The organism is Gordonia humi (assembly GCF_014197435.1).
Lineage (GTDB): Bacteria > Actinomycetota > Actinomycetes > Mycobacteriales > Mycobacteriaceae > Gordonia > Gordonia humi.
On record NZ_JACIFP010000001.1, the window covers coordinates 173,015 to 230,685 of the forward strand.

The following is a 57,671-nucleotide window of genomic DNA, read 5'->3' on the forward strand; positions in this document are numbered from 1 at the left end:
CCCGAACGGCTCGCCCGCTGGATCGGCACGTGGACCGGAGATCCCGCCGACGACCACGTGAAGTTTCAGATGCTTTTCGAGGGCGACGACATGCCTTCGGAGCGCTTCCGCATCGACGAGTGCGATCGCCCTCGACGACTTCGGATCACCACGTCGATGCCCTACGACGGCGACGATCCCGAACACTGGCTACTGCGACTCGACCTCGAAGAGTCCGACGGCATCACAACTCTGACGTTCGCGCAGAACGTCCCGGATCCGAAGATGGCCGAGGGCGTCGGACCTGGCTGGGACTACTACCTCGACCGAATGGCGGCCGCCGAGACCGGTGCCGACGTCACCGCGGTCGACTTCGCCCGCTACTCACCCGAGATGTCGGGATACTACGTGGCGGAATTCGGCGACTGACCATAGTTCGGTGAGTAGCGGAGCGATCAGCGCTTCCGTTTCCGCGGCTGCCACACGACCAACGCATTGGTGTGCGGCACCGGAACGAGTTCGGCCCCCGGCCGTCCCGTCCGACGCACCGTGTCGAGCTCGTCCTGCAGCTCGACGACGTGGGCCCGCAGGGCGTCGACCTGGTCGGTCAACTCGATGATGCGTTTCACGCCCGCGAGGTTGACGCCCTCGTCCTGCGAGAGACGCTGCACTTCGCGGAGCAGTTCCACGTCACGCGAGGAGTAGCGTCGCCCGCCGCCGCTGGTGCGCTGCGGCGTGACGATGCCGAGTCGGTCGTACGTGCGCAGAGTCTGCGCATGCATGCCCGCCAACTCGGCGGCCACCGAGATCAGATAGGTCGCGGCCGCCTCCGCCGGGTTACCGCCGGGCTTCTCCGTAGCCATCGTGCATCACCGCGCCCATCCGTCTCGTGGGTCGAACCCGCTGGCCTTCTCTGCTTCGGCGTACGCCTTCAACGCGTCGGTGGCGGCGTCGTCGAGCTTGCCCGGCACCGACACCTTCACGGTGACCAGGAGGTCACCCGCGCCACCCGAGCGCTTCGGGACGCCGCGGCCCTTCAGCCGCAGGGTACGCCCGTCCGACGTACCCGCGGGGATCTTCACGCCGACACTGTTGTCCAAAGTGGGCACCGACACCGTCGCACCGAGCACCAGCTCGGAGAACGACACCGGGAGTTCCACCTTCAGGTCGTTGCCGCTGCGTGTGAAGACCTTGTCGGCCATCACGTGAACGGTCACGTACAGGTCGCCCGACGGGGCGCCACGTCGCCCGGCCTCGCCTTGACCGGCGAGTCGGATGCGCTGCCCGTCCTCGACGCCCTGCGGGACGCGGACGTTGATCGTGCGCGGTCGGACCTGCACACCCGAGCCGGAGCAGTCCGGGCACGGATCGTCGATCTTGGAACCGGTTCCCTGGCAGTCCGAGCACGGCTCGGAGAACCCGAAGTGGCCCTGGTTCCGACTGACGAATCCGGAGCCCGAGCAGGTCGGGCAGGTCCGCGGGCTGGTGCCCGCCTTGGCTCCGGAGCCGTGGCAGCTGGTGCACGGCGACGGGCTCGTGACCCGCAACTGCACGGTCGTGCCCTGCACGGCGTCACGGAATGCGAGCGTCGTCTCGGTCTCGAGATCGTTGCCACGGCGTTGGCGGGGGCTCGTCGACGCTCCGCGGCCGCGGCCGCCGCCTCCGAAGAGGCCGCCGAACATGTCGCCGAGGTCGGCGCCGCCTCCGCCACCGCCGAACAGGTCACCGATGTCGAAGCCACCGGCTCCGCCACCGCCGCTGAAACCGCCGGGGAATCCCCCGCCGCCTGCGCCGTCCGCACGGAATCGGCCGCTGGCCATGAGATTCCGCATCTCGTCGTACTCTTTGCGCTTCTCGTCGTCGGCGAGCACGCTGTGGGCTTCCGACACTCGTTTGAAGCGCTCCTCGGCGGCAGTGTCTCCGGGGTTCGCGTCGGGGTGCAGTTCGCGGGCCAGCTTCCGATAGGCCTTCTTGATCTGCTCCGCCGTGGCGTCGGAAGAAACGCCGAGGTCTGCGTAGAAATCGCGTTCCAGCCATTCACGCTGTGGTGCCATCAGACGTCACCTCCTGAATAAAAGTCTGTGTGGTCTCGGCTCCGCTCGACCAGCAGTAGGCAGGTCGCGGAGTGTGTCCGCTGATCGAGCGGAGTCGAGATCTCGACTCCGCTCGACCGGCGTATGTCTATGCCGGGTCAGTGACCGTCACCATGGCGGTGCGGACCACCTTGTCGCCGAGCTTGTAGCCGGCGCGGTAGACCTGGCCGAGGACCGGCGTGTCGCCGCTGCCCTCGTTCTGAATCGCTTCGTGGACTTCCGGGTCGAACACGTCGCCCGGTTCGCCGAACTTCACCAGGTTCTCGCCCGTGAGGACGTCGCCCAGTTTGTCCGACAGTGCGCGCAACGGCCCCTCTTCAAGGTCGCCGTGCTCGCGTGCGCGGTCGAGATCGTCCAGGATCGGCAGCAGCTTCTCGACGAGGACCTGCTTGCCGCGGGCCACCGACTGCAGAGCCTCCTCGGCGCTGCGCCGACGGAAGTTGGCGAACTGCGCCCGCTCCCGCTGCAGAGCCTCGGTCAGCTCGGTGACCTGCACGTCGCCGGGGGCGTCGGCCGGGGCCGCCGCATCGTCTGCGACGGCCTCGTCGCCCGTGGCCTCGTCGGCGGGCGCCTCGGTGGCGGCCTCATCGGCCGTCACCTCGTCCACCTCTTCGACGACCTCGTCCGGTTCCAGGGAGGTCTCGGGGTTGGTCACTTGTTGTCACCTTCCGCGGGGTCGTCCACGACCTCGGCGTCGACGACGTCGTCGGCACCGTCGGCGGCGGCGCCAGCGGTTTCGCCCTCGGCCTGAGCGTTGGCGTAGATCGCCTGACCCATGGCCTGCGACTCCTCCGACAGCTTCTCGATCGCACTGCGGATGGCAGCGGAATCGGTGCCCTTCAGCGCCTCGTTGGCGTCGGCGACGGCGGCCTCGACCTTGGTCTTGACGTCGGCCGGGACCTTGTCCTCGTTCTCCTTGAGGAACTTCTCGGTCTGGTTGACCAGCGACTCCGCCTGGTTGCGGGTCTCGGCCTCCTCGCGGCGAGCGCGGTCCTCTTCGGCGTGAGCCTCGGCGTCCTTGACCATGCGGTCGATCTCGTCCTTCGACAGACCCGAACCGTCCTGGATGCGGATGCTGTTCTCGGTGCCGGTGCCCTTGTCCTTCGCGGTGACGTGCACGATGCCGTTGGCGTCGATGTCGAAGGTCACCTCGATCTGCGGGACGCCCTGCGGCGCCGGAGCGATGCCGCCCAGCTCGAACGAACCCAGGAGCTTGTTGTGCGAAGCGATCTCGCGCTCACCCTGGAACACCTGGATCTGCACGGACGGCTGGTTGTCCTCAGCGGTCGTGTAGGTCTCCGAGCGCTTGGTCGGGATCGTGGTGTTGCGCTCGATCAGCTTGTGCATCACGCCGCCCTTGGTCTCGATGCCCAGCGACAGCGGGGTCACGTCGAGCAGCAGCACGTCCTTGACCTCACCGCGGAGCACACCGGCCTGCAGTGCGGCGCCGACGGCGACGACCTCGTCCGGGTTCACGCCCTTGTTGGGGTCCTGACCACCGGTCAGTTCCTTGACCAGTTCGGTCACGGCGGGCATACGGGTGGAGCCACCGACGAGCACGACGTGGTCGATGTCGCCGACCGAGATGCCTGCGTCCTTGATGACCGCCTGGAACGGAGTGCGCGTGCGCTCAAGCAGATCGCTCGTGATCTTCTCGAACTCGCTGCGCGAGAGCTGCTCGTCGAGGAACAGCGGGTTCTTGTCGGCGTCCACCGTGATGTACGGCAGGTTGATCGACGTGCTCTGCGACGAGGACAGTTCGATCTTGGCCTTCTCGGCAGCCTCACGGAGGCGCTGGTTGGCCATCTTGTCCTTGGTCAGGTCGATGCCGTTGACCGACTTGAACTTGTCGACCAGCCACTCGACGATGCGCTCGTCCCAGTCGTCGCCACCGAGGTTGTTGTCACCGGAGGTGGCGCGGACCTCGACGACACCGTCGCCGATCTCCAGCAGCGAGACGTCGAACGTACCGCCACCGAGGTCGAAGACCAGGATGGTCTGTTCCTTCTCGCCCTTGTCCAGACCGTAGGCCAGAGCGGCTGCGGTCGGCTCGTTGACGATGCGCAGGACGTTGAGGCCCGCGATCTGGCCGGCTTCCTTGGTCGCCTGGCGCTGCGCGTCGTTGAAGTAGGCGGGGACCGTGATGACGGCGTCGGCGACGTCCTCACCCAGGTACGCCTCGGCGTCGCGCTTGAGCTTCATCAGCGTGCGGGCGCTGATCTCCTGCGGGGTGTACTTCTTGTCGTCGATCTCGACGGTCCAGTCGCCTTCGCCCATGTGGCGCTTGACGGAGCGGATGGTCCGGTCGACGTTGGTGACCGCCTGGTTCTTGGCGGGCTGTCCGACGAGGACTTCGCCGTTACGGGCGAAGGCGACGACGGACGGGGTGGTGCGGGAGCCTTCGGCGTTCGCGATGACGGTGGGCTCGCCGCCTTCGAGAACGGACACCACGGAGTTGGTGGTGCCGAGGTCGATTCCGACAGCACGGGACATATGTGTTCCTCCTTGTAGGCGGCTTGCGGGGAAGCCGGTTGGTTTATGGGCCTGCTGGCCTGTTGGTGTTGTCTATCCCCGCCGGGTCGGGCGGAGACGAAACCTCAGTGCCTTCGGCTCAGGTCTACCGGTCCGACTTCGTCGAGTCAACCTTCTTGAGTCTCTGTCACTCAGGTTTCTTGCTCCGTTCAACTGCATGGAGGCGCGGTTCATTCCCACAAGTTGAGCGCTATCCACTCAATATGAGTATGAGTTGAGTCACTTCAGTCAACCCCGGTTTCGACCTCGCGGCGACCATCGCGAACTTCACCGTCGCTTGAGCGATCGACGCGCAGCCTCGGTCATATACCGTCATTTCATGGGCGATGTCAGCTATGAGGTCCGCGACCAGGTGGCGCATGTCCGCCTCAACCGGCCGGACAAGCACAACGGCCTCACGCTCGACATGCTCGACGACCTCGCCGCGGCCGCCGACCGCGCATCGAAGGACCGGAGCCTACGAGCCGTCGTACTGGCCGGCGAAGGCGAATCATTCTGCTCAGGACTGGATTTCGCGTCAGCGGGCAAGCAGCGGAGTCGCATCATGCGCAACCTGATCCCGAAGCGGGCATCGGCGGCCAACAACTTTCAGAACGCCGGATGGTCCTGGCGCAACGTGCCCGTCCCGGTGATCGCAGTGCTGCACGGGCACTGTTACGGAGGCGGCCTGCAGATCGCCCTCGGCGCCGACTTCCGGTACGCCGCGACGGGAACGGACCTGTCGATCCTCGAGGCCAAATGGGGTCTGATCCCCGACATGTCGTTATCGGCGAGCATCGCGCAACTCACCACCATCGACGTCGCCAAACGCCTCACCATGACCGGCGAGGTGTTCGACGCGCAGCAGGCCCTCGATTGGGGCCTGGTCAGCGGCGTGTCCGACGACCCGTTCGCCGACGCCGACGAGCTGATCGAACAGATCAGACAGCGTTCGCCGGACGCCGTCGCCGCGTCGAAGTCGCTGTTCGAGAACACCTGGTACAACGGCTCACGTCTCTCCTTCCCCGTGGAACAGACATTGCAGGTGCGTCTGCTGCGTGGCCGGAACTCGGCGATCGCCCGCACGGCGGGACTGGCCGGCGAGAACCCTCAGTTCACCGAACGACAGTTCTGAGCTCGCCGTGCGCACCCGACCACTGGTCGCCACCTGGCGGGAGATCCACGACCGCGATCCCGTCGGTCCGCTGTGGCGCGCAGCGCAGATCTTCCGTCTGCTCTCGTTCGTCTACGCGCTCGGCTTCCAGATCGCGATCAACGGCGATCTGACCCACGGCGGCACCACCTGGACCTTGTTCGCGATCCTCACCGTCGCGAATATCTGTTGGGCGACAGGGTATCTCGTCGGATTCGGCCGAAGACCGCGGTTCGTCGCCGTCGAGGTGATCGTGTCGATGGGAATGATGCTGTCGACGTCGCTGGTGACCGACAACCAGTGGATCTCGCACAACCAGACGTGGCCGACCACGCTGTGGATGACCAACGCGGCCCTCTCGGCGGCCATCATCGGCGGCTCCCTCTGGGGCGCCGCCGCCGCGCTGGCGATCGCGGGTGCCAACTATTACGTCAAAGGCCACATCGACGTGAACTTCGGCCGCAACGCGACCACCATCCTCCTGGTCTCGGCCGCGGCGGCCGTCGGGATGGCCGCGACACGAGCGCGAACAGTTCATGACGAACTCACCGCGGCGATCGGACTCGCCGCCCGATCGGAGGAACGCGAACGGCTCGCCCGGGAGGTGCACGACGGTGTACTCCAGGTCCTCGCCCTCATCGCCAAACGAGGGCGCGAGATCGGCGGGGAGACGGCCGAACTCGCCGAACTGTCGGCCGAACAGGAACGCCGTCTGCGTGCGCTGATCGCCGACCGCCCGGACGCGACGTCACCGCTGACGCCCGCTTCGCGCGACCTTGCCTCCGCTCTTCGCTCCTTTGTGGGCACCCGCGCTCAGGTCAGCGCCCCCGCCGATCCGGTGACCGTCGACGCACACATCGCCGACGAACTGCTCGCCGCCGTCGACAACGTCCTCGACAATGTCGCCCATCACGCGGGGCCGGGAGCCCAGGCGTTCATCCTTCTCGAAGATCTCGGCGACGAAGTGATCGTCTCCGTGCGCGACGACGGCGTCGGCATCCCCGACGGCCGCCTCGCCGAGGCCGAATCCGAAGGTCGCATGGGGATCTCGGCGTCGATCATCGGCCGGGTGGAGGCGGTCGGCGGCCGAGCTCGCCTGGAGTCGGCCCCCGGCGCCGGGACAGAATGGGAACTGTCCGCACCCCGACGGCAGGAGGGCCCATCGTGAGCGCAGTGCGAGTGATGGTGGTCGACGACCATCCGATGTGGCGCGACGGCGTCGCACGGGACCTCGCCGACAACGGGTTCGACGTCGTCGCCACAGCGGACAGCGTCGCATCGGCCACGGCTCGCGCCGGCGCCGTGCTGCCCGACGTGGTCCTGATGGACATGAACCTCCCCGACGGCACCGGAGCCCAAGCCACCGCCGGTGTCCTCACCGCGCACCCCGGCGCGCGCGTACTGATCCTGTCGGCGTCGGACGAGCGCGACGACGTCCTCGACGCCATCAAGGCGGGCGCCACCGGGTACCTGGTCAAGAGCGCACAGCAGGCCGAGTTGATCGCCGCCGTCAACGCCACCGCCGACGGCCAGACCGTGTTCACTCCCGGCCTGGCCGGTCTGGTGCTCGGCGAGTACCGTCGCATGTCGCAGACTCCCCAGGACGACTCCCCGGTCCTCACCGCCCGCGAGACCGAGGTCCTCCGCCACGTCGCGAAGGGCCTCTCGTCGCGACAGATAGCGACACGACTGGAGATCAGCCCGCGCACCGTCGAGAACCACGTCGGATCGTCCTTGCGCAAACTCCAGTTGGGCAACCGGGTGGAGCTCGCTCGCTACGCGATCGAACACGGACTCGACGAGTAGTCGCACGGCGTGTGAGCCCTCGCGCGCAAGTCCTCACGTGCACTGGGTAGTTCCACGCATGTCTTCGCTCCGCCGCAGGTCGAGAGTGGAGTTCATGAATCAGACACCGCAGAACCAGCCGCCCGCGGGCACCGGCCCGACACCCGTCGACCGCCTCACGCCTCCGCTTCCACCCACGTATCCCGTCCCCGGACAGCCGCACGTGCAGTACCAGTCCGGCAACTACACCCCGTTCGCTCCGCCAGTCCCCGGACCGCCGCCGCCCACCGTCTCGCAACGCCTGGCCAAGGCGGCCGAGAACGGCCTGATCGGCAAGATCCTCGCAGGCATCGGTGTCGCCATCACACTCTCCGGCATCGTCATGCTGCTCGTCTTGGCCGCGCAGGCCGGACTCCTGCGCCCCGAACTCCGCGTCGCAGGCGGCGCCGTCCTCGCCGCAGGCCTCGTCGGACTCGGGATCTGGGTCGGCCGCACCCCGCAGCGGCGTCCCGGCGCCGTGGCCCTCGTCGCGACCGGCATCGCCGGGCTGCTGTTCGATGTCCTGGCCGCGGGCGCCTTCTATCACTGGCTCCCCGGAGTCGCCGCCCTGGCGGTGGCCGGCCTCGTCGCCGGTGTCGGGCTCGGCGTCGCGCACCGTTGGAACAGCCAGACCCTCACGTTGATGGTGTCGATCCCGATGCTGATCCTCGCGCCGGTCGTCACCGGCGGCGTCGACGAGACTCTCGTCGGATCGATGTTGATCTACGCGGCCGTCACCCTGTGGGTTCAGGTGGGCCGCAACTGGTTGAGTGTGTTCATCGTCAACACCGCGGCGGTGATGATCCCGTCGCTGATCTTCGCCCTCACCTCCGACGACGCCTGGCTCGCCAGCGGTTTCGGGCTGGCGGGCATCGCGATCGCCGTCGGATCATCGGTCCTCCTGGTCCGCAGCACCGGTATCCCGGAGATCATCGCCGTGACCTCGGCGTTCGCCGCCATTCCACTCATGTTCGGGGCACAGCGGATCGACGTCGTCGCATCGGCCGCGCTGGTGATCGGTGCTCTCGCGTACCTCGCCGCAGCCTTCACGACCACTCGTTTCGTGAATCGCGGCGTCCGCAGCATCTGGTTGGTGGCGGCGGTCGTCCAGCTTCTCGCCGCACTCGGCTATCTGCTCGACGCCGATTACCGTCCGTCCGGATTCATCGTCGTCGGACTCCTGCTGGCGGTCGCAGCACCCGCGGCCCGCGACCTCGCTCTCCCGGTCCGTATCTCCGGCACCTCCTTCACCGGCATCGGAATCCTCGTCATGATCGGCGACGGCGCCGCACGGCTGCTGTTCGCCGATCACCTGCTGCCGACCGACGCGAGCCACACGTCATTGCTGATCGGTTCGCTGATGGGGCTGGCCGCCACCGGCCTGATCACCTGGTCGTGGGCCGACAGCTACCCGGCCGCCGCACATCGACTCACCGTCGCAGGAGGCATGGTGGGACTCTGGCTCGTGAGCACCGCGGTTCTGAGCATCGCCCATCTGATCACCGACGACGCCGCAGCCGCCTTCCGCGCCGGGCACTCGACGGCCACCATCGTCTGGGGCGTCACCGCGGCAGCCGCACTGTTGTGGGCCCGCAGGCTCGACGGCGCCGACCGCGCCACCGTCCTGAGCGCCGGGCTCGCCGTGATGGCCGCGGCCGTCGCGAAACTGTTCCTCTTCGATCTGTCGGCCCTCGACGGCGTGTTCCGCGTCCTGGCGTTCATCGTCGTCGGACTGATCCTCCTCGGTCTCGGCGTCGCCTACGCCCAGAAGCTCACCGACCACGACACCACGGCGCCCGCCGCGTGAGGACAGACGAGCATCGGGCCGACTCCACTCGGAGTCGGCCCGATTTCGCCTGTGCGGCATGGCAGCCGACGGTAGCGTCGAAGTACGAGAACCGAAGACCTGATCGGAGCATCGATGTACCGCTTGACCGTCCTGTACAACCAGCCCACCGACCCCGCAGCATTCGACGAGTACTACGCGAACACCCACATGCCGCTGGCGGCGAAGCTGCCCGGTCTGCGCAGCGCCGCGGTCTCCAAGGGAGACACCCTCGACGGCAGTACCCCGGACGTGTACCAGGTGTCCGAGCTGTACTTCGACTCCAAGACCGATCTCGTCGCCGCTCTCACCTCAGAACAGGGGCAGGCGGTCTCCGCCGACGTCGCGAACTTCGCCACCACGGGCGCATCCATGGTGTTCACCGAGGTGACCGAGGTGTCGCTGTAGGTCCGGTCTCGGTACGGCTCCCTCGCTCCGCTCCCGCCTACTCGATCAGCGAGCGCATCGCTTACCAGTCGGCCTCGTCGAACACGATCATGCCGCGGATGTTGGCGCCCTCGAGCATGTCGTCGTAGGCCTTGTTGATGTCCTCGAGACGATAGGTCTGGGTGACCAGATCGGAGAGGTTCAACAGGCCGGAGCGGTACTCGTTGAGGAGCTTCGGGACCTGGGTTCGTGGGCCCGCACCGCCGAAGATCGCGCCTTGGACGCGCTTCTGCAGGAGCGTCAGCTCGAACAGATTGAGCGAGACCTCCATCGACGCGAAGTCGCCCATTCCGACGACGACCACCTGACCGCCCTTCGCGGTCAACGCGGCGGCGGGAGCGATGTACTCGCCCTTCATCTCGCCGATCGTCAGGACGACGGTGTGCGCGAGCTTGCCCCACGTCAGCTCGCCGACGGGCTCCAACGCCTGTTCCATGCTCTCGAACACGTGGGTCGCGCCGAGCTTCTCGGCCATGTCGCGTTTGAACTTCACCGGGTCGATCGCGATCACGTGCCGCGCACCCGCCGCCTTGGCTCCCTGCACCGCGTTGATGCCGACGCCGCCGATGCCCACGATGACGACTGTGTCGCCGGGACGCGTCCCGCCGATCTCGGTGGCCGACCCCCACCCGGTCGCGACGCCGCAGCCGAGCAGCGCGGCCTCCTTCAGCGGGATGTCGTCCTCGATCTTGACCAGCGACGCCTCGTTCACCGTGATGTACGGCGAGAACGTCCCGAGCAGGCACATCTGGGTGAGACCCTCGTCGCCTTGCGTCACGCGGTGCGTCTTATCGGAGATCGACAGCCCGGTCAGCAGTCCGGCTCCCTCGTCGCACAGGTTCTGCGCGCCGCGCGAACACGGCTCGCACACACCGCATGCGGGGATGAACGCGGTCACGACGTGGTCTCCCTCGGCGAATCGGGTGACGCCCGGTCCGACCTTGGTGACGACGCCAGCACCCTCATGACCGCCGACGACGGGGAACGGCACCGGCGACTGCCCGGTCCGCAGATGATGGTCCGAATGGCAGAGACCGGACGAGACCAGTTTCACCTGGACCTCGCCGGCGACGGGGTCGCCGAGTTCGACCTCCTCTATCTGCCATTGCTCGTCGACGCCGTGCAGGACTGCGGCTTTCGTCTTCATCAAAGACCACGCTCTCTCGTCTAGGAGTTCTCGGCACACCGGGATGTGACACAAGGTGTGACCGCAGTCTCATCCTGCCCGCATCCGGGCTCAGGCGTGACGAATCTCGCCGAATCGGCGTCGACCTGCAGGTACCGACGGGCCGACCATCGCAGCCCGTGTCGCGGAAATGGAAATCGAGCGGGATGTGCACGTAGCATCCGGGCTGTGACGAAAGCCGGAGCGATCAGTGGACCACCGTCGCCCTCGACCCCGAACGAGGACGCCGCGGCCGGCACCAACTCGGGATACCGGCTCGACCTCGACGGTCTGCGCGGTATCGCGATCTTCCTGGTCGCCGTGTTCCACGTGTGGTTCGGTCGGGTGTCCGGCGGTGTCGACGTCTTCCTGACGCTGTCCGGCTACTTCTTCGTCGCGTCGCTGCTCAAACACGTCATCCGCACCAACCCGTCGTCGCAGAGCTGGTCGGTGGCGATCAACCCGTGGCCGCGTCTGTCCCGGATGCTGCGCCGACTCGTGCCCGCATTGTTCCTGGTATTGGCCGGCATCACCGCGCTCACCTGGTGGCTGATGCCCACCACCCGGTGGGGTCCGCTCGGCAAAGAACTCGTCGCCTCGGCGTTCTACTACCAGAACTATCACCTGGCGTTCGCCTCCCAGGACTACGGTGCCGCCGACTCCGCGGTGAGCCCGATGCAGCACCTGTGGTCGATGGCGATGCAGGGCCAGTTCTTCCTCATCACCATCTTGTGCGCGCTGGCCCTCGGCGGACTCCTCAAACTCGGGGCGCTGAAATGGCCGGTGTTCGGCCGCCCGAAGGTGATCACCGGGATCGTCGGCGGCAGCCTCGCCGCCGTCGCGCTCGTCTCGTTCGCATGGGCCAATTACCGGCACGGCATCAACCAGCCGTTCAACTACTACGACACCGTCGCCCGCCTGTGGGAGCCGATCACCGGCGGTCTCCTCGCGATCTGGGCTCCGCGTCTGGCGATGCCGAACTGGCTGCGGTCGCTGCTGAGCGCGGCTGCGATCGCACTGATCGCCACGTCGGGCTTCTGGATCGCAGGCGTCCAGGAGTATCCGGCCGCCATGGCGCTCGTCCCGGCCGGATCCACGCTGCTGCTGATCTGGCTCGGGTCGTCGGCGACGGCGCCCGTCGAGATCCCCGGCAACGACCTCTCCCCCGTCGGGCGCCTGCTGGCGCACCCGTGGATCGTGTGGCTCGGCTCGATCGCCTACGCCCTCTACCTGTGGCACTGGCCGCTATTGATCTTCTATATGAGTCACCGGCTCGAAGACGACGTGTCCGTCCTGGAGGGCGCGGCGATCCTGCTCGTCTCGGTCCTCATCGCCTGGATCACCACCAAGTTCGTCGAGGCGCCGCTGCGGGCAGGCCGGGGCACGGGCTTCTCGAAGCGCTACCGCACGATCCTCGCACTCGGTCTGGTGATCGTGAGCGTGTTCGCGTTGGCCAGCGCGGGCTACTGGCAGTACCGCGCCAAGCACCAGTACGTCGACACCACCAACCTGAATCCGCGCGACTATCCCGGCGCCCGAGCCTTCCTGCTCGACGCTCCGACGCCGGCCATCCCGGCGGTCCCGAATCCCGAGGCCGCGGCGGGCGACTGGCCCCTCAACCACATCGGCTACTTCTCCAACTTCGGCGACCCGTCGATCCGGGTCGGCGTCTTCGGCGACCCGAAGGCCGACCGCACGATGGCCGTCGTCGGCGGATCGCACTCCGAGCACTGGATGACCGCGCTGGACGCGATCGGCAAGAAGCGGGGATTCCGAGTCACCACCTATATGAAGGCGGGCTGCGCGCTGAGCACTGAAGCCGCGGTCGAGTTCCAGGGCGAGTTGCTCACCGAGTGCAACGACTGGTCCCATCGCGTCGCCGACCGGCTCGACGAGGACGAGCCCGACGTCGTGTTCACCACCGCGTCGCGTCCCGCCGACGATGGTCCGGGCGATGTGACGCCCAAGGGGTACCTGGACTATTTCGAGTTGTTCCGCGACCGCGGGCAGAACGTGATCGCCGTGCGCGACACCCCGTGGACGCACGGTCCGATGATTCCGCGTGACTGCATCGCGGCGGGCCGCAAGCCCGAGGTGTGCGGGGTCTCCCGTCAGCGCGCGCTCGCGGAGGTGAGCCCGATCGACGCGATCGCCGACGACTTCCCGAACATGACGTTCTTGGACTACAGCGACGCGTTCTGCCGGGACGGGTACTGCCCCGCCGTCGTCGGGAACATCCTCGTCTGGCACGACTCGCATCATCTGACGACCGCTTTCGTGCGCAGCCTCATCCCGTTCCTGGACGCCGACATCGGCCGCGCCACCGACTGGTGGCCGCCGCAGCCACCGATGTTCAGATAGGCGGCCCGGCCCTGTGGGACATCTCTCGGCCCGACGACCAGTGAACTCACAGCGACGCCTGTTAGCGTGTCCGTTTGACGCGGTGCGAACCGTTCATCGCGCGCTGTAACGTATGTGAATTTCAGAGGTCCCATGTCGCTCGACGCCGAGACAAGCGCAGCACCGGCTGCGCCGATTCGACGACGACGCCCCTATCTGTACGAATTGGATCTGATCCGGTCGACGACGTTCGCGCTCGTCATCTTCACCCACGTCTTGGCGGCCACCACCGACCAGTGGGGCAGTCACGGCGTCAACGCGACGAATCTGCTGTTCCACGCCACCCGGAACATCTTCTTCGCGCTCACCGGGTTCGTGTTGATGTACCAGAACCTCGACCGCGACGACTTCTCCGCGGTCGACTTCTGGCGTCGACGCATCAAACTCGTCATCGTTCCGTACGCGATCTGGTCGGCGATCTACTGGATGGTGATCGGGATGTGGTCGAACGGCCGAGGCGGGCAGATCCCGACGAGCCTCGGCGAGTTCTGGGGTCAGCTGTCGTGGGGAACGGCCGCATTCCACCTGTACTTCCTGTTCGTGATGCTGCAGGTGTATCTGCTGTTCCCGCTGCTTCGACTCCTCGTCGCCAAGACGCGCGGACATCACGGACTGGTGTTGGCGGGGAGTCTGCTGCTGCAGGTCGGAGTCGTCTGCGCCATCTCGTACTGGGAGGCGCCTGCCGCGTGGGGGCCGTGGAGTCGCGCGTACGCGACGTTCATCCCCTACCAGCTGTTCATCGTCGCCGGGGCGATCGCCGCGGACCACCGTGAACAACTCGCCGCGATGGTCCGCGGTCGCGGAAGGTGGCTGGCGGTCGCCCTGGTCGGGACCGGTGCGCTCGCCATCGGCTCGTACTTCCATCGCGTCCTGGACAACGGTGCGCCGACCAACGATCCGAACAGTGCGTTCGAGCCGACGGTGCTGCCGTTCGTGATGGTCGCCGTCGTCTCGATCTATGCGATGGGGCTGCATTGGTCGACGCACTATCGCGAGGGTTCGCCGCGGCTCGCCACCGCGGTGTCGTACGCGGCGAACAGGTCGTTCCCGGTGTTCCTGGTACACGTGATGGTGATGTTCTGGATCCTGCGCGCCACGACCGACTCCGGGCAACCGGTGATCCTCGCGCACGTTCCCCAGCCCTTCGGCACGATCGTCGTCTACCTGCTGGTGGTGGCGGGTTCGCTGGCCGTGACCGAGATCCTGCGCCGCCTGCCCGGCTCCCTGTATCTGACGGGCCGCCCGCGCCTGCCGCTGCGCTTCATGATCTGAGCGGGCGCCGCACCGTTCTCACCGCTTGGCGAGCAGACACCTCACCGACGCGACCGGCGTGTTCTCCCCCGCCGCGACGAGCACCACGTCGAGGTGGCCGGACGCCCGAGCGTCGAGCAGACCCCGGATCGGCGACGCCGAGCGCAGGACGTACGGCGGAGTCCGACCGGTGCGGGCCTGATCGAACTCCATCGTCGCCAGTGGTGACTCCCCTCCGGTCACCACGATCGACGCCGTCGCGCCGTCCGGCTCGGCGACGGTGATGAGCACGCTGCCCGACGCGTCGAGCAGCGATCCGCCGACCGCCAGCGCGACGATCACCCCGGTCGCGCCGCCGTCGACGTCGAAGGTCCGCCCGCAGCGCGCGCCGAGTCCGTCGCGTACGGCCGCCGACACCGGAGCCGGGGAGCCGTGTCCGACGTGAATCACGGCACCCAGGTCGGATACGGAGATCCGCGCATCGTGCAGGGCCGCGTAGGCTGCGCGCATCGGGAGCAGCGCCGGACCGGCGCCGTCGCCGGCCACCGCGATTCCCGCCACGTGCAATCCGGGCGTTCCGGTCGTACCCATACGGCAACGCTATTCCCCGCCGGATACCGCGCTATTCGACTGAATGACGACTATGCACGCACCGAGTCCCAGACCGCTCGCGGACGCGATCCGAGGGATTCTCGCAGGTGATTGCGGATCATGCTGAGAGTGCTGCAGTGTCCGCACGGGGCGATCACCCCGGTCGCATCGATCCCGTAGGCCTCGCACAGCATGACCGCACGCCCGACGTGGAAGTTCTGGGTCACGATCAGCGCGGCGTCGACGTGGTACACCCGAGCCGCCCGACGGCAGGTGGCGGCGGTGTTGAGGCCGATCGGGTCGTCGACGATCACCTCGGCGGGCACCCCTCGCGACTGCAGGTACGCGCGCATCACCTGAACCTCGTTGCCGGCACCGTCGGCGTCGTTCCCGGAGTCGAGGATGCGATCGACCCGACCTGCTCGGTACAGCTCGACGACCACGTCGAGGCGGGCGCGGAGATAGTCGCCGGGTTCGCCGTCGGCGGCCTTCGCGCCGAGCACGATCACCGTGCGGGGCGCATCGTCGGGGACGTCGGCCGCGTCGGTGACACGGCCGCGCGACGCCAGCGCCACCCACGACGAGGTGACGGCGACGAGCAGTTCAACAGCGACGACGAACAGCACGAACGCATGCCGGAGGCGACGAGGTGTGAGCACCTGTTCACGGTAGTTTCTCCCGCTCACGGCCGGATGATCGCGGTGCCCAGGGCGGCGAAAAGTCTGATTGTGCATCGTGTCACAATTGCTCGACGATGCGTGATGGCGCGCCTCGATTGTCGCAGGAGGGGGAAGCCGATGCAGTACATGCCGGTGACTGATTCGATGTTCTTGATCGGCGAGACGCGCGACCAGCCGATGCACGTCGGCGGCTTGCAGCTGTTCGTCCCGCGGGAGGGACAGTCGCCCGAGGAACTGGCCGAGGAGATGGCCGAGAAGTTCCATGTGCCCACCGGCGACGTATCGAAGCTGTTCTTGAAACGCCCGGCGACGCCGGCCCAGATCGCGGGCTATGCGGCGTGGTCGTACGACGACGACATCGACTTCGACTACCACGTGCGACGCACCGTCCTCCCCCGTCCGGGAGCCGTCCGCGACCTGCTCCGGTACGTCTCGCTCAATCACGGGAATCTGCTGGATCGTCGTCGCCCGATGTGGGAGGCGCACATCGTCGAGGGTCTCGCCGACGGGCGCGTCGCCGTCTACACCAAGGCCCACCATTCGGTGATCGACGGGGTGAGCGCTCTGCGGCTTCTACAGCGAATGCTCTCGACCGATCCCGACGATCGTTCGGGTACTGCGGCGTGGGACGCGCGCCCGGCCCGCGCACGGGCGAAGAGCAAGCCGAAGCCCGAGCGGAAGGGGTTGCTCGGAACGCTCACGAGCGCTGTGGGGCAGGTCGCCGAGATCGCCGACCAGGTGGTGGGTCTGGGCCCTGCCGCGGCGAAGATCGCGATCGCCGGTCTCACCGACAAGGACTACATCGCGCCCCTGCACCAGGCGCCGAGCACCATTCTGAACGTGCCGATCGGATCGGCGCGACGGTTCGCCGCGCAGGACTGGCCCCTCGAACGACTCCGGGCCGTCGGCAAGGCGCAGGGCATGACCTTGAACGACGTCATGGTCGCGATGTGCTCGGGCGCGCTGCGCACGTACCTGTCCGATCAGGATGCGCTGCCCGACGAGTCGCTGATCGCGGTGATGCCGGTGTCACTGCACAGCGACGGCGATGCGACCGGCAACGCGATCACCGCGATCTCGGTCCGCCTGGCCACCGATCAGGCCGACGCCGCCGACCGGGTGGCCTCGATCACGGCGTCGACCAAGGCCGCGAAGGCGGCCGTGCGAGGACTGCGCCCACTGCAGGCGCTGGCGCTCGGCGCCGCCATCGCGTGGCCGCTCGCGTTCACCACCATCCCCGGCTTCGTCGAATACACGCCGACGGGCTTCAACCTCATGATCTCGAGCGTCCCCGGCCCCGAGGAGACGCTGTACTGGAACGGTGCACGGCTGGACGGCTGCTACCCGGTGTCGATTCCGGTGGAGGGACTCGCGCTCAACATCACGATCACGACGGTCTCCGGCAAGGCCAACTTCGGCATCACCGGTGCTCGCGCCGAACTGCCCAGCCTGCAGCGGCTGTTGGACCATCTCGATACCGCCCTCGAAGACCTGGAGGCGCTGCCGCCGAAGGCGTGAGGTCGGGCAAATGGCGGCCTCCGGCCTATCGATCGAAGTCGAGACTCCTTCCCGTCCCGGCCGAATGCCAGGTGCACGTGACAATTCATCCCCTGCGGTGGAGACCACAGGGGATGAATCACGTCAGGGACAACCGATCACATCACGGTTCAGCGCGGTGTCGACCGATGTACTCGGTGCCGGTGCCGTCGTCGGTGCTCGACGGCTCAGCACTCGCTGTAGTCGAAGGCTCGACGGTGTTCGACGGCTCCGTGGCCGTCGGCTCGGGTGTCGGAGTCGAGTCTTCAACGGGGTCCTCCGATTCAGCGACCGGGGGCTCATCCTGTCCACTGGGGGCGTCGTCCTGTCCCTGCGCCCCTGCGTCCGATGCCTGAGTCTGCGCGGTGTCGTCCGCCCCGGCGGTGATCTCCAGTGGGGCCTCGATGGTCGCCGGAGCGTCCTTCGACTCGACCTCACCCTGGTCGAACACTGTGTCGGCGGCGTTCGGGAGCCGGTATGCGGCGGCGTCGGTGTTCTCGGCAGTGGTCGTAACGCTTGCCAAGGTCTTCGCCGGATTCAGTAGGGCGAACAGATCCTTGAGGTCGTCGAAGATGTCTGTCTCGAACCTCGGGCCGTCGTCCGTCATGACGATACGGATCAGGTCGGACGTGAACTCGGGTTGGAAGCCCAGGTCGAACAGGCCGACGACCTCATCGGGGAGCAGTCCCTCGGGCAGGATCCCGTCCACCGCGCCGACGACGTTCTGCAGTCCGGTCAGCGGCGAGGTGAAGCGAAGCGAGAACGGATTCTTGATCGAGTAGTTGACCGGTCCATCACCCTGCTGTGACTGCTGGAACAGGAACAGAACGCTGGTGCACGACGAGACGTTGCTGCCGTCGAGGTTCGTCAGTGAGGCGGTTCCGTACAGCGCGGTGCAGACGGTGCCCTTGTTCGCCAGACCTTCGACAGGGAATGATGTGCCGACCGCCGACGAGTAGCCGCCAAGAGCTGTCGCTGAGCCGTTGTAGCCGACGTTGAAGACCAGTGCGACGCCGCCGGGGAGCGCGTTGGCAGATCCGTGGTAGACCTTGCCACCCAGCAAGTCCAGGACGTCGATAGGGTCCTCCGGCAGCCCGGCCATGCCGACTGCCAACGCGAGACCTCCGAATGACGCCGTCGCGGTCTCGTCGGCTCGCGGCCCGGCGATCGCCACTGCACCGCTCAGGTACCAGTCCGCTGTAGCGCGTGCGTCTCCGAAGAGTGCCAGAGCTGACGTATACCCGTTGCCGGCGATCGTGGCGCTCGCCGGGACTCCGATGACCAGACCGTCCTGCAGCACGACGGGAATCGGCGGAATCGTAATTGCGCCACCTACCGCGGTCGCACCATTGAGACTGGTGAGAAGATCGACGGGCAGGCCCGGAAGGAACAGTCCGATGATGGCGTCCCCTACCTTCGCCACGACCGAGGGATCCGCCGCAGTGCAATCCGCGCTCGCGCCAAGACCGTTCGCAACCACGTCGTCTTCGCCGGCCACACAGTTCGGGGCGATACCGTCGAGTGCACCCCCGAGCACGTCGCCCAGCACGCCCGCCTGCGCCGGGGGCGGAGCGACGAGTGTGCCTGCTCCGATGGTTGCCGCCGCGGCCGCGACGGCGGCCCCGCGGCGGAAAGTCGACTTCTTCATGTGAGTTTCCTCTGGTCTGCCCGACTGACGTAGCCGTCGATCCGCCCGGAGTGGGTCGAATCGCCCGTAACCGCAGAAGTTAATTCTTCGGTCATCTATCAATATCAGGCGGAGAGCCGGTACACCCGCTGAACGGACGAGCACCGGAGGGTTCGGAGGACATCTCCGCCTCGGATCGTCCGATCGATGGACAGAGGGCGCCGGTGCATCTCCAGCATCAAGAGAAGCGGAGCCGAACCCGGTGAGGGGTTCGGCTCCGCTCTCCGTTCGCGAAGTGTCGATACGGCTCAGGCCGCGGCCGGAGCATCTTCGGTGGACGATGCGTCCGACGGGTCGGTGTCGGCGGCCGGAGCATCGGCGGCCAGAGCGTCGTCGACGGAAGCGACCTGGTCGGTGTCCTCCGCGGGGGCGTCAGCAGTCGGGGCCGGATCGATCTCCGTCTCCGGAGCCTGAGCCTGATCAGCTGCGTCGTCGCCGGTCGAGGTGTCGACGGCGGGAGACTCGGTCGTGTTCGGCTCGACGGCGGGAGTGACGGTCGACTGCTTGGCGACGACGGCCGTGTCGGCGACGCCGGAGGTCTCCGGGTCGGCCTTCTGTCCGAAGACGTCCGAACCGAACTGGATGCCGCCGTCGTTGTCGACCGAGACACGGATCAGGTCTTCGGACAACTGCGGGACGAACCTGCCACCGAGCAGGTCGGTGATCGACGACGGGACGGGCAGCTCGAGTCCGAGGAGCCCGGCCAACTCGGTCACCTTGTCCAGCTGGCCGAATGGCGCAGTCAATGCGACGGCGAACGGGTTCTTGATCGAGTAGACGACGGGCCCGTCGCCCTGCTGCGACCGCTGGAAGATGAACAGAATGCTCGTGCACGAGGAGAGGTTCCCGCCCGTCAGGCTCGTGACCGATGCCGCGCCGTAGAGCGCGGTGCACACCGTCGTCGGCACCGGGTCATCGCCGAGCGCCGCCGAGCCGTTCGCGGAGGCGAAGCCACCGAGGGCCGTCGCGGACGCGTTCATGCCGACACCGAACGCGGTGGCGATGCCAAGCGGGAGTGCGTGCGCCTGCGCCGTACCGGTCATACCGCCGAGAGCCAGAGAGATGCCGCCGAACGTGGAGTCGGCCGTGCCGGAGCCGCCTGCGACGCCGATCGAGATCGCACCGCTGAGAACGCCGCCGGCGTTCGCGGTCGCGTCGCCGCCCACGCCTATCGCGGTCGTGAATCCGTCGCCGGACACCGAAGCCGCACCCGGCATGCCCAACAGTGCGATACCGAGCGCCGTCGCACCGTTGAGATCGCTGAGCGAGACACCCGGAAGGAACAGACCCGCGATGGCGTCACCGACCTCGCCGATGATCGACGGGCTCGAGGCAGAGCAGTCCACCGTGTTGCCGAGGACGTCCGCATACGTCCCTTGTTCTCCTGCGGCGCATGCGGCGATCGGCCGAAGCTCGGGCGCGGCAGCATGGGCCGGTGCCGGCGCGAGGCTGCCTGCGCCGACCGCGGCGGCAGCGGTCGCGGCGAACAGCGCGCGACGCAATGTCGACTTCTTCACGTCAACTCGTTTCTGTGCTGGTCTCGGAGAGCGAGACATCGTGCGTCACAGCTGAATCGAACTGCGACTTACCGAACAGTAAGGCGCGACGGAAAGCTTAGTACGCACATGCCGGTTTGCCGGATTCCTTGGCACTCGTTCGACCGAAGACGATCGATTCAGAGACACCCGTGGGCTGCGTTTCCACCGTCGGCGCCTCCACCCTCGGTTCGGTCGATCGCATGGTGCGTGCGTCGGACCCGGCGTCGCGCCGGACGAGTCGCACCCCTCCCGAACTGCATAGACGCCGACGCCTCCACAACGCCCGCATTCCGGTTCCGGAGATCGACGATCCAACACGTGACAACGCCTGCGCCGAGAGTCAGAGAATCGTCACCGAATGGCATGTCCGACACGACGAGAAGTCAGCCGAGTGCGACACGAGTTCACACAGCCACGAAACAGCCCTCTGATCAGCCGAAGGAATCACAGCGCGTACGACTTGGACTCAATGGTTACTCACGAGTAACATATCGATGGCAGACCTGGAACACGCTGCAACCAGCGAAGTTAGGTAGACCTTGGCAGCGGTGGCAAGGGCCTAAGCCTTACGGTTACCAGGAGAAAACGTCGACTTGGGCGCGAGCATCGGCCGCCCGCGCCCGGTCTGGTACGACCTGAAGAAAGGCCGGTACTCGAATGACGACCGCCACGATCACGATCGGATGGATCGCCGCAGCGATCAGCCTTGTGTGTTGGGCCCTGTTCCTGCGCGGTGTGTTCACCATGGTGCGCAGCATCGCCCAAGGCCAGAAGGTTGACTCCCAACGCTTCGCCTACCCGGGCAAGCGCCTGGCCACGATGATCAAGGAGTTCGTCGCGCACACGCGTATGGCGAAGTTCCGCACCGTCGGCTGGGCGCACTGGTTGGTGATGTTCGGCTTCCTGATCGGCGCGATCTTCTGGTTCGAAGCCTATGGACAGATCTTCGATCCGGAGTTCCACTGGCCGGTGATCGGCGCGTGGAAGATCTACATCTTCGCCGACGAGGTCTTGGGGCTGGGCACGGTCATCGGCATCGTCGCGCTGATGATCATCCGCCAGCTCAACCACCCGCGACTGCCCAAGCGTCTCTCGCGCTTCTCGGGTTCGCGCTTCGGGGCGGCCTACTTCGTCGAGCTCGTCGTCCTCATCGAGGGCCTCGGCATGATCTTCGTGAAGACCTTCAAGATCGCATCGGATATCGAGGATCCGCCGATCTGGACGTCGTTCTTCACCCACTACTTCGCGCAGTTGTTCGAGGGCTGCTCGGTGTACTGGGTGACGGCCGCGGCCGTGATCAAGCTGATGTCGGGCATGGTCTGGTTGGCCGTGGTCGGCCTGAACATCGACTGGGGTGTGGCCTGGCACCGCTTCGCCGCATTCCCCAACATCTTCTTCAAGCGGGAGTCCGACGGCGGCGTCGCCCTGGGTGCGGCCAAGCCGATGATGAGTCAGGGCAAGATCCTGGACATGGAGACGGCCGACCCCGACGTCGACGCGTTCGGCGCGGGCAAGATCGAGGACTTCTCGTGGAAGGGGTGGCTGGACTTCACCACCTGCACGGAGTGTGGTCGTTGCCAGAGCCAGTGCCCGGCGTGGAACACCGGTAAGCCGCTGTCGCCGAAGCTGATGATCATGTCGCTGCGCGATCACGGTCAGGCCAAGGCTCCGTACCTGTTCGCCGGTGGCGCCAAGGACATGGGCGGCGACGAGATCGGCATCGTCGACAAGGACGGAAACGTCGACGACGACAAGCTCGCGAAGGTCCCCGAGGCGGCGCGTCTGGAGGCCGAGCGCAAGCTGGTCGGCGACTCGTTGGGCGGCGATCCGGCCGGTGCCGTCATCGACGCCGAAGCCCTGTGGTCGTGCACCACCTGTGGTGCGTGTGTCGAGCAGTGCCCGGTCGACATCGAGCACGTCGACCACTTCATCGATATGCGCCGGTACCAGGTCCTCATCGAGTCGGACTTCCCGACCGAGCTCGCCGGCATGTTCAAGAACCTCGAGAACAAGGGCAACCCGTGGGGCCAGAACTCCTCACAGCGCACCGCCTGGATCGACGAGATGGACATCGACATCCCGGTCTACGGCAAGGACGTCGAGTCGTTCGAGGGCTACGAGTACCTGTTCTGGGTCGGCTGCGCCGGCGCCTACGAGGACCGCGCGAAGAAGACGACCAAGGCCGTCGCCGAGCTCCTGGACATCGCGGCCGTGGACTTCCTCGTCCTCGGTGAGGGCGAGACCTGTACCGGCGACTCCGCGCGCCGTGCGGGCAACGAGTTCCTGTTCCAGATGCTCGCGCAGCAGAACATCGAGACGTTCAACGAGCTGTTCGCGACGGCCCCGACGCAGCGCAAGAAGATCGTCGTGACCTGCGCGCACTGTTTCAACGCGCTCGGCAACGAATACCCGCAGGTCGGCGGCGAGTACGAGGTGGTCCACCACACGCAGCTGCTGAACCGTCTGGTCCGGGAGAAGCGTCTGGTGCCGGTCGCCCCGGTCGGCGGTCAGGCCATCACCTACCACGACCCGTGCTACCTGGGCCGCCACAACAAGGTCTACGACGCTCCGCGCGAGCTCATGGACGCGGCGGGCGGTCAGTTGACCGAGATGCCGCGGCACGGCGAGCGCTCGATGTGCTGTGGCGCAGGCGGCGCCCGCATGTGGATGGAAGAGCAGATCGGTAAGCGCATCAACGTCGACCGCGTCGACGAGGCCCTCGACACGCTCGCTCCGACCCAGGCCCCCTCGGGAGAGGGCGCGACCAAGAAGATCGCGACCGGCTGCCCGTTCTGCCGAGTGATGCTCACCGACGGCGTCACCGCGCAGACCTCCGGCACCGAACAGGAGGGCAAGGTCGAGGTCATCGACGTCGCCCAGATGATCCTGGAAGGCGTCCAGCGCGGTCGGCAGAAGGTGGAGCGCGGTGGCAAGTTCCTGCACCCGATCCAGTCCGAACTCGCTCCGGCTCCCGAGCCCGAGCCCGTCGCAGCGACCCCGACGCCCGCCGCAGCACCCGCTGCCGCGGCTCCGGCCGAGGCCAAGCCCGCTGTAGGCCTGGCGCCCAAGGGCGGCGGCCTGAAGAAGCCGGGCGGTCTGAAGAAGCCCGGCGGCGCTCCCAAGCCCGGCGGTGCCAGCGCTCCGGCTGCTCCGGCCGCCGAGACCACCGAGGCCGCACCGGCCAAGGGGTTGGCGATGGGCGGCGGTCTGAAGAAGCCCGGCGGCTTGAAGAAGCCCGGCGGCGCTCCCAAGCCCGGCGGCTCGGCCGCCGCGACCGCTCCGGCGGCCGAGACCGAGGCTGCGTCGACCGAGGCTGTCTCAACGGAGGCTGTCTCAACGGAGTCGGCGGCAACGGAGGCCACCGCCGGTAAGGCCAAGGGATTCGGCATGGCCGGCGGACTCAAGAAGCCCGGCGCCAAGAAGCCCGGCGCTCCCAAGCCCGCCGCGGCTCCGGCTGCGGAGGCACCGGCTGCGGAGGCACCGGTCGCTGACGCACCCGTCGCTGCTGAAGCTTCGGCTGCAGCCGAAGCTCCGGCCGAGGCCGCGGTGACCGAGGGGACCGAGGGCAAGGCCAAGGGATTCGGCATGGCCGGCGGACTCAAGAAGCCCGGCGCCAAGAAACCTGGCGCTCCCAAGCCCGCCGCCGCGGCTCCAGCCGCACCGGTGGAGGGCGAGCCCGTTGAGGAAGCACCGGCCGATGTCGAGGCGCCTGCCACCGAGTCCGCCGAGACCGAGGCCCCCGAGACCGAGTCCGCTGAGACCGAGGCTCCTGCGGCCGAGGCTCCCGAGACCGAAGCCTCCGAGGCAGAGACACCCGCGGCTCCCGCCGCGGACTCCCGCACCATCGCCGAGACGGGCGTCTCCAAGGCGAAGGGGTTCGGTCTGGCAGCAGGCAAGAAGCGCCCCGGCGCCAAGTAGGTTCCGCTCCATCACGGACGGCGCACGAGAGGGTCCCCCGGACCCCTTCGTGCGCCGTTGTCGTCTCATGGCCGCGCTCCGCGTCGATCACGTCGACGAGGGTCGCGAATCACCTGGTCAGGACGCCCTCTGGTCTCGGTCATCCGATGCTCGACCGACAGATGCGGCGTGCGACCGTTCTCAGCGGCGGAGCGCCCTGGTGGCGTCGAAGGCCTCTTCGCGCTGACCGAGGTGCCATGCGTGCCAGCGGCGCCAGCTGCGCATCGAGATCGACTGCTGGGCGCGGTCGACGGCGGGGAACACGCGCCGGAGGATCTCGATGGCGGCGATGAACGGTGCGCGGGCCACCAGCATCGCCAACCCAGGCAGGCCACTGGGCAGCCGGTACTTCCGACGGTTCCACGGCAGCATGAACAGCCTGGTGTAGCCGGCCTGCAGTTGCAGGTGCAACCGGGCTCGGGAACGCGCCGATCCACGGACCGTGGGCGCGGGCTGGAACGACGGCACGAAACCCTCCACCAACTCCGGTCCCAGCGGTCCCGAGTCGTGTTTGCGAGTCGCGTCGAAGTAGTAGAGCAGACGCACGCCGTCGGCCGTGGTCTCCGGGAACATCTCACCGACATTGCAACCGACCAGATGTCCCAGGTATCGGTTGAAGTGCAGAACGGCGCGCAGTTCGCTCGGCGATGTGAGGAAGCCGAGCGCGTACAGGCCCAGCCCCGGGCCGACGCTGCCGCCCAGAAGCGTCAGCATCATCTCGCTCTGGCTGATCGGCAGACCGTGCTCGACGGCGTTCCACTCCGGGTGCTCGGCGACGCGAGCACGCACCGACACGTGCATCACGCGGACCTTCAACGAGACCTCGCGGGCCCGCGACCCCGGCGTCAGCACGGCGCCCGGCTCGCACACCTCCAGCCACCAGCGGCTCGTCTCCAGGTAGCGGTGAAGTGCGGAGGCGCCGGCATAGCCACCCGAGAGCGACAACGGCACCGCCAGCGACGCCTCCGTATAGGTGTCCATGGTCCCCGCATTGCCGACCGCGCCCAGGCTGTAACCCCACCTCCGCCAGACGGCCGCGCCCTGTTCGATCAGCTCCGGATCCACCCAGTCGGGAATCGTCTCGAACTCGGCGAACAGTTCGCGCATCGACTCCGGCGCATCCGGAACTCCGGCGACGCCGACGCGCAGCGCCTCGTCGAGCAGTTCCGCGGCCCGCTTCCCGCCCATCTCTCCGTGGTACGTCTGCGCGACGAAGCGTTCGGCCACCGGGTCGCCCGCGGTGTGTCCGGCAGCGAACGACGCCTGAATCTCCGGCGTCGGTAGCAAGTCGAATCGCGTCAGACGACGCACCGTATCCCGGACTCGCTGATGCTGCGGCGACACCGTCAGTTCCACACCCATAGGCTGACTGTAGGCCGAACACGAGTGAGACGCCAGAGTGAAACCGTCTCACAATCGATAGGGAGTGCACATGCAGGTCAGCGTCGTCTGGACGATCAATGCGAAGAACCTGTCCATGGACAGTGCGATCGCGAACCTCACCGAGATCCGCGACGAGGGATTCTCCCGCGTGTGGACCACCCAGATGCCGACGGAACCGGACGCATTGACCGTCATCGCCGTCGCAGGAGCCGCCGTGCCCGGCATCGAGTTCGGCACCAGTGTGCTTCCGATCCAGTCGCAGCATCCGCTCAAGCTCGCGCAGCAGGCGATGACCGTCAATCAGATCCTTGGCGGGCGCCTCAACCTGGGACTGGGCCTGAGCCACAAGGTCGTCACCGAAGGCATGTGGGGTGTGCCGTACGCGCGGCCCGTCGCACGCACCGAACAGTACCTCGACGGACTGCTTCCCCTTCTGAACGGCGAGAAGGCCGACTCGGCAGGCGATCTCGTCACCACCCGCGGCGTCATCACACTGCGCGACACGCCTGCGCCGCCGGTGTACTTCGCCGCGCTCGGACCCAAGATGCTCGGGCTGGCCGGACGGCGTACCGCGGGCACCGTCACCTGGATGACCGGACCGAAGACCCTGCGCGACCACATCGTCCCGACTCTGCACCAGGCCGCGGCCGACGCCGGGCGACCCGACGGATCGGTCCGCACGGTCGCGATGCTCCCGGTCAGCGTGACCGACGACGCCGACGCCGCCCGCGCCGAGGCCGGCCGTCAGTTCGCGATGTACGACGGCCTGCCCTCCTACAAGGCCATGCTCGACCGCGAGGGCTTCACCGGTCCCGCCGACGCCGCGATCGTCGGCGACGAGGCCGCCGTCGCCGATCGGATCCGCGAGTTGGGTTCGTTCGGGGTCGACGAATACGTCGGAATCCTCTTCGATCCCGATCCGGAGGTCCGCGCACGGACGCGAGCACTCCTGCGGACCCTGGAGAAGTGATGTCGACCGCCTTGATCACCGTCGACGACCTGGCCGAGGCCATGCTCTCGTCCCGACCGCCCGCCGTCCTGGACGTGCGCTGGCAGCTCGGGCGCGACGACGGCCGCGAGCAGTACGCGCAGGGGCATCTGCCGGGGGCGGTATATGTCGACCTCGACACCGAGCTCGCTGCTCCCGCCGACCCCGCACTGGGACGCCACCCGCTTCCCGACCTCGCCGATCTCCAGTCGGCGGCGCGAGAATGGGGGGTGGACGCACTCGCCCCGGTAGTGGTCTACGACGACAACGGCGGGATGTCCGCGGCCCGCGCGTGGTGGCTGCTGCGATGGGGCGGCGTCGCCGACGTGAAGATCCTCGACGGCGGACTCGGCGCCTGGCGGGAGGCCGGCATGCGACTGTCCCAGGGCGACGCCCGGCCGCGCACCGGCACCGTGATCCTCACCGGCGACGGCCTGCCGACCGTCGACATCGACCAGGTGGCCGCGACCGATGCGCTGCTGCTCGACGCTCGCGCCGGCGAGCGGTACCGCGGCGAGACCGAGCCCGTCGACCCCCGACCCGGCCACATTCCCGGTGCGGTCAGCGCACCGACGGCAGACAACCTCGTCGACGGACGATTCCGCTCCGCCGAGGATCTGCGCGCCCGGTTCGGCGGCCTCGGCGTCGACGGCGAGCGCGAGGTGATCGTCTACTGCGGATCCGGTGTCACCGCCGCCCACCAGATCGCGGCCCTCGAACACGCCGGTCTCACGGCGACGCTGTATCCGGGTTCCTACTCGCAGTGGTCGTCGGATCCGGCGAAGGAAGTGGATCTGTAGCGCGCAGCGGGTCTCGACTTCCCTCGTCCAGCAGAAGGCGAAGCGCCCAAGCAGGAGTCGAGGCTCCCAAGCAGGAGTCGAGGCCCCAAGCAGAAGTCGAAGGCTCAGTCCCGCTCCAGCAGGAAGAAGTACGGCCGAGGCGAGTCGCGCAGATCCATCGCTCCGAGGACGGCGTCGTCGTCGAGACGGCGGAAGTGGTCGATGATCGGCAGCTGGTCGTACACCATGGCCGCACTGACCGTCCCGCGGTAGTCGACGCGACGCAGGCGGGCACGGTACCGAGTGGTCTTGACGGCCTTGAACGCCGTGGTGACACCGGGGATCTTCGGGCGCGGCATGCGCGTGCCGAGAGAGTTGAGCAAACCCATCGGGACCGCGCCGGGGTTCACCGGATACAGGTCGCCGGGCGTGCCGAACAGCAGCGGGTGCACTTCGTCGGGACCATCGAACCGCTTGCCGTACCAACCCGACACGGCGAGCAGTCCGTCGAGCGGGTGACCGGTCGGCGCCTCGGAACCGTGCCACTGGCCGATCATGAAGTCCGCGGTCACCGGCTCGAGCGAGTCGAAGAGTCGGCAGGCGGCGTCGGAGGTGAGTCCGGACTGCAATTGGGGAACCGTGAGACTCATGCGTCCACCTTCTCCTCGACCGCGCTCAGGTGTTTCACCGGGCACCCGGTCGGGAAGGTGCCCATCTTCTCGATCTCGTATCCGTCCGGGTAGGTCTTCATACGGTGGCTGTCTCCGAATCCCTTGACTCTCCGACGCGGCGGCAGCACTCGCACCACACGGCCGCGGGCCCGCAGCGCACGACGACTCAGCGAGGTCACCGGGGGTGACGGCTTCTTGTACCGGAATGCGGCGAGCAGGGCGTCGTCCATCAGGGCGCGCGAGAACACCCGCACTGCCGGGCGCACGAGCTTCGGATAGAACGTGGTCAGCAGTTCGAAGGTCATGTCGGCGACGCGACGCCCGCCGGCGTCGTAGGCGAAGTGCTCGGCCTCATACGAGTCCAGCAACTTCTCGAACTCGTCGTACGTCCCCGGTATGTCCTTGATGTTCATGTGACGGCCGAGTTCGCGGTAGTAGTTCGTCGCGGCGACCACCTCGTCGTAAGTGAACCGCCGCCAACCGTAGTCGTCGATCCACCGTTTCGGCACGACGACGAATGTGGCCAGGACGTAGAGCATGTCGTCGTTGGTGATGTCGTACGAGCGGTGCATCTGATTGATGCGACGCAGTGCCGACTTCGCCTCGGGCGCGGAGAATCCCTGCCGCAGCGGCACTTCCAACAGCAACCCGGTGTCGTCGTATCGCTTCTGCGTGTCGTCGAAGCCCTGTGAGTCCGAGAGCACTCGGCCGACGCTCGGCACCGCGTACGTGCGGAACAGCGCGAAGCTCAGCGCCTGGTTGACATCCCACGGAAAGTCGAGCAACGACATGTTCCGATAGATCTCCACGAAGTCGTGGTGCGGGTCGAGACCCGCGTTGCGATCAGGATTGAACATGGCCGCCTCCTCGTATGCGGTAGGTCACAACATAGCCAGCATAAGTCAACTTATGTGAAACGGCAAGGAGCCGCCCCCGCCGACATGGCACAATCCGTTCATGGATTCCGACGCCGAACCCGACAAGCTGCGCGGCAGATTTCTGCACGCGGGGATGACTGTCCTTGCACGCGATGGTTATTCGGGATTCAAACAGGCCTCGGTGTGCACCGAGGCAGGCGTGACGACGGGTGCGTTCTACCACTCGTTCCGCAACTGGAAGGCCTTCGAGACCGAACTCATCGCACACTGGCGCGTCGAGGCCACGGACCGGCTCGTCGACGCGGCGCGCAGCGTGACCGATCCGCGCGACCGCATCGACGCACTGACCACCATCGCGCTGAACCTCCCCCACGGCACCGAACGCGCCATCCGCAGTTGGGCGGCCGTCGACTCCTCCGTGCACGATGCCCTCACCGAGGTGGAGAACGCACGGCGAGCGGCGATCGCCGATATGGGAGTCGAACTCTTCGGCACCGAACTCTCGCAGCGTCTGGCCGCCACCGCGATGATGCTGCTGACCGGTTTCGAGAACGCGGCCAACCCGTCGATCGACGACTTCGAGTGGGCCATCCGCACCGTCACCGACACGGCGCTCGCCTTCGTCGACGCCCGTCAGGAGTAGTCGGCCACCTGTCCGCGACTCGGCGCCCGCCACATGGTCCAGGCCATCCTCGGCAGGAGGCGACCGGGCAGCCGCGACGGCCAGTCGTTCGGACGCAGAAGCGCTTCGGTTCCGCCGTCGACGGTCACAACCGAGCCGACCATGAAATCGGCGGCCGGAGACAGCATCGTCATGACCCACTCGGCGAGTTGGTCCGGACGGCCGCTTTCGCGGATCGGGACCGGGAACGAGCGCACCGGCGAACGCGGATTCGCCAACTGCCCCTGCAGCAGCGGTGTCATCACCGGGCCGGGCGAGATCACGTTCATCCGAATCCCCGCACCGGCCCACGCCTCGGTCACCGCCTGCCTGCGCGCCCACCGCGCCACCGCGATCTTCGACGCCGCGTAGGCCGCCGGTCCCGACAGCGCGCCGGGCCGACGACGCAGGATCCGCGCGGCGGCCTCGGCGTCGCCGTCGAGGAGTCGTCGGATCGCGGCGCGCGGCACGAGAGGGGTGGCCGTCGACGAATTGGATCCGAACACCACGACCTTCGCATTCCGCGCCGCCGCCAGACGCGGACGCAGGGCTGTCGCCAGTTCGACGACGCCGAGGCAGTTCACCTCGGCGAGCATCCGCTCTCGGCCTCGCCGGGGGCCGATCCCCGCCGCGAAGACCGCCCCGTGCAGCGGGCCGTCGATGCGTTCGGTCAATGCGTCGACGGCCCCTCGGCGACCCTCGACCGTCGACAGGTCGGCGATCACCGCCGCATCGGCGAGGTCGACGCCGATTACCTCGTGCCCGTCGTCGGTCAGCCGTGCGGCGACGGACGCTCCCATTCCCGACGCCGATCCGGTCACCACGTACACACCCATGACAGCTACTAGAACACGTTTCAGGACGCTGGTGCAGTCAACACGGGAAACCCAGACGCCGACGGAGGACGGCGAGGTCCGCGGGACCGTCTCGCACCACGAATGAGGCGAGGTCCACCGAATGCCTTAATCACGAGCTGCTCGCTAGACACTGTGTCAGCGATATAACTATTCTGGTAGCAGGCTTTGGGGTGGAGTTGCCGGAGACGGCAGCGACCGGAGGACGGGCTCACGCACGGCGACGGGGCGGGAGCGTCGCCGTGCGTGGCCGGATCTCAGCCGATTCGATAGATCCGCTTCGCGTTCTCGGCGAACAGGTGGGCAAGCAGGTGATCGCCGCGATCGCCGACGATGTCGAGTAGCGCGCCGACCACCACGTCGATGCCCGCGTTAGGGCGGTCGACCGGCATGTCGGACCCGAACACGATGCGCTCGGGTCCGAACTTGTCGACTATGTGGAGTACGAGCGGCCCCATCATCTCGGCGAGGATGTCGCGGCCACCGATGTTGCCCGAGGTCTCCCGTCCGTAGCCGAGTGGTCCGAGCGCCAGGCCGGACACCTTCACGACCACGTTGGGACGTGCCGCCAGCATCGCCGTCCGTTCGCGCCACAGCTTCCAGATCTCGGCACGCGCCGCCGCCGTCGCTCCGGTGTCCGAACCGACCGGACCGAACACGCCGATGGGCAGTCCCAGATGTTCGACCACGATCGTCGTGTCCGGGAACTGGCGCGCGAGCAGATCGAGCTCACCGAGTTGGTGAGAGTAGGCGAACGAACTGAACACCAATCCGCGCGAGGCGATCTCCTCGAAGCCCCGGAGGAATTCCGAGGTCCGCAGCACCCCCGCGGTCTTACGCCACATGCCGATCTGCGCATCCGGATGCGCGGCCCACTTGTAGCGGACCCCGCGCACCAGTCCGGTGTAGCGCAGCTGCGCGTCGAGGCTCGCACCGAACTGGGGATCGGTCGGATCACCCGCGATCACCACACCGCCGAGCTTCGGCAGCCGCGGCCGCCCGAACGGCAGACCGGTGAGGTATCTGGTCTCGGCGAACGACGACTCCCCCGATGCAGGCGTGCCCCGCCAGTGCGACTCCATGGCGACTACGGAGTCGATGCCGACGCCGGCGACACGTCGCACGGCGGACGCCTCCGCGCTGTACTCACGCACCTCGTACGGGGTGCGGACGATACTCGGATCGATCATCAGCCGCGTCTCGGACCGGTGTGCGGCCAGGCCGGACAGCCACAGCGCGGGTCGGGGGAAGCTCTTGATCACCGGCATGTGCGCCACACGCGCGAACCGGGACAACGCCCACGTCGACCGCATCGGATCGAAGAAGTGAACGTGCGCGTCGACGATGCCGGGGATCACTCCGCTCAACGTCACGGTGTCAGCGTGCCATATGTGAGGCGGGTGAGTCTCGTGATGCGTGCGCGAACACACAACGTGGACACGAGGCGAAATTTCAGGTGCCCTCAGACAGGGGTACTACCCTCGGGTAACACACTTTCCGTTCCCGAGGAGGACGTCGCCGGTGACATCGCCCGCCCAGCCAGTACTGGCCGACCTCCGCGACCAGATCTCCGCCGACCCGGACCGCTTCTCGTCCAGCCTGTTCACCCGCCTGTTCGCCGCGACGCCGTCGTTACGGGACCTGTTCCCGGTCGAGATGGCTCCGATGCGCACAACGTTCGCGCAGGTAGTCGAGCATCTGCTGAACGGCATCCTCGCCGAAGACGGGCACGCCGATCTCGTCGAGTTCCTCGCGCAACTGGGACGCGACCACCGCAAGTACGGGGTCACCAGCGAGCACTACTGGGTGATGTACGACGCTCTGATGGCCGAGTTCGCACAGATGCTCGCCGACCGGTGGACGCAGGAGAGCTACGACGCGGTCTCGCATGCGATGATGCTGGTGACCGGGGTGATGCGCGGCGCCGCCGAGAGCGTCGCCGGCCCTCCGGTGTGGCATGCGCGGGTGGTGCAGAAGTTCACGATCAACCGGGAGCGAGCCGTCGTACGTCTGGTGGCCGAGCCGAATGCACCCGTCTACCGCGCGGGTCAGTACACCGAAGTGCAGATCCCGCAGTGGCCGCACGCATGGCGCAACCTCTCGCTCGCTACTCCGCCGAGTCCACGCCGCGAGCTGGAGTTCCATGTGCACGCGATTCCGGGCGGGCACGTCAGCGGCACCATCGTGCGGTCGACAGAGCCCGGTGACGTGTGGACGTTCGGGCAGCAGCACGGCACGATGGCCGTCGACGGCGACCGCCCGGTCTTGATGGTGGCGGGCGGCTCCGGCCTGGCACCGCTGCGCGCGCTCCTACTCGACATGGCCCGCTACGCGGACAACCCGGAGACGCACCTGTTCTACGGGACACGGCATCCGGGCGAGCTGTACGAACTCGGTGTGCTCCAACAACTGGCTCGGACAAATCCGTGGCTGCACGTGACCGCCGTCGCCGAGACCGAGGACGATCCGTGGTGGATCGACGGCGCCCCCGATCCACGCCAGTGGGGTTTCGACCTGCGCTTCGGCCGGGTCGGCGAGGTGGCGGTCGACTACCCGAACACGCTCTCGCGCCATTCCCTCGAACCGCGCGACTGGCGCGACCACCAGATCCTGCTCTCCGGTCCTGCTCCGATGGTGTTCCACACTCAGCTGCGCCTGCGCGCCGCGGGCGTCGACCCGTCGCAGATCTCCCACGACCCGCTGAACTGAGTTGCGAGACAGCGCCGTAGAGGCTGGAACTCTCCCACGGTGGTGATCGGTTCCCACTCCCCTCGCGGAGGGAGTGGGAACGGGTTGCCACCGTGGGAGTCTCGACTTCGCTCGACCAGCAGGCGCGACTTCGCTAGAGGCGCTCGCCCGTCTCCGGGTGGAACAGGTGCACCGCACTGCCGGACTGGCGCAGGCGGATGCCGTCGCCCAGGCGCGCGGGCGAGCGGGTCGCGCTACGCGCGACCATCATCATCGGCTCGCCGTCGAGGTTCCGGACCGACTCGTCGGTGAGGTTCGCGTACACATAGGTCTCGCTGCCGAGTTCCTCCATGAGGGCGACGTCGGCATTGATGCCCTCGCCGTCGCCGAGCGTGAGGTGCTCGGGGCGGATGCCGACGATCACGCTCGACAGCCCCGAACCGCGCAGGAGCGCCGCGCTCTCCTCATCGATCGAGATCGGGGCGCCGGCCACGGTGATCTCGCCGTCGCACACCGGCGCGGTGAACAGGTTCATGCCGGGCGAGCCGATGAAACCGGCGACGAAGGCGTTCACCGGACGGTCGTACAGCTCGGTGGGCGACGAGAACTGCTGCAGCACACCGTGCTTGAGAACGGCGACACGGTCGCCCATGGTCATGGCCTCGACCTGGTCGTGCGTCACGTAGACGGTGGTGGTGCCCAGTCGACGTTGCAGGGCCGCGATCTGTGTGCGGGTCTGCACGCGCAGCTTGGCGTCGAGGTTCGACAGCGGCTCGTCCATGCAGAACACCTGCGGCTCACGGACGATGGCACGCCCCATCGCGACGCGCTGACGCTGACCGCCCGACAGCTTGGCCGGTTTGCGGTCCAGGAAGTCGGTGAGGTCGAGGAGTTTGGCGGCCTCGGCCACCTTCTGCTTGCGCTCGGCCAGCGGGACACCGCGCATCTTGAGTGCGAAGCCCATGTTCTCGCCGACGGTCTTGTTCGGATACAGCGCGTAGTTCTGGAAGACCATGGCGATGTCGCGTTCCTTCGGGGCGACGCCGACCATGTTCTTGCCGCCGATGCGGATCTCGCCGGAGTCGATGTCTTCGAGCCCGGCCAGCATGCGCAGGGCGGTCGACTTGCCGGAGCCGGACGGTCCGACGAGGACGATGAACTCGCCGTCGTCGATGTCGAGGTCGAGGGAGTCGACGGCCAGTTTGTCCGCACCGGGGTAGACGCAGCAGGCCTTGTCGTAGGTGATGGAAGCCATGAGTGGTTTCTCCTGGAGTGTTTACGGTGGTGGGGACTACTTGATGGCGCCGAACGACAGGCCGCGCACGAGCTTGTTCTGCGCGACCCAGCCGGCGAGGACGACCGGCAGTGCGGCCAGGACGGAGGCGGCCGACAGCTGGGCCCAGTACAGGCCCTGGCCGGACATGAAGCTCGTGAGGAACACGGGCATCGTCTGACCGTCGACCGCCGTCATGTTGACGGCGAAGAAGAACTCGTTCCACGAGAAGATCACGCAGATCAGCGCCGTGGCGGCGATGCCGGGAGAGATCAGCGGCAGAATCACCTCGCGCACCGAGGTCCACAGGCTCGCGCCGTCGATGCTCGCGGCCTCCAGGAGTTCACCGGGGACCTCCAGGAAGAACGAGCGCATCATCCACACCGCGATCGGCAGGTTCATCGCCGTGTACAGGATGACCAGCGTCCACACGTTGTCGAGCATGCCGATCTTGCCGACGATCACGTACAGCGGGATGATCGCGGCGACGATCGGCAGCATCTTGGTGCTCAGGAAGAAGAACAGCGCGTCGCTCGTCTTGCGGACCGGGCGCAACGACAGCGCGAACGCCGCGGGCACGCCGAGCAGCAGAACGAACAGCGTCGAGACGACCGTGGCGAAGACCGAGTTCAGCAGCGGGGTGCCGATCCCGGCGTCGAACACGCCCTTGAACTGTTCGAGGGTCGGGCTGAAGAAGAACGTCGGCGGGTCGGTGGCCGCATCGGTCTCCTTCTTGAACGCCTGCAACACCATCCACAGCACTGGGAAGAAGAACCCGAGGGCTAGGATCCAGGTGAGCGTGGTCAGCAGACCCGCCTTGGGGTTGCGCTTACGCTTCAACGACGAGACGTCGGGACCGGTCGCATCGGAAATGGGCACAGCACTCATCACGCGGCCTCCTCTGACCCGGAGAACGATTTGAAGATCAGTCTCAGCGCCAGGGTCGCGACGATCATCGTGCCGATCACCGTGACGACGCCCATCGCCGCGGCCTGACCGATGTCGAAGCCGAGGAAGGCGCGCTGATAGATGTAGAACGGCAGGTTGGCGCTGGAGACGCCCGGTCCGCCGGAGGTCATCATGTAGACCGCGTCGAACGTGTTGACCAGGTAGATCGCGCCGAGCACCGAGCCCAGCTCGATGAACCGTCGCAGGTGCGGCAGCGTCAGTTCACGGAACAGCCGGAAGCTGGTGGCGCCGTCGACGCGGGCCGCCTCCTGAATGTCCTTGGGCATCGACTGCAGACCGGCGAGGATCAGCAGCATCATGAACGGCGTCCACTGCCAGACCAGTTCGGCCATGACGCTCATCAGCGGGAAGTCGCTGAGCCAGTCGGTGTGGACGCCGAGCGGGCTCAGCGCCCAGTTCACCAGGCCGTTGGTCGGCGAGAGCAGGCTCGTCTTCCACAGCAGCGCTGCGGCGACCGGGGTCACCAGGAACGGCGTGATCAGCAGGGTGCGGACGATGCCGCGGCCCAGGAACTTGCGGTCGAGCAGCAGAGCGAACAGCAGTCCGAGGACCACCGAGATCAGTACGGTGCCGACGATCAGGAGGATCGTGTTGAGCGCGACCTGCCAGAACTGGCTGTCTTTGAACACGTCGACGTAGTTCGACAGTCCCACGAAGTGCCGCGAACCCGGGCGCACCAGGTTCCACGATTGCGTCGAGTAATAGAGCGTGAAGACGAACGGGACCTGGGTGACGACGAGCAGGAAGATCAGCGCGGGCAGCAGCGGGCCGCGCCGACGCCAGCCCTCGGCCCGTGAGATCTGATCCTTGCCCGAGGTGATGTCCGACGGCGTGCCCGCCGACATCCTCCCTCCCGTGGGCGTAGAGACTGCGGTAGTCATCGCTGCTCCTCCTGGTAGGCCTTGCCGACGACCTCGGCGTACTTCTGCGACTGGTCGAGTGCCTCGTCGACGCTGATCTGTCCGGCGATGGCCGCCGAGATCTGCTGGCTGACACGGGTTCCCAGGTCCTGGAACTCAGGGATCGCCAGGAACTGGACGCCCTCGTACGGGACCGGCTTGAGCGTGGCGTGCTTCTGGTCGGCGGCCTTCATCGCCGACAGCATCTGCTCGGCGTATGGTGCGGCGACCTTCTTGACCTCGGGAAGCTCGTAGGTCGACAGCCGACTGCCCGGCGGGACGCTCTCCGGCCCCTTCTTCTGCACGACGTACTTGATGTACTCCTTGCTGGTCATCCAGGAGATGAACTTCCATGCGTCGTCGCGTTTGTCGCTGGACGTGGGGATGCCCAGGGCCCAGGTGTACAGCCAGCCGTTACCGTCCTTGGCCATGGTCGGGGCCTGTGCGTAACCGACATCGCCAGCGATGGATGAGGAGTCCTTGTTCTCCAGCACCGAGACGGCGCTCGTCGCGTCGTACCACATGGCGGTCTGGCCCTGGGCCAACTGGTTGCTGCACTCCTGGAAGCCGGACGACGCCGCGCCCGGCTCGCCGGACTCGCGGACCGTGTCGACGTAGAACTTCACCGCGTCGCGGACCTCGGGGGTGTTGAACTGAGCGTTCCAGTCCTCGTCGTACCAGCGACCGCCGTACGCGTTGATCACCGTGTCGAGCGGTGCGAGGAGCTCGCCCCAGCCCGGCTTGCCGCGCAGGCAGATGCCGGAGACCTTGTCGGTCTTCAGCTCGGCCGCGGCCTCGGCGACCTCGGGCCACGTCGGGTTCTCCGGCAGGGACACCCCGCGATCGGCGAACATGCGCTTGTTGTACATGAGGAACGACGATTCGCCGTAGAACGGCGCCGCGTACATCTGACCGTCGTACGAGAGCGCGGTCTTGAGGGTCGGGATGAAGTCGTCGGGGTCGTAGCCCGGGGTGGCGTCCATGTACGGGGTGAGGTCGACGAGCCAGCCGTACTTACCCCACATGGGCGTCTCGTAGTTGCTGATCATGACGACGTCGAACTCGCCGCCACCGGTCGCGACGGATGCGGTGATCTTGGCGCGAGCCTCGTTCTCCGACAGGGTCACGAACTTGACGTCGATGCCGGTCTCCTCGGTGAACTGCGAGGACAGCTCGACGGCGTCCTGCATCTGCGAGTTCGACACCATCGCCACGGTGATCTGGCGGTCGGAGTCGCCGAACAACGCACCCGCGCCGGAGCATCCGGTCGCGACCAACGCGACGGCCACCGCGCAGGCGCCCGCCGCAAGCGCTCGCCTGCGCCCGGCGGTACGCCAGCGGTGCACCGATCCTTGTCCTGGGAACCTCACTGCTGGCCTTTCTGTTGTGACACGAGCCATCGGGCCGTCGCCGCATCGGTGACGACGATGGTTGCGTACCCGCCGCGCAGTGCGCCGAGCACGGCTTCCTGGCGGTGCGGACCGCCGGAGATGAGGATCGACGTGGGGCACGCCCGCAACGTCTCGAGAGACACCGACACGGTCCGTTCGACGAGGGACGAGGAGACGGCGACGCCGTTCACGTCGTAGAAGCGGCCGCCGATCTCCCCGACCGCGCCGAGCGCGAGCAGTTCGTCGAGGACGACGGAGTCGATGAACGCGCCCTCGAAGAGGGTCGTCGACGTGGATGCGGAGCCGACGCCGTAGAGCGCGATCTGCGCGTCGCGAGCGGCATCCAGCGACTGGGAGATCAGTGAGTCACGGCGCAGCGCCTCAACGGTGCCCGCATCGACGTACAGCGGGGCGATGAGTCGGATCGGCTGTGCGCTCAGGCATTCGGCGAAGCGCATCAGGGTGTGGTCGAGACCCGTGGAGTAGTCGGCCGAGGTCATCGAACCGTCCATCTGCACAACGCGCGCGCACGAGGCCGTCCCACGCATCGCGTCGGCGACGGCGATCTGTTCGGGCCCCCAGGTGAAGCCGAAGGTGTCGCCGGTCTGGATGCGACGGGTCAGGACGGAGGCGCCTGCTCGGCCGAGCGCCGCGTTGCCGGTCGCCGTGCCGTCCGCCGTCTCGTCGATGACCAGCACCTCGTCGAGTCCGAAAAGGTCCTCCAGCTCGCTCTCGAGGTCGGTGTGAATGCTCGCCGCGAGGTGCGGGGGCGCGGAGACCGTCACCTGCACCAACCCTTGAGCACGGGCTCGTGCGATGAGGCGGCCAGCGGTGGGACGCGACACGCCGAGGCGGCGGGCGATCTCGGCTTGAGTGCGGCCGTCGAGGTGGTACATGGCGGCCGCACGGACCAGCAGCCGCAGGTCGTGCCCGGAATCCGACGACGAGCGGTGCGACGACGAACGCGGCGATGGGCCCCCGTGGCCGTTCGCCTGTTCGGCTGCTGTCTCGTCGTACGTCATGTGTGCGTTGCTCTCATCATCGCCGTGAGCATATGCTCACAGACCGTGAATGTGTTCAGTAGGGTAACATCGAACTGTGACGCACGCAACATCCTGGTGAATAGACCGTACCCACCACAGCAGACCCGAAAGGTTCCTTGATGAGCATTCCGTTGAGCTCTGCGACGCTATCGCAGATCGTCGGCGCGACGACTCCCGAATACGACCGCTCCGGCGTGACGGTCGGCATCGTGCACTTCGGCGTCGGCGGGTTCCATCGCGCACACCAGGCGATGTACCTCGACAGACTGCTCGCGACCGATCCCGACGCGAAGACCTGGGGGATCTGCGGCGTCGGGGTGCGCGAAGCCGATGCCGCCATGCGCGACGCCCTGGTCCCGCAGGACTGCCTGTACTCGCTGACGCTCAAGCATCCGGACGGGGCGGTCGAGACCTCCGTGATCGGGTCGATCGTCGACTACCTGTTCGCCCCGGACGATCCGGAGGCCGTTGTCGAGCGTCTGGCCGACCCCGCCACGCGAATCGTCTCGTTGACGGTCACCGAGGGCGGCTACAACTTCTCGCCGGCGACCGGCGAGTTCGATGCGACCGATCCCGACGTCGTCGCCGATCTCTCGGGCACCACACCGCTGCGCACCGTGTTCGGCCTGGTCACCGAGGCGCTTGCACGACGCCGCGACCGCGGTGTGCCCGCGTTCACCGTGATGTCGTGCGACAACGTGCAGGGCAACGGCGACATGGCGCGTACGACGTTCCTGGCATTCGCGCAGTTGCGCGACCCGGAACTGGCCACGTGGATCGCCGACAACGCCCGCTTCCCGAACTCGATGGTCGACCGGATCACGCCCGCGACTCCGCCGGAACTGGCGGCCGAGGTCGCCGAGCGCGTCGGCGTCGCCGACAACTGGCCGGTCGTCGCCGAACCGTTCACGCAGTGGGTCCTCGAAGACGATTTCGCGATGGGTCGTCCCGCCTTCGAGAAGGTCGGTGTGCAGGTGGTCGACGATGTGACCCCGTACGAGCACATGAAGCTTCGACTCCTGAACTCCGGGCACCAGGCGTGCTGCTACTTCGGTTACCTGCTCGGTTACCGGTACGTGCACGACGCGTGCTCGGATCCCGACATCGTCGCCCTCCTGCGCCGCTACATGACCGAGGAGGGCAAGCCGACGCTGGCTCCGTTGCCCGGGGTGGACGTCGACGCCTACATCGCCACGCTGCTGGAGCGTTTCGCGAATCCGGCGATCGCCGACACCGTCGCGCGACTGTGCCAGGACTCGTCCGACCGCATCCCCAAATGGCTGGTGCCGGTGATCCGCGACCGCATCGCCTCCGGCGACGGGATGCCGCTGGCCGCCGCGATCGTCGCGAGCTGGACACGGTACGCCGAAGGCGTCGACGAGCAGGGCGAGCCGATCGACGTGGTCGATCCCCTTGCGGCACGGCTGGTTCCGCTCGCTCGTCAATCCAGAACAGATCCGTTGGCGTTCGTGCGCGACGAGGACCTGTTCGGCGACCTGGCCGACCACGGACTGTTCGCCGAGCCCTATCTGCGCGCGTTGAATCTGCTGCGCACGGTGGGTGCCCGCAAGACCCTGGAGGCAGTGCTCGCATGACGCTCGTCGCCGGCGTCGACTCGTCGACCCAATCGTGCAAGGTGCTGATCTGCGACGCCGAGACCGGTGCGATCGTCCGGACCGGCGCCGCGGTTCACCCGAGCGGGACGCAGGTGTCGCCGGAACACTGGTGGACCGCACTCACCGCCGCGATCGACGCCGCGGGCGGGTTCGACGACGTCGCCGCCGTGTCGGTGGGCGGTCAGCAGCACGGGATGGTCTGCCTCGACGCCGACGGCGGCCTGGTGCGAGATGCGGTGCTGTGGAACGACACTCGGTCCGCGCAGGCCGCCGCGGATCTCGTCGGCGAACTCGGCGGCGCCGACGAGTGGGCGAAGGCTGTCGGCGTCGTTCCGCTGGCCGCGATCACCGTGTCCAAGCTGCGGTGGCTCGCCGATCGCGAGCCGGAGAACGCGGACCGGACGGCCGCCGTGTGCCTGCCGCACGACTGGCTGACCTGGAAGCTGCGCGGCTTCTCGGATCTGCGCGAGCTGACGACCGATCGCAGCGACGCCTCCGGCACCGGCTATTTCTCCGCCGCGACCGGTGAGTACCGCTACGACCTGCTCGAGCTCGCATTCGGTGGGCGGCAGCCCCTGCTCCCTCGTGTCATCGGACCCGCCGAGCGTGCGGGTGTCACCGCAGTCGGCGCCGTGGTCGGCGCGGGCGCGGGGGACAACGCCGCAGCCGCGCTCGGCCTGCACGCCGGCCCCGGCGACGCCGTCGTCTCCATGGGCACTTCGGGTGTGGTCAGCGCCGTGACCGACGTCCCGCCGTGCGACGCCTCGGGTCTGGTCGCCGGTTTCGCCGATGCGACCGGACGCCACCTCCCGCTGGTGTGCACACTCAACGGCGCACCCGTGCTGGCGTCGACGGCGAAGATGCTCGGCGTCGACCTCGACGAGTTCTCCCGCCTCGCGCTCGCAGCCCCCGCCGGCGCGGACGGGATCACTCTGATTCCCTACTTCGCGGGCGAACGCTCCCCCAATCTGCCCGACGCGACCGGTTCGATCAGCGGGATCACCGCCGCGAACTTCTCACCCGCGAACATCGCCCGCGCCGCCGTCGAAGGCCTGCTCGGCTCTCTGGTGTTCTGCCGCGAGCGCATCGAAGCCGAGGGCATCGGCGTCCGACACATCACGCTGACCGGCGGGGGGTCCAAATCTCCCGCCGTGCAACAGGTCGCCGCGTCGCTGTTCGGTGGCGAGGTGACCATGCCCGACGACGCCGAGTACGTCGCCCTCGGCGCGGCCCGGCAGGCCGCGTGGGCGTTGACCGGCGAGCTGCCGGTGTGGACTGTCGGGTCCCGTTCAGTGTCCGGCGAGGCGACGCCGGAAGTGTACGAGCAGTATCGGATGGCGGCGGAGGGTGTGGCGCGGTAGGGAACACGCTCTCCGAGGAAGGGAACGTCGATAGGGGGCACCTTCGCCGGAGCGTGTTCGGTAACGTCAACGCATGATCGCCGATCCAGTGTCCGAGCCGACCGTCGTTGACCTGGACCGGTGCGACGAACCACCGAGCCCCTTCGACTTCTACGGCCCTCCCGTAATCGGAATCGCTACGGCCGCACCGGCACCGGGCACCGCCGCACACACCTGGGCCGACCGCGCGACGGTCAGCATCACCGAATCCCCGACCGACGACGTCCGCATCGTTCATGTGGACTCGATCGACATGGCCCTCGCCGACATCCGGGCGACGATCGTCGCCAACCCGATCGCCGCCGCCGTGTGCGACGACGTCCTCCGCGCCAACAGCCCCGGCACCGACACCCGGCAAGGACTGACCACCGAATCACTCGGGTACTCGACTCTTCAGGCCGGACCCGAATTCGCCCGGTGGCTCGCCGAGCAGAAACCGCGCACACTCCACGAACAGGACGACGCCGTGGTCCTCGACCGGACCGGCGACACCCTCACCATCACCTTCAACCGACCCGACCGCCACAACGCCTTCAGCAACGCACTGCGCGCCGGCCTGATCGACGGACTCCACGCGGCGATCGCCGACCCGACGATCACCGACATCGTCTTCACCGGCAACGGTCGATCCTTCTGCAGCGGAGGCGATCTCCGCGAGTTCGGGCTGTTCGACGACCCGTCTGCCTCGCACCTGGCACGGACCCGATACAGCCCGGCTATCCTCCTCGACGCCGTCCGCGAACGCCTCGGAACACGACTGCGCGCCGATGTCCACGGCGCCGTCCTCGGCAGCGGACTGGAGATGGCCTCCTACTGCGGGCGCGTCGTCGCCCGTCCCGACGCGGTCTTCGGTCTGCCCGAACTCGGCCTCGGCCTCATTCCCGGAGCGGGCGGCACTGTGAGCGTCCCCCGCCGGATCGGACGATGGCGCACCGCGTACCTCGCCGCATCGAATCGTCAGATCGATGCCGACACCGCCCTGGCCTGGGGACTTGTCGATGAGATCACCTCGTCGGACGCCGCTCGATGAGCGACGTCGCGCAGCAATGGGCGCTGAACCGATCGATCCAGCCGCTCTCTGAGGTATCAGGAATGATAACGACGGTGCCGTTAGGATCCGCAATGGCATCTCGCAGGACGCAACTGCCCGGCTTTCGCTTCAACCGACATTGACGGTCGAAGTCCCGTCTAGTGAGTCCGGCAGCGTTGCCACGGTGTGCGCCAGGCAGGTTCGCCGCGATCGCTCGACGATCCCGGCATGAGTATCGCCGGTCACCAGACGAACCCCAGTCAGGTCACGAGCGACCAGGTCAGCGAAGAACGTGTTCCGCCGGCGGCTACCTGCAGGCCTAGGACCTCGTGGCGGCGTCAAGCGCTGACCCCGGTCGCTACCAGCAGCACCGCTTTGACTACGCGTCCGCCTTCAGGACCCGTATCCCAGGTGCCGGTGCCGAAACTGCTCGACGTGCTCCTCGAGGTCCGCTGCAATGCGGGAGACTTGTGACTTAGACACGGCGTTGATACCGAGGGTCTTGACGAGTATGTCCATGCAGCAGGTGGAGACGCCGGCGAGGTACCAGTCAACAACCACGGTGATGAACGCCGACTCAAGCTGCGGACGCGAAGCAAGCTTCCCCGAGGCATGATCGATGAACACCTCATCGCAACCCGCCGCCGTCAGCGCATAACGCTGGAGCCTCAGGCACCCCCGTACCCCACTCACATTACACAGACCGTAACGCAAACGGGCAGACACATGACCTCGTTGCGGACACGAGTCGCGTTACACACCCGACCTGGGAGAACACACCCGCCTCCCGGGTGTCTTATGAACGATCGTTGGTCTCACTAGTGTCGCGTGTCGTTAATTAGTTTAGGGTTGTTGGGTTGAGAGAATTGGTTATGGCTAATACTCCAGCCCCGGCCCTGGAACTGCGTGATGGTGATGCGGACGAGCTCGATCAGTTGTTGAGGTCGACCACGACGTCGGCTGGTCTGGCGCGTCGGGCGCGGATCGTCGTGCTTGCTGCCGATGGGATGGCTAATACGCGAATCAGTGAGGCCGTCGGGACGTCGGTACCGACGGTCCTCAAGTGGCGTTCACGGTATCTCCAGGACGGACTCGATGGTCTGCTCGACGCTGAAAGGACCGGTCGCCCAAGGTATCTCAATCACGCCGATGTCGTGTCGGCGACGTTGATGCCGCCACCGAGAAAGTACGGGGTCACGCATTGGTCCTCGCGGCTGCTGGCCGGGCACCTCGGAATCGGGCGTGTCAGATGGTTTGTGTAAGCGGTGAGGTTCAACCCTGAAGGGAACCGCTGTAGTGACTGTCAATCATGATGTGAGCGTGGATGATTCGCGTGCAGAGAAACGCCGTCGGCAGACCGAGATGGCCAACGAACTGATCGCCTCGGGAGCACTCGACGACGTGTTCGCTCGGATCGATGCCGGAGAACCGGTCGGCGGGCAGGACGGCCTGCTGAACTCGCTACTCAAAGCGACCCTCGAACGAGGCCTGAACACCGAGCTGACCGAGCACCTCGGCTACGAGGCCGGGGACCCGGATGCAGCGTCGTTTCCGAACTCCCGCAACGGATACGCCGCCAAAACCGTGGCGACCGAGATCGGCGATGTGGCGTTGTCGGTCCCGCGGGACCGCGACGGCAGCTTCACCCCGATGCTGGTCCGCAAGGGCCAACGCCGCCTCGACGGCCTCGATGCGATGATCGTCTCGCTCTACGCCGGCGCCATGACGATCCGCGACATCCAACATCATCTCGCGTCGACGATCGGCACCGACCTGTCGCACGAGACGATCTCGAAGATCACCGAGGAAGTCGCCGACGAGGTCGCCAAATGGCAGACCCGCGACCTCGAAGCGCTGTATCCGGTGATCTACCTCGATGCGATCATCGTCAAGATCCGCGATGGCGGACACGTGCGCAACAAGGCCGCCCACCTCGCCGTCGGCGTCGATATGGAGGGCGTTAAGCACGTCCTAGGGATCTGGATTCAGCAGACCGAGGGCGCCAAATTCTGGGCCGCCGTATGCGCCGAACTACGCAATCGCGGGGTCGAGGACGTCTTGATCGTGTGCTGCGACGGCCTGACCGGGTTCGCCGAGGCCGTAGAGGCGACCTGGCCGCAGGCGACCGTTCAGACATGTGTGGTGCACCTGATCCGGGCATCGATGCGGTTCGTCGGCTACGGCGACCGCAAAGCCGTCGCCGCATTACTCAAGCCGATCTACCAGGCCTCGACCGAACAGGCCGCTGCCGATGCGTTGGATGCGTTCGCCGACTCCGACCTCGGTCGCAAGTACCCCTCGGCGGTCAAGACCTTCCGGGACGCGTGGGAGCGGTTCATTCCGTTCCTGGCGTTCCCGCCAGAGCTGCGGCGGGTCATCTACACCACCAACAGCATCGAATCGTTGAACTACCAGCTGCGCAAGGTCACCAAGAACCGTGGGCACTTCCCGAACGATCAAGCCGCGATGAAGCTGCTGTGGATGGCGATCTGCAACATCGAAGACAAACGCGCCCGCGACCGCGCCAAGGAACGCGGCCTGCCCGCCGCCCAACGCCGAGCCTCCGGACGACTCGTCGAAGGCGCGGTCACGACCAACTGGAAACGCGCCCTCGAGCAACTCTCACTCGCGTATCCAGACCGTATCAACCATCACTTGTAGATCGAATACCTAATCGACTTACACAGAAAAGTTGACAAGCTCTCGGAATCGGGAACGCCACGGTCGCCCGCGCCTGGCGTGAGTACGGCGTTCAGCCGTGGCGATCGGGAACATTCAAGTTCTCCACCGATCCGCAGCTGATCGCCAAGGTCACCGATGTCGTCGGCCTGTACCTGGAACCACCGGAGAACGCGATCGTGTTGTGCGTGGACGAGAAATCGCAGATCCAGGCCCTCGATCGCACGGCCCCGATGCTGCCGACACAGCCAGGGCAGATCGAACGCCGCACCCACGACTACAAACGCCACGGCACCACCACCTTGTTCGCGGCCCTGCAGATCGCCACCGGGCAAGTCACCGCCGCGGTCAAACCGCGACATCGCCACCAGGAGTTCCTGGCGTTTCTACGGCAGATCGACCGCGCCTACCCCGGCCAGGAACTGCATCTGGTCATGGACAACTACGCCACCCACAAGAAGGCCGAAGTCCGCGACTGGCTCGCCCAGCACCCGAACATCACAGCCCACTTCACCCCGACCTCCGGGTCATGGCTCAACCTCGTCGAGGTCTGGTTCGGCATCATCGACCGACAAGCCATCCGCCGAGGTGTCTTCACCTCAGTCAAAGACCTCAACGCGAAGATCCGGGCATTCATCAACGGCTGGAACGACCGCAAACACCCCTTCGTATGGACCAAAACCGCCGAGGACATTCTGAAGAAAGCCCAACCGAAAACTAATTAACGACACGCGACACTAGGAGCTGTCTGATTCCATCCCGCTGGCAGACGGCTGTGACGAATTTGCTGCGATAGCCAGACCAGAAACTCCTCGTAGCCGACTAAATCATACTTCCAGTCCCAATCTCCGCCATCCGCACAGGAAATCTCCGCACCTGCTGGGCTTACACCGAGATAAATCTTCGGAAGATTCATTCCACCAAGCGCCCTGTGGATAGAATGACATATTTGGTACCCCACCATCACATCCGCAGCGGCCGCGAGGATGTCTACACTGCCAGTAATCTCCTCAATCCGAGGCAGTACCGCAAGAACTCTCGCATATCCAGCCGCTATGCTTTCCCCCTCCTTCAGATCAAAAGGAGGAAGCTCTGTGGATATACGGACAGCGTTGTTTAAAATCCACTCAATGAGACGATCGACTTCCATCGACTCATGCAGAATGTCCACCTCTTTACCCGTAGCGTCCTCTACCAAGAAGATCCTCGTCACCGGGTAGTCAATGCTATCCTGAGATCCATTCGGAGCCGCCTTCTCCATCCTTAAACGATAGCCCACTCTATTTTCCGCCCTTCTCAATAGCTAGTTCGAGATCCTTGGGAGTTTGCTTGAGCATCTTCTTGATATTAAGATCCGGGTTCCGCTCTCTGAGATCCTTCAGCCTCGTCCGAGTAAGCACAGACACACAGGAAACCCGACGACAGCACGACGCCCTCGACCCGATCTGCATCACCGTGTTCGAAGAGAAAGTCTCCGGCACGCTCAGCGTGGACAAACGCCCCGGCCTCCTCCGAGCGTTGGGCTACCTACGCCCCGACGACCTACTGACCGTGCTCGAAGTCGACCGCCTCGGCCGCAACCTCCTCGAGGGCCTATTCGTACTCAACGAGCTATTCGAACGCGGCGTCGGCGTCAAAGTACTCACCGGCATCGCAGCAGGCGAACACACCGAACGCAGCCTCATCCTCGATCTCGCCCTAGCCCTGGCCGAAGACCGCCGACGCGACATCAGCCGCAAAACCCGCAACGGCCTGGAAGCAGCACGCCGACGCGGCACAACCGGCGGACGCCCCACCGTGGTCGACCCCGACAAACGCGCCGCAATCCTCGCCCGACACACCACCGGCCAATCAATACGCGAGATAGCCCGAGGCGTCGGAATATCAGTCGGCGCCGTCCACCGCATCATCACCGAAAACCGAAACCAACCACCCCATACCCGACAAGCCCACGACAACACTGGCCCAAACGACACACCGACGAGTGATCATCCGCAACCAGGAACCCACAACACTGGTGCGGACACGAATCGCACCACACGCCCGACCTTGTAGAACGCACCCGCACCCCGGATGTCTGATTCCATTTCTACTGCATCGCAATGCCCTCGATCCGCAGCATTAGAGCATCCGTGAGCAGCTGATGAGCGGCCGCCCCAACCGAGTACATCGAACGTTACAGACCCGCGCCGGCATCCATCCCTTCAGGCAGGCGTCCTTGACGAATTTCCTGCGATAGCCAGACCAGAAACTCCTCGTAGCCGACTAAATCATACTTCCAGTCCCACTCTCCGCCATCCGCACAGGAAATCTCCGCACCTGCCGGGCTTACACCAAGATAAATCTCAGGAAAGTTCATTCCACCAAGCGCCCTGTCGATAGAATGAGATAGTTGGTACCCCACCATCACATCCGCAGCAGCCGCGAGGATGTCTACACTGCCAGTAATCTCCTCAATTTGAGGCAGTACCGCAAGAACTCTCGCATACCCAGCCGCTATGCTTTCCCCCTCCTTCAGATCAAAAGGAGGAAGCTCTGTGGATATACGGACAGCGTTTTTTAGAATCCACTCGTTGAGTCGGCCGATTTCTAGTGGTTCATGCAGAATATCCACCTCCTTCCCCGTAGCATCCTCTACCAAGAAGAGCCTTATTGTCGGATAGTAAATACTATCCTGATACCCATTCGGAGCCGTCTTCTCCATCCTTAAACGATAGACCACTCTATTTTCCGCCCTTCTCAATAGCTCGTTCGAGATCCTTGGGAGTTTGCTTGAGCATCTTCTTGATATTAATATCCGGGTTCCGCTCTCTGAGATCCTTCAGCACCTTACCGGGAACCCTGCTTCCAGGCACGGGGTATCCATGCCAACCTCCAGTTTGATCCGGCTGAAACTCATACACTCGACCATCCTTGTACCCATACCTTTTATCGCCCGAAGAAATCGAGTCATCGAGAATCCTCTGGGCTTCAGGAGGCGACTGGTCCATAAGTGTACCCTGCCTGCCGTGGTGGGGCATACTCTTCTGATGCTTGTCCGTGGGCTTGTATTTAGGTGCATCTTCGGGAGGGTTATCAGCAAAGAACTTTGCAATTACACTCGCGATCGCAGAAGCAGGATTACTAATGAAGTCTGGGAGCTTTTCTGTAAGCAGGCTCGGTATCTTATCGCGATGATCGTACAGCCATTTAATGCCGTACTCGGCAATTAGTGCGGCCATTGCCGCCGTCACGAACGCCGTTATTACTGAGCCAACGAGAAAATCGTCGATTCCGAATAGTATCGGTCGTACTCCAAAAGTGTTGTTCTCCGATTCAGGCTGCTGACCCAACTCCAACCCCGGGTCGATTTCACGATCCGGTGCTGGCTGCGGTGTGCCTGTGCCTGGTCCTTGGCCGGGCCCGTCCCCTGATCCGGTTCCACCGCTGATACCCCCAGAAGGTCCTTGAGGCTGGGGTTGCGGTGCCGGTTCGGGTTGCGGTGCAGGAGCCGGTTCGGGTTGCGGTGCAGGAGCCGGTTCGGGTTGCGGTGCAGGAGCCGGTTCGGGTTGCGGCTGCGGGGCAGGAGCAGGTCCCGGCTGCGGATCGGGTTCGGGCGGCGGTGCAGCCTGCTGCTGAGCATCGGGTATCCCGTCGCCGTTGAGATCTTCCGGGGTGCACGGGTGGATCGTCTGCGGCGGTAGAACCGCAGGGTCGGCCAGGATCGGGTACAGCGCGTTCTCAGCGGGTTCGACGTGCTGGATGAGATCACCGTTCTCATCCACGGTGTACCAGGTCTTCTGCGGCCGCCCTGCCGCGTCGAAGGCCCACGGCCGCGCGATCTGGCGTACCACGTTTCCGTCTTTGTCGTAGATGGTGGCTGATCCATCCGGGTTGACCTCGGTGTGCCCGCCCGGGGGAACGTTCATCGCGAACCGGTAGGTGTTCGGGGAGGTTTCGTCGTGGATCAACACCATCCGGGATGGTCCGACCTCGGCCCTGGTCGACCCGCCACGCGAGAGGAGTGAACGAGCCCGAGGGCTCGCTGCGGCGACCGCGGCCGCGCCGGCGATCGCCCACACCGGCAACGGAATCGACCCACCACCATCACCACCATCACCACCATCGGATGGTGTCAAGAGCGCACGATCAGAGGCGTCGTCGGGTTCGGGTTGCCCAGCCGGTACCTGTGCCGGCGCGCTCGTCCGCCCGGGACGCGGTTCGACACCGTCTCGATCAGTCCCACGAGTACCGCTCGAGTTCGGGCCGATGGTGGTCGGCGCTGGCGCCTGAGTTCGACCGCCACTGCCGCTGTTGTTCGGCGTGGTGTGGCCGGGCTGGTTCGGGGTGGGGGTGCCGCCGATGATGGGTGTGCCGTTGCCCTGCCCGGGTCCGGGGCCTGGGTCGCCGCCGATGACCGGTCCGTTCCCCGAAGGAGCACCCGGCGCGTTCGGCGCGCTCGGCTGCGTCGGCATGGTCGGTGGTGGGGTGTAGGTCGGAACGCTGATGCAGGGCCAGTTCGGCCCGTATTGGGCGCGCATCTGATCACACAATGCATCCGCACCAGCTGCCCCGCTACCGGTGAGTCCGGCGACCAACAGTGTCCCGGTGAACCCGAGGACCCCTACGCCTGCTGCGAGTGCTGCACCACGACGACCGCCCTGACCACTACGGCGTGTGTTCCCACGTGTGGTGCTCATGGTTGGTCCTTGCCGCGTACCGCACTCCAGATGGCATCGACACCGCCCCAGAACCAGCGGCCGCCGATCGACATCACCATGAAGAACGCGAGGAACACCAGGACGGTCCCGTAATCATCTCCCCAGCGGGCCAGGTTCGGCAGATTCCATGCCGCGATCACCAGAATCGCGCACCCGGCAATGAACAACAGCATCGTCCACACCGATACCGACCGATCCCCATCCGGTGAGCCATCAACACTGTCTGTCGGCGGCACCGCTGAGTTGGTCGCCGACGAGGCAACGCTGGACCCCAGGTCCTCCTGTGCCCTCAGGTCCTCCTGTGCCTGGCGTGCATGCTTAGGCCGTTCCTGCGTGGGCTGCTGGTCTATTAGTGGTTGCGTGCTGGTGTTGATGCTCATGGTCAGTTCCCCGTTTCTGGATATCAAAGCGATCCGGCGCGCGTTGCTGACCATCGAGCCCGTGTCATCTGGTCGCAATCGCCGTTGAGAGACAGTCGCGGCTACAGCAGGTGGGGTTTGCCGTACAGGTTGAAGGTGTTGTCGTTCGCTTTAGTGGTCATCGCGACCCGCACGTAGGCACGTACAGCCGGGCGGGCCCCGACGCATCCGGAAATCTCCACCCGAACACCCTCTAGGCGCACCCCGGCCGAGGGTCCTTGCAGGGGTTTCTGCCCGAACGGAACATCAACGGACACACCGTTCTTCAAGGTGGTTGAGATGTTGGGCATCACCTGTGCACCGAGCACGATCGCGGGCGGATACGAGATCGACATCTGCGCGGTCGGGCCACCAGCGACACCGACATTGACCCCGTCCATCTGCCATTGACACGACACCTGAAAACCCGTCGACACCACCGCCGCATCGACCGGAACCCTCCCGGCACCGTGTGCGGCCCCGCGCAACGACAGGAACGCCTCATACGAGCCATGACCACGACTCAGGGCTGGCACGCTGCGGATCTTCTCCCCCGACCTCGACAACGTCACCGTCCAGCCATCATCGGAATGCCGGGTCACTGTCTTGTCAGCAAACGATCGCGTCGGCGCCGCCGACGCTCCGCCAGCAGTGACCACTCCCGCGAGGGTCAGTATGATCGTGCCGATCAGACTGACCGCAATAATGTGTCGCAGTCTCGTCATCGACCGTGTCCCACCCGTTTCTCTCACGCATATGTGCAGGCCAGTGAGCAGAAGCGATACACGATCCCCTCAGGTGTCGACCAGAACGGTGACACCCGTTCGAGAGCACAATGACCGATCCCCCACAGGAACACCCAGGCAAACGATTCCCCGAAACCGTCCCAACTGAGTACATCGAACGCTACAGCTCGACACCACCATCCAGTTACCTCAGAGCTACTATTGTGACGCAGATCATCCAGGTGGTGCGGAAGATCCCGCGCCCGGTAAGTCACCGCTCAAGGACTCACCGCTATTGCTGTGGCTGGTGATCACAGCGCGTGACGGGTTCAAGGGGCATGCCACCGGGGGGCGGTGAGTTGGTACCCGTCAGGTCCCAGTGGCTGTAGGTGGTGATGCCGTGGCGACGTCGTGCGGTTTCGGCTGCTCTGAAGTCGTCGTAGTAGGCGGATCGATCCTGGTAGTCGCCATGCTTTTCAGCAGCCGCCGGACCAGCCGGATGGCCTGGTCGAGGTCAGCGGCCAAGTATCCGCCGGCGCGACGTGGTCGGTCAGGAGTTGTGGACCAGCCTTCGGGGGATGTGGTCGCCGTACCCATGCCGGTGTTCGAGCGTCCGCGCGCCACCTGGCGGCCAGGATGGCCCCCTGTGGGTCTACTCGCCGTCGCCGCGCCCGTTTGTCGTGGCTGTGGTCGCGCGCGGAGCGCGTCCGTTCTTCCCGACATCGTCGGGCCCATCGTTTAGTGAGTACGCCGTATCTGGAGCTTCGCTCCCTACGGGACCACTTCGCAGACGGAGTGTCACCATCAACAGAATGGCTCGGTCACGGGGTGGGTGTAGTGCGCATTCGGAGGCCCAGCCGCGTGCTACGTCTCCGCTACGCCAGGATGCGTGGCGTTCGGTGAGGGTACGTTGGTGGCCGCGAACGACCTCGGCGGCTAGGCCGGTCAGGCGCAGGAACAAGGTGTCGCGTTGGGCCACGCGGCGGCTGACTTTCGCCACGCGGGCCGAGAGATCGATGCCAGGGCGGCGTTTGCGGCCGTGCGGTAATCGGCCAACGCGGCACGGACAGGTGCTACGCGCAGAGTGTCATTGGATAGTCTCCCCCTGCCCCGGTTGTCGCAGAAGCAACCGGAACCCGTAGGTGCAGTCTCCAAGAGTCCTCTGTACCGTCACGTCATGACCGACACCGTTCACACGTCGTCGGACGTCGCGCGATGAGCGACGTCGCGCAGCAGTGGGCGGCCAGTGGGCTCGCCTATCTGACCGGCGATCCGAACGGCCCCCCGGACTTCTCCCGCGCGCGAATACTGACCCACGCGGCGAGCCTCGCCGAACCCCTTGGTCACGACGCCGCCGCACTGCTCGCCGGCCGCGCCTCGATGATGCGGGTGCGACGACGCGGCACCGTCTCCGCGGGAGAGGGCAGCCGTCTCATGCGGGCACGCGACGGCTGGGTCACCGCCACTCTCTCGCGCGAGGTGGATCACGACTCCATCCCGGCTATCGTCGAATCCGACTGTGCCGCAGAAGATCCCTGGCAGGCACTCGCCGCGTTCGCCGCCAGGTCGAGTGCCGAGAGCTTCGTCGAGCGGGTTCAGCTCCTCGGCGTTCCCGGAGCACGGCTCGGGGCGGTCTCGCCCGCAGTTCCGCGCGTCACCGAGCTGTGGCCGCGCGCCGAGCGGCGCCTCGGTGCCGACCTCCTGGTGGTCGACCTGTCGTCGATGTGGGCGGGGCCTCTGTGCGGGATGATCCTGGGCGGTCTCGGCGCCACCGTCGTGAAGGTCGAGAGCCCGCGCCGACCCGACGGCACCCGCCGCGGCGTCCCCGCGTTCTTCACCTGGATGAACGGCGGCAAGCATGTGTACAACGCCGATCCGCGCGAGGACACATCCGCCGTCGCCCGCCTGATCGACGCCGCCGACGTCGTCATCGAGGCGTCACGACCGCGGGCCCTGGCCCAGGTCGGTCTCGACGCCGACCGTCGACCGCCCCGCGCAGGACGGGTATGGGTCCGCATCACCGGATACGGTCCCGACCACCCGGACCGCGTGGCGTTCGGCGACGACGCCGCGATCGCGGGCGGGCTCGTCGGCGTCGGAGCGCACGGTCCCGTGTTCTGCGGCGACGCGATCGCCGACCCGTTGACCGGCATCACCGCCGCGCACCACGTCGTCGAGTCGTTGGGTCGCGGCGGCGGCGAGGTCATCGACGTGGCGATGGCGCAGGTCGCCGCCACCTACGCCGCCCTTCCGACGACCGGGGCACCGAACCCGATGCCACCGATCCTCACTCCCGCACCTCCGACCGTGTCGGTGAGCGCGCCGCCGACCGCCGCGACCGTCGAAGCCCTCGTCCGCAGCCGATCGTCCGCGCCGTGCTGATCGTCGGCGGGTCCCTCATCGACGGTCGTCGCGCCGATGTGCGGATCGTCGGCGACCGTATCGTCGCGGTGGCCCCGGACATCTCTCCGGTCGACGACGAAGTGATCGACCTCGCCGGCGGCACCGTCCTGCCCGGCCTTCACGACCATCACGTTCACCTGCGCGCGATGGCCGCGGCCGCGCAGTCCGTGCGCGTCGGTCCCGCGCACGTCCGCGGCCGGGAGGGCCTCCGCGCTGCCCTGCGCACCGCCGAACCGGACGCCGCCGGGTGGATCCGCGGCGTCGGCTACTACGAAACTGTCTCGGGCGATCTCGATCGCCATGTACTCGACGAGGTCGAACCGCATCGACCGGTGCGCGTCCAACACCGCACCGGCGCGATGTGGTTCGTCAACACGGCGGGCCTGCGCCGACTCGGCATCGCCGACCACGAGACCGGCCGCCTGTATCGAGAGGATCGCGCTCTCGCCACGCACACCCGCGGCGCGGACCCCGGCCCGGCCGAGATCAGCAGACAGTTGCTCTCCTACGGTGTCACCGGAGTCACTGAGGCGACTCCCGACCTCACCGACGACGACGTCGCCTACCTGCACCGATCACTGACCGACGAGACCCTCCGACAACGCGTCCACCTACTGCGCGCTCCCGCACCGCCACGCCATCCTCGCCTGAGCTTCGGGCCGACCAAACGCATCATCGACGACGACGTCGAACTCGTCGAGTTCACCGATTGGCTGGTGGCACAACGTGCAGCCGGCCGCGCCGTCGCCGTGCATTGTGTGACGACGTTCCAGTTGGTCGTGACGATCACCGCGCTACAGACAGTCGGCACCGTGCCAGGCGACCGCATCGAGCACGCCGCCGTCGTCCCCCACGAGTTACTCACCGTCGTCGCCGATCTGGGCGTCGTCGTCGTGACTCAGCCGAACTTCGTCGCCGAACGCGGCGACGAGTACCTCGCCGACGTCGCCGCATCCGAGCATCCCGGCCTGTGGCGCCTCGCGTCGCTCGTCGCGGCCGGAATCCCCGTCGCGGGCAGCACCGACGCACCGTTCGGCGATCACGATCCCTGGGCCGCGATGCGCGCGGCCTGCACACGGCAGACACCGTCGGGAGCCACACTCGGCCTCGGTGAACGGCTGAGTCGGCGAGCAGCACTCGAACTGTTCCTCGGCAGCCCGGAGACGCCGGCCGTCCCGCGCAGGGTAGAGGTCGGCGCGACGGCCGATCTGTGTCTGCTCGACGTGTCGCCAGACGAGGTGCTGAACGAATTCACCGCGGACGCTGTCACGCGCACCGTCATCGGCGGCACCTGAACCCGCTCACTCCTGCGAGCGACGCGCCGCGTACACCGCCTCGTACTTGCGTCTGGCCGACTCGGCGGCGGCCTGCTGCTTCTGCGTGAGCGGCGAGTTGCCCAGACCATGCTTCTGCAGGCGCCGGACACGATTCTGGTCCTTGTACGAGACGGAGAAGATGAAGGCGAGCGAAGCCGAGAGCAGCACCATCATCGCGCGGATCCACCATTCGCCCGGGAACCCGAAGTACAGCACCAGGTAGATCGGGACGAAGCACGCCTGTGCGCGCAGCAGATGCCGCGGGGTCGCGAACCGACCGGTCAGATCGTTGTGGACCCACTCGATCTGAGAGTCAGGGAGCTTCGCGCCGTAGGCGTACGCGATCCACTGAAACGGATTGGGGCGACTGCTCATGTCGACACTCCTCGGCCTCGGGTGCGCTCGACCCTGATATTAGATCGCGCACTATCTAATATTGCACAATTCTTCACACTATTCAATAGTGCGCTACCTATTGGGGCTAGACTGTGTCCATGACCACCGAGATCGACGGCAATCCACTGCTCCTCCACCGCCAGGTGTGCTTCGCGGTCGCGGTCGCCAATCGGTCGATCCTGAAGATCTACCGGCGAATCCTCGAACCACTGGGACTCACTCACCCGCAGTATCTGGTGATGCTCGCGCTGTGGGAGACCTCGCCGCTTCCGGTGAAGGAGATCGGGCGACTGCTGCAGCTCGACTCCGCGACCCTGTCGCCGCTTCTGAAGCGCCTCGAGAACAACGGGCTGATCAGCAGACGGCGCAGCGTCGACGACGAGCGCAGCGTCGACATCGTCCTGACCGATGCGGGCATGGCTCTGCGGGAGCAGGCGCTCGGCGTTCCCGGAGAAGTGGTGGACACGCTCGGCGTCGACCTGGCCGATCTCGAAGAGTTGCACGCCGTACTGACCAAGGTGAACGCGGCGGCGCTGCGCGCGGACGCCGCATCGCACTGACGTCGTCCCGCACGGGTGCGGTCTCGCACTGACCGACGAACCTCACGATTGCCGAGACCGCGGGTACCGGGAGTAGAACTTGAATCTGTGAAACCCTCCTCCTCCCCGTGCACCCGCGACCTCGGGGAGGAGACCCGTTGAACACCGGCCGGTCGCTCGTGCCCTCGCTCATGTACGCCGCGCTGACGACGTCGGTGGTCAGTTCGCTCGGCATGCTCCTGGTGCCCTCGATCGCGTCCGCGCTGAACGTGTCGGTGAGTGCCGCTCAGTGGATGCTCACGGTGAACCTCCTGGTCGGTGCCGTCGCCACCCCCATCATGGGCCGACTGTCCGACGGCAAGAACGCCAAGCGCCTGCTGATGATCTCGCTGGCGGTGATCCTCGTCGGGTCGATCGTCGCGGCAGCCGCTCCGACGTTCACCGTGTTCCTGATCGGCCGCGCCCTCCAGGGCCTGACCTACGGCATCGTGCCGGTGACGATCGTTCTGGCACGACGGCACCTCGGCGCCGGTCGCGCCGATCCGGCGATCTCGTCGCTCTCGGTGACGGTCGCGACCGGCCTCGGCCTCGGCTATCCGCTGACCGGCATGATGGCCAGTCTGCTCGACTACCGGGTGGCTTTCTGGTTCGCCGCCGCGTTCGTGGTGACCGCGCTCGTCGTCGTGTGGCGATGGATCCCGGCCGACGGCGAGCTGGGCACCACGCGCCCCTTCGACACGATCGGTGCGGCTCTCCTCTCCACCGGCCTGGCCGCACTGCTCATCGCGGTCAGCGAAGGGTCGCACTGGGGGTGGGTCTCACCGGCGACGATCGGCGTCGGGCTGATCGGCGTCGTCGCGCTGATCGTGTGGGCGACGGTCGAACTCCGTTTCCACGATCCGCTGATCAATCTGCACGTGGTCCGCACGCCCGACGTGCTGCTGGCCAACCTGACCGCGATCAGTCTCGGCGCGGCGATGTACATGAGCCTGTCGACGATCAGCATCATCGCGCAGGCCCCGAAGGCCAGCGGGTACGGCCTGGAGCTGCCGTTGTTCTGGGCCGGTTTCGTGATGCTGCCGCTGTCGATCGGCAGCCTGATCGGCAACCGGGTGGTGCGCCGCCTCGTCCAGCGCTTCGGTCCCGCGTCGATGACGGCGATGCTGCCCGGCGGATCGTCGTTGATGGCGGCGTCGGCGCTGATGATCTGGCTGACCAACGACCGACTGTGGGAGGTCCTGCTCGGGATGGCGCTGTTCGGTCTCGGCATGGGGTCGGCCTACGCCGCCATGCCGACACTCATCGCACGCAACGTCGCGATCTCCGAGGTCGGCAGCGCCGTCAGCTTCAACCAG

General features: G+C 66.5%; 49 protein-coding genes and 2 pseudogenes (2 of these 51 running past the window's edge). 25 read left to right on the forward strand and 26 right to left on the reverse strand.

Annotated features, from left to right (window positions below):
- Window positions 1-408: the 3' portion of an SRPBCC family protein gene (locus tag BKA16_RS00775; protein WP_183368777.1), read on the forward strand. It extends 114 nt beyond the left edge of the window; the window shows 408 of its 522 coding nt (coding positions 115-522); the start codon falls outside the window, past its left edge; the stop codon is at window positions 406-408.
- Between the two features lie 26 nt (window positions 409-434).
- On the opposite strand, the gene BKA16_RS00780 is transcribed toward BKA16_RS00775, so the two are convergent.
- The 4 genes from BKA16_RS00780 to dnaK all read right to left on the reverse strand — a co-directional run bounded on the left by BKA16_RS00780 (window position 435) and on the right by dnaK (window position 4,565).
- Complete coding sequence (locus BKA16_RS00780) at window positions 435-842, reverse strand: heat shock protein transcriptional repressor HspR (RefSeq protein ID WP_183368778.1); 408 nt, start codon at window positions 840-842, stop codon at window positions 435-437.
- A gap of 6 nt (window positions 843-848) precedes the next feature.
- Entirely contained in the window at window positions 849-2,033 is a 1,185-nt protein-coding gene (gene dnaJ / locus BKA16_RS00785) for a molecular chaperone DnaJ (protein WP_183368779.1), read from the reverse strand.
- Window positions 2,034-2,160: 127 nt separating this feature from the next.
- Window positions 2,161-2,727 carry a nucleotide exchange factor GrpE gene (gene grpE / locus BKA16_RS00790; protein WP_183368780.1) on the reverse strand — a complete coding sequence of 189 codons (567 nt, stop codon included), beginning with the start codon at window positions 2,725-2,727 and terminating at the stop codon, window positions 2,161-2,163.
- Window positions 2,724-4,565 carry a molecular chaperone DnaK gene (gene dnaK / locus BKA16_RS00795; RefSeq protein WP_183368781.1) on the reverse strand — a complete coding sequence of 614 codons (1,842 nt, stop codon included), beginning with the start codon at window positions 4,563-4,565 and terminating at the stop codon, window positions 2,724-2,726. The genes grpE and dnaK overlap by 4 nt, the downstream gene beginning before the upstream one ends.
- Before the next feature lie 358 nt (window positions 4,566-4,923).
- On the opposite strand from dnaK, the gene BKA16_RS00800 reads away from it, so the two are divergent.
- From BKA16_RS00800 to BKA16_RS00820, 5 genes are all read left to right on the forward strand, one after another.
- A complete protein-coding gene (locus tag BKA16_RS00800) occupies window positions 4,924-5,718 on the forward strand; it encodes a crotonase/enoyl-CoA hydratase family protein (protein ID WP_183368782.1) in 795 nt (264 codons plus the stop codon).
- Between the two features lie 7 nt (window positions 5,719-5,725).
- Complete coding sequence (gene macS, locus BKA16_RS00805; RefSeq protein ID WP_183368783.1) at window positions 5,726-6,904, forward strand: MacS family sensor histidine kinase; 1,179 nt, start codon at window positions 5,726-5,728, stop codon at window positions 6,902-6,904.
- Between the two features lie 14 nt (window positions 6,905-6,918).
- Window positions 6,919-7,542: a response regulator gene (locus BKA16_RS00810; protein ID WP_246371876.1), complete on the forward strand. Its 624-nt coding sequence runs from the start codon at window positions 6,919-6,921 to the stop codon at window positions 7,540-7,542.
- 94 nt (window positions 7,543-7,636) lie between these two features.
- Entirely contained in the window at window positions 7,637-9,367 is a 1,731-nt protein-coding gene (locus tag BKA16_RS00815; RefSeq protein ID WP_183368785.1) for a DUF2339 domain-containing protein, read from the forward strand.
- 114 nt (window positions 9,368-9,481) lie between these two features.
- Entirely contained in the window at window positions 9,482-9,793 is a 312-nt protein-coding gene (locus tag BKA16_RS00820; RefSeq protein ID WP_183368786.1) for an EthD family reductase, read from the forward strand.
- 61 nt (window positions 9,794-9,854) lie between these two features.
- Here BKA16_RS00820 and BKA16_RS00825 read toward each other — a convergent pair whose 3' ends face one another.
- Window positions 9,855-10,979, reverse strand: coding sequence for an NDMA-dependent alcohol dehydrogenase (locus BKA16_RS00825; RefSeq protein WP_183368787.1), 1,125 nt, complete (start codon window positions 10,977-10,979; stop codon window positions 9,855-9,857).
- A 207-nt stretch (window positions 10,980-11,186) separates the two neighbouring features.
- Between BKA16_RS00825 and BKA16_RS00830 the strand changes: the two genes are divergently transcribed.
- Both BKA16_RS00830 and BKA16_RS00835 read left to right on the forward strand, forming a co-directional pair.
- Window positions 11,187-13,358: an acyltransferase family protein gene (locus BKA16_RS00830; RefSeq protein ID WP_343067229.1), complete on the forward strand. Its 2,172-nt coding sequence runs from the start codon at window positions 11,187-11,189 to the stop codon at window positions 13,356-13,358.
- A 132-nt stretch (window positions 13,359-13,490) separates the two neighbouring features.
- Window positions 13,491-14,669 (forward strand): acyltransferase, encoded by a 1,179-nt coding sequence (locus tag BKA16_RS00835; protein WP_183368788.1) that lies wholly within the window; start codon window positions 13,491-13,493, stop codon window positions 14,667-14,669.
- A gap of 18 nt (window positions 14,670-14,687) precedes the next feature.
- On the opposite strand, the gene BKA16_RS00840 is transcribed toward BKA16_RS00835, so the two are convergent.
- Complete coding sequence (locus BKA16_RS00840; RefSeq protein ID WP_183368789.1) at window positions 14,688-15,239, reverse strand: beta-ketoacyl-[acyl-carrier-protein] synthase family protein; 552 nt, start codon at window positions 15,237-15,239, stop codon at window positions 14,688-14,690.
- 50 nt (window positions 15,240-15,289) lie between these two features.
- Window positions 15,290-15,898, reverse strand: coding sequence for a SanA/YdcF family protein (locus tag BKA16_RS00845; RefSeq protein ID WP_343067230.1), 609 nt, complete (start codon window positions 15,896-15,898; stop codon window positions 15,290-15,292).
- A gap of 138 nt (window positions 15,899-16,036) precedes the next feature.
- On the opposite strand from BKA16_RS00845, the gene BKA16_RS00850 reads away from it, so the two are divergent.
- Window positions 16,037-17,437, forward strand: a complete 1,401-nt coding sequence (locus BKA16_RS00850) for a WS/DGAT/MGAT family O-acyltransferase (protein WP_183368791.1) — start codon at window positions 16,037-16,039, stop codon at window positions 17,435-17,437.
- 142 nt (window positions 17,438-17,579) lie between these two features.
- Here the strand turns inward: BKA16_RS00850 and BKA16_RS00855 are convergent, their stop codons facing one another.
- Together BKA16_RS00855 and BKA16_RS00860 are read right to left on the reverse strand one after the other, a co-directional pair.
- Window positions 17,580-19,103, reverse strand: a complete 1,524-nt coding sequence (locus tag BKA16_RS00855; protein ID WP_183368792.1) for a hypothetical protein — start codon at window positions 19,101-19,103, stop codon at window positions 17,580-17,582.
- A gap of 287 nt (window positions 19,104-19,390) precedes the next feature.
- The gene (locus tag BKA16_RS00860) at window positions 19,391-20,659 is read right to left on the reverse strand and encodes a hypothetical protein (RefSeq protein ID WP_183368793.1); all 1,269 of its coding nucleotides are present in this window, start codon (window positions 20,657-20,659) and stop codon (window positions 19,391-19,393) included.
- Window positions 20,660-21,337: 678 nt separating this feature from the next.
- Here BKA16_RS00860 and BKA16_RS00865 point away from each other — a divergent pair.
- On the forward strand, window positions 21,338-24,598 hold the full coding sequence (locus BKA16_RS00865) for a (Fe-S)-binding protein (protein WP_183368794.1): 3,261 nt from the start codon (window positions 21,338-21,340) through the stop codon (window positions 24,596-24,598).
- Window positions 24,599-24,778: 180 nt separating this feature from the next.
- On the opposite strand, the gene BKA16_RS00870 is transcribed toward BKA16_RS00865, so the two are convergent.
- On the reverse strand, window positions 24,779-25,999 hold the full coding sequence (locus tag BKA16_RS00870; protein ID WP_183368795.1) for an oxygenase MpaB family protein: 1,221 nt from the start codon (window positions 25,997-25,999) through the stop codon (window positions 24,779-24,781).
- A 70-nt stretch (window positions 26,000-26,069) separates the two neighbouring features.
- On the opposite strand from BKA16_RS00870, the gene BKA16_RS00875 reads away from it, so the two are divergent.
- A complete protein-coding gene (locus tag BKA16_RS00875; protein ID WP_183368796.1) occupies window positions 26,070-26,990 on the forward strand; it encodes a TIGR03564 family F420-dependent LLM class oxidoreductase in 921 nt (306 codons plus the stop codon).
- A complete protein-coding gene (locus BKA16_RS00880; RefSeq protein ID WP_183368797.1) occupies window positions 26,990-27,808 on the forward strand; it encodes a sulfurtransferase in 819 nt (272 codons plus the stop codon). The genes BKA16_RS00875 and BKA16_RS00880 overlap by 1 nt, the downstream gene beginning before the upstream one ends.
- 104 nt (window positions 27,809-27,912) lie before the next feature.
- Here BKA16_RS00880 and BKA16_RS00885 read toward each other — a convergent pair whose 3' ends face one another.
- Both BKA16_RS00885 and BKA16_RS00890 read right to left on the reverse strand, forming a co-directional pair.
- Window positions 27,913-28,437 carry a DUF4334 domain-containing protein gene (locus tag BKA16_RS00885; protein ID WP_183368798.1) on the reverse strand — a complete coding sequence of 175 codons (525 nt, stop codon included), beginning with the start codon at window positions 28,435-28,437 and terminating at the stop codon, window positions 27,913-27,915.
- Window positions 28,434-29,315 (reverse strand): oxygenase MpaB family protein, encoded by an 882-nt coding sequence (locus BKA16_RS00890; protein WP_183368799.1) that lies wholly within the window; start codon window positions 29,313-29,315, stop codon window positions 28,434-28,436. The genes BKA16_RS00885 and BKA16_RS00890 overlap by 4 nt, the downstream gene beginning before the upstream one ends.
- 100 nt (window positions 29,316-29,415) lie before the next feature.
- Here BKA16_RS00890 and BKA16_RS00895 point away from each other — a divergent pair, with 100 nt between their 5' ends.
- Entirely contained in the window at window positions 29,416-29,979 is a 564-nt protein-coding gene (locus tag BKA16_RS00895) for a TetR/AcrR family transcriptional regulator (protein ID WP_183368800.1), read from the forward strand.
- Here BKA16_RS00895 and BKA16_RS00900 read toward each other — a convergent pair.
- Complete coding sequence (locus tag BKA16_RS00900) at window positions 29,970-30,833, reverse strand: SDR family oxidoreductase (protein WP_183368801.1); 864 nt, start codon at window positions 30,831-30,833, stop codon at window positions 29,970-29,972. The two genes, BKA16_RS00895 and BKA16_RS00900, sit on opposite strands and share 10 nt — an antisense overlap.
- Window positions 30,834-31,108: 275 nt before the next feature.
- On the reverse strand, window positions 31,109-32,224 hold the full coding sequence (locus BKA16_RS00905) for an amidohydrolase family protein (RefSeq protein WP_343067231.1): 1,116 nt from the start codon (window positions 32,222-32,224) through the stop codon (window positions 31,109-31,111).
- A gap of 148 nt (window positions 32,225-32,372) precedes the next feature.
- Between BKA16_RS00905 and BKA16_RS00910 the strand changes: the two genes are divergently transcribed.
- Complete coding sequence (locus BKA16_RS00910; protein ID WP_183368802.1) at window positions 32,373-33,560, forward strand: globin domain-containing protein; 1,188 nt, start codon at window positions 32,373-32,375, stop codon at window positions 33,558-33,560.
- A 133-nt stretch (window positions 33,561-33,693) separates the two neighbouring features.
- Here the strand turns inward: BKA16_RS00910 and BKA16_RS00915 are convergent, their stop codons facing one another.
- The 5 genes from BKA16_RS00915 to BKA16_RS00935 form a co-directional block, all read right to left on the reverse strand.
- A complete protein-coding gene (locus BKA16_RS00915) occupies window positions 33,694-34,794 on the reverse strand; it encodes an ABC transporter ATP-binding protein (RefSeq protein ID WP_183368803.1) in 1,101 nt (366 codons plus the stop codon).
- A 36-nt stretch (window positions 34,795-34,830) separates the two neighbouring features.
- Window positions 34,831-35,700 carry a carbohydrate ABC transporter permease gene (locus BKA16_RS00920; protein ID WP_183368804.1) on the reverse strand — a complete coding sequence of 290 codons (870 nt, stop codon included), beginning with the start codon at window positions 35,698-35,700 and terminating at the stop codon, window positions 34,831-34,833.
- On the reverse strand, window positions 35,700-36,626 hold the full coding sequence (locus BKA16_RS00925; RefSeq protein WP_246371880.1) for a carbohydrate ABC transporter permease: 927 nt from the start codon (window positions 36,624-36,626) through the stop codon (window positions 35,700-35,702). The genes BKA16_RS00920 and BKA16_RS00925 overlap by 1 nt, the downstream gene beginning before the upstream one ends.
- 32 nt (window positions 36,627-36,658) lie before the next feature.
- The gene (locus BKA16_RS00930; RefSeq protein WP_343067590.1) at window positions 36,659-37,969 is read right to left on the reverse strand and encodes an ABC transporter substrate-binding protein; all 1,311 of its coding nucleotides are present in this window, start codon (window positions 37,967-37,969) and stop codon (window positions 36,659-36,661) included.
- 77 nt (window positions 37,970-38,046) lie between these two features.
- Window positions 38,047-39,093: a sugar-binding transcriptional regulator gene (locus BKA16_RS00935; RefSeq protein ID WP_183368806.1), complete on the reverse strand. Its 1,047-nt coding sequence runs from the start codon at window positions 39,091-39,093 to the stop codon at window positions 38,047-38,049.
- Between the two features lie 140 nt (window positions 39,094-39,233).
- Between BKA16_RS00935 and BKA16_RS00940 the strand changes: the two genes are divergently transcribed.
- The 3 genes from BKA16_RS00940 (at window position 39,234) to BKA16_RS00950 (ending at window position 43,160) form a co-directional block, all read left to right on the forward strand.
- On the forward strand, window positions 39,234-40,709 hold the full coding sequence (locus tag BKA16_RS00940; RefSeq protein WP_183368807.1) for a mannitol dehydrogenase family protein: 1,476 nt from the start codon (window positions 39,234-39,236) through the stop codon (window positions 40,707-40,709).
- Window positions 40,706-42,091, forward strand: a complete 1,386-nt coding sequence (locus BKA16_RS00945; RefSeq protein WP_183368808.1) for an FGGY family carbohydrate kinase — start codon at window positions 40,706-40,708, stop codon at window positions 42,089-42,091. Before BKA16_RS00940 ends, BKA16_RS00945 begins: the two co-directional genes overlap by 4 nt.
- Window positions 42,092-42,164: 73 nt before the next feature.
- Window positions 42,165-43,160, forward strand: a complete 996-nt coding sequence (locus BKA16_RS00950) for an enoyl-CoA hydratase/isomerase family protein (protein ID WP_183368809.1) — start codon at window positions 42,165-42,167, stop codon at window positions 43,158-43,160.
- Window positions 43,161-43,321: 161 nt separating this feature from the next.
- On the opposite strand, the pseudogene BKA16_RS00955 reads toward BKA16_RS00950, so the two are convergent.
- Window positions 43,322-43,760, reverse strand: a pseudogene (locus BKA16_RS00955) (transposase); the annotation flags it as partial.
- Window positions 43,761-44,032: 272 nt separating this feature from the next.
- Here BKA16_RS00955 and BKA16_RS00960 point away from each other — a divergent pair.
- The 3 genes and pseudogenes from BKA16_RS00960 to BKA16_RS00970 all read left to right on the forward strand — a co-directional run.
- On the forward strand, window positions 44,033-44,422 hold the full coding sequence (locus BKA16_RS00960) for a helix-turn-helix domain-containing protein (RefSeq protein WP_183368810.1): 390 nt from the start codon (window positions 44,033-44,035) through the stop codon (window positions 44,420-44,422).
- Window positions 44,423-44,522: 100 nt separating this feature from the next.
- Window positions 44,523-45,821 (forward strand): IS256 family transposase, encoded by a 1,299-nt coding sequence (locus BKA16_RS00965; protein ID WP_183372813.1) that lies wholly within the window; start codon window positions 44,523-44,525, stop codon window positions 45,819-45,821.
- A 41-nt stretch (window positions 45,822-45,862) separates the two neighbouring features.
- A pseudogene (locus BKA16_RS00970) lies at window positions 45,863-46,564 on the forward strand (IS630 family transposase); the annotation flags it as partial.
- Here BKA16_RS00970 and BKA16_RS00975 read toward each other — a convergent pair.
- Entirely contained in the window at window positions 46,561-47,100 is a 540-nt protein-coding gene (locus BKA16_RS00975) for a hypothetical protein (RefSeq protein ID WP_183368811.1), read from the reverse strand. The pseudogene BKA16_RS00970 and the gene BKA16_RS00975 overlap by 4 nt on opposite strands.
- 68 nt (window positions 47,101-47,168) lie before the next feature.
- Between BKA16_RS00975 and BKA16_RS00980 the strand changes: the two genes are divergently transcribed.
- A complete protein-coding gene (locus BKA16_RS00980; protein WP_246371563.1) occupies window positions 47,169-47,894 on the forward strand; it encodes a recombinase family protein in 726 nt (241 codons plus the stop codon).
- 121 nt (window positions 47,895-48,015) lie between these two features.
- On the opposite strand, the gene BKA16_RS00985 is transcribed toward BKA16_RS00980, so the two are convergent.
- The 4 genes from BKA16_RS00985 to BKA16_RS01000 form a co-directional block, all read right to left on the reverse strand.
- A complete protein-coding gene (locus BKA16_RS00985; RefSeq protein ID WP_183368812.1) occupies window positions 48,016-48,543 on the reverse strand; it encodes a hypothetical protein in 528 nt (175 codons plus the stop codon).
- 19 nt (window positions 48,544-48,562) lie between these two features.
- On the reverse strand, window positions 48,563-49,792 hold the full coding sequence (locus BKA16_RS00990; RefSeq protein WP_183368813.1) for a hypothetical protein: 1,230 nt from the start codon (window positions 49,790-49,792) through the stop codon (window positions 48,563-48,565).
- 722 nt (window positions 49,793-50,514) lie between these two features.
- Complete coding sequence (locus BKA16_RS00995) at window positions 50,515-50,919, reverse strand: hypothetical protein (protein WP_183368814.1); 405 nt, start codon at window positions 50,917-50,919, stop codon at window positions 50,515-50,517.
- Window positions 50,920-51,020: 101 nt separating this feature from the next.
- The gene (locus BKA16_RS01000) at window positions 51,021-51,662 is read right to left on the reverse strand and encodes an MspA family porin (protein WP_183368815.1); all 642 of its coding nucleotides are present in this window, start codon (window positions 51,660-51,662) and stop codon (window positions 51,021-51,023) included.
- A gap of 1,215 nt (window positions 51,663-52,877) precedes the next feature.
- Between BKA16_RS01000 and BKA16_RS01005 the strand changes: the two genes are divergently transcribed.
- Together BKA16_RS01005 and BKA16_RS01010 are read left to right on the forward strand one after the other, a co-directional pair.
- Window positions 52,878-54,044, forward strand: a complete 1,167-nt coding sequence (locus BKA16_RS01005; protein WP_183368816.1) for a CoA transferase — start codon at window positions 52,878-52,880, stop codon at window positions 54,042-54,044.
- A complete protein-coding gene (locus BKA16_RS01010; protein WP_183368817.1) occupies window positions 54,038-55,360 on the forward strand; it encodes an amidohydrolase family protein in 1,323 nt (440 codons plus the stop codon). Before BKA16_RS01005 ends, BKA16_RS01010 begins: the two co-directional genes overlap by 7 nt.
- Before the next feature lie 6 nt (window positions 55,361-55,366).
- Here the strand turns inward: BKA16_RS01010 and BKA16_RS01015 are convergent, their stop codons facing one another.
- Window positions 55,367-55,756 carry a DUF5313 family protein gene (locus BKA16_RS01015; RefSeq protein ID WP_183368818.1) on the reverse strand — a complete coding sequence of 130 codons (390 nt, stop codon included), beginning with the start codon at window positions 55,754-55,756 and terminating at the stop codon, window positions 55,367-55,369.
- Window positions 55,757-55,875: 119 nt separating this feature from the next.
- On the opposite strand from BKA16_RS01015, the gene BKA16_RS01020 reads away from it, so the two are divergent.
- The gene (locus tag BKA16_RS01020; RefSeq protein WP_183368819.1) at window positions 55,876-56,337 is read left to right on the forward strand and encodes a MarR family winged helix-turn-helix transcriptional regulator; all 462 of its coding nucleotides are present in this window, start codon (window positions 55,876-55,878) and stop codon (window positions 56,335-56,337) included.
- 170 nt (window positions 56,338-56,507) lie between these two features.
- On the forward strand, window positions 56,508-57,671 hold the 5' portion of the coding sequence (locus tag BKA16_RS01025) for an MFS transporter (protein WP_183372815.1). The gene runs 180 nt beyond the window's last position; the window shows 1,164 of its 1,344 coding nt (coding positions 1-1,164); it begins with the start codon at window positions 56,508-56,510; its stop codon lies off the right edge, out of view.

Bases quoted from the DNA above. Each gene is read 5' to 3' on its own strand.
- BKA16_RS00870 (WP_183368795.1), bottom strand. From the start codon at position 25,999: ATGGGTGTGGAACTGACGGTGTCGCCGCAGCATCAGCGAGTCCGGGAT.
- BKA16_RS00915 (WP_183368803.1), bottom strand. From the start codon at position 34,794: ATGGCTTCCATCACCTACGACAAGGCCTGCTGCGTCTACCCCGGTGCG.
- BKA16_RS00890 (WP_183368799.1), bottom strand. From the start codon at position 29,315: ATGTTCAATCCTGATCGCAACGCGGGTCTCGACCCGCACCACGACTTC.
- BKA16_RS00895 (WP_183368800.1), top strand. From the start codon at position 29,416: ATGGATTCCGACGCCGAACCCGACAAGCTGCGCGGCAGATTTCTGCAC.
- BKA16_RS00885 (WP_183368798.1), bottom strand. From the start codon at position 28,437: ATGAGTCTCACGGTTCCCCAATTGCAGTCCGGACTCACCTCCGACGCC.
- BKA16_RS00880 (WP_183368797.1), top strand. From the start codon at position 26,990: ATGTCGACCGCCTTGATCACCGTCGACGACCTGGCCGAGGCCATGCTC.
- BKA16_RS00900 (WP_183368801.1), bottom strand. From the start codon at position 30,833: ATGGGTGTGTACGTGGTGACCGGATCGGCGTCGGGAATGGGAGCGTCC.
- BKA16_RS00925 (WP_246371880.1), bottom strand. From the start codon at position 36,626: ATGTCGGCGGGCACGCCGTCGGACATCACCTCGGGCAAGGATCAGATC.
- BKA16_RS00780 (WP_183368778.1), bottom strand. From the start codon at position 842: ATGGCTACGGAGAAGCCCGGCGGTAACCCGGCGGAGGCGGCCGCGACC.
- BKA16_RS00840 (WP_183368789.1), bottom strand. From the start codon at position 15,239: ATGGGTACGACCGGAACGCCCGGATTGCACGTGGCGGGAATCGCGGTG.
- BKA16_RS00945 (WP_183368808.1), top strand. From the start codon at position 40,706: ATGACGCTCGTCGCCGGCGTCGACTCGTCGACCCAATCGTGCAAGGTG.
- BKA16_RS00960 (WP_183368810.1), top strand. From the start codon at position 44,033: ATGGCTAATACTCCAGCCCCGGCCCTGGAACTGCGTGATGGTGATGCG.
- BKA16_RS00810 (WP_246371876.1), top strand. From the start codon at position 6,919: ATGGTGGTCGACGACCATCCGATGTGGCGCGACGGCGTCGCACGGGAC.
- dnaK (WP_183368781.1), bottom strand. From the start codon at position 4,565: ATGTCCCGTGCTGTCGGAATCGACCTCGGCACCACCAACTCCGTGGTG.
- dnaJ (WP_183368779.1), bottom strand. From the start codon at position 2,033: ATGGCACCACAGCGTGAATGGCTGGAACGCGATTTCTACGCAGACCTC.
- BKA16_RS00920 (WP_183368804.1), bottom strand. From the start codon at position 35,700: ATGAGTGCTGTGCCCATTTCCGATGCGACCGGTCCCGACGTCTCGTCG.
- BKA16_RS00940 (WP_183368807.1), top strand. From the start codon at position 39,234: ATGAGCATTCCGTTGAGCTCTGCGACGCTATCGCAGATCGTCGGCGCG.
- BKA16_RS00815 (WP_183368785.1), top strand. From the start codon at position 7,637: ATGAATCAGACACCGCAGAACCAGCCGCCCGCGGGCACCGGCCCGACA.
- BKA16_RS00825 (WP_183368787.1), bottom strand. From the start codon at position 10,979: ATGAAGACGAAAGCCGCAGTCCTGCACGGCGTCGACGAGCAATGGCAG.
- BKA16_RS00975 (WP_183368811.1), bottom strand. From the start codon at position 47,100: ATGGAGAAGGCGGCTCCGAATGGATCTCAGGATAGCATTGACTACCCG.
- BKA16_RS01020 (WP_183368819.1), top strand. From the start codon at position 55,876: ATGACCACCGAGATCGACGGCAATCCACTGCTCCTCCACCGCCAGGTG.
- BKA16_RS00875 (WP_183368796.1), top strand. From the start codon at position 26,070: ATGCAGGTCAGCGTCGTCTGGACGATCAATGCGAAGAACCTGTCCATG.
- BKA16_RS00800 (WP_183368782.1), top strand. From the start codon at position 4,924: ATGGGCGATGTCAGCTATGAGGTCCGCGACCAGGTGGCGCATGTCCGC.
- BKA16_RS00995 (WP_183368814.1), bottom strand. From the start codon at position 50,919: ATGAGCATCAACACCAGCACGCAACCACTAATAGACCAGCAGCCCACG.
- BKA16_RS01015 (WP_183368818.1), bottom strand. From the start codon at position 55,756: ATGAGCAGTCGCCCCAATCCGTTTCAGTGGATCGCGTACGCCTACGGC.
- BKA16_RS00950 (WP_183368809.1), top strand. From the start codon at position 42,165: ATGATCGCCGATCCAGTGTCCGAGCCGACCGTCGTTGACCTGGACCGG.
- BKA16_RS00835 (WP_183368788.1), top strand. From the start codon at position 13,491: ATGTCGCTCGACGCCGAGACAAGCGCAGCACCGGCTGCGCCGATTCGA.
- BKA16_RS01005 (WP_183368816.1), top strand. From the start codon at position 52,878: ATGAGCGACGTCGCGCAGCAGTGGGCGGCCAGTGGGCTCGCCTATCTG.
- BKA16_RS00855 (WP_183368792.1), bottom strand. From the start codon at position 19,103: ATGAAGAAGTCGACTTTCCGCCGCGGGGCCGCCGTCGCGGCCGCGGCG.
- BKA16_RS00935 (WP_183368806.1), bottom strand. From the start codon at position 39,093: ATGACGTACGACGAGACAGCAGCCGAACAGGCGAACGGCCACGGGGGC.
- BKA16_RS00820 (WP_183368786.1), top strand. From the start codon at position 9,482: ATGTACCGCTTGACCGTCCTGTACAACCAGCCCACCGACCCCGCAGCA.
- BKA16_RS00965 (WP_183372813.1), top strand. From the start codon at position 44,523: ATGGCCAACGAACTGATCGCCTCGGGAGCACTCGACGACGTGTTCGCT.
- BKA16_RS00985 (WP_183368812.1), bottom strand. From the start codon at position 48,543: ATGGAGAAGACGGCTCCGAATGGGTATCAGGATAGTATTTACTATCCG.
- BKA16_RS01000 (WP_183368815.1), bottom strand. From the start codon at position 51,662: ATGACGAGACTGCGACACATTATTGCGGTCAGTCTGATCGGCACGATC.
- BKA16_RS00850 (WP_183368791.1), top strand. From the start codon at position 16,037: ATGCAGTACATGCCGGTGACTGATTCGATGTTCTTGATCGGCGAGACG.
- BKA16_RS00865 (WP_183368794.1), top strand. From the start codon at position 21,338: ATGACGACCGCCACGATCACGATCGGATGGATCGCCGCAGCGATCAGC.